This window comes from Pedobacter sp., from assembly GCF_041662865.1.
Taxonomy (GTDB): domain Bacteria; phylum Bacteroidota; class Bacteroidia; order Sphingobacteriales; family Sphingobacteriaceae; genus Pedobacter.
The window spans coordinates 1-57,671 of the sequence record NZ_JBAZRL010000006.1; the positions used below are offsets into that span (position 1 = coordinate 1).

Below are 57,671 nucleotides of genomic sequence, written 5' to 3' on the forward strand. Positions count from 1 at the left end.
CTGATGGGGAAACGCTAGTGGTATAATTGAAACACAACATATAAAGCGCTCCCGAGAATATCGGGAGCGCTTTTTTTTTAACCCATTATTATGAATATTTTAAAATTTGGCGGTACTTCAGTAGGTTCAGTAGAAAGCATCAGTGCTTTGCTGAACATTTTAGCAAAAGAAAATCAGCAGCAAGAAAAACCAATAGTGGTTTTGTCGGCAATGAGTGGTGTAACAAATTTACTTACAGCAATGGCAGAAAAAGCTGCCTTAGGTCAAGATTATAGCGAAGAGCTAAAAGCACTAGAACAGAGGCATTTTGATGTGATTAGAGCATTGTTGCCTGCTGCAGCTCAAAACCCAGTTTTAACAAAGTTGAAATTGTATTTTAACGAATTAGAGGAATTGTTGCAAGCCATTTATAATCTGCAAGAGATAAGTTTACAAGCGAAAGATTTAGTGTTAAGTTATGGCGAACGTTGCTCAACTTTTATGATTTGCCATATTGCAAAGCAAAAATTTCCTGAAGCAGTTTTTGCAGATGCAACTCAGTTTATTAAAACGGATGGCAATTTTGGACAGGCCAAAGTAGACACACAATTAACCGATTTTTTGGTTAAAGATTTCTACCAAACCTACGTTGGTAAACTACTTTTTGTTACCGGTTTTATTGCGAGTAATGATGCTAATCGTGTGACTACATTGGGTAGAGGTGGTAGCGATTATACCGCAGCAATTTTAGGTTCAGCATTAAATGCAAGTGAAATCCAAATTTGGACAGATGTAAACGGGATGATGACTGCTGATCCACGAATAGTGAAAAAAGCATTTTCATTACCAGAATTAAGCTATATCGAAGCAATGGAATTATCATATTTCGGTGCGAAGGTAATTTATCCACCAACGATGACCCCGGCATTTTTAAAGAAAATCCCAATCGTAATTAAGAATACGTTCGATGCTGATTTTGAAGGGACTTATATTCGTCATGGAGCAAAACCATCCGCATTGCCAATTAAAGGAATTTCTTCAATTGATGATATTAGTATCATTAATTTGGCAGGTAGTGGAATGGTGGGTAAAGCAGGGTTTAGTGGAAGATTGTTTTCGTTATTATCTCGTGAGCAAATCAACGTTGTTCTAATCACACAATCATCTTCTGAGCATAGCATTACCTTTGCGGTAAAACCAACCGATGCCATTAAGGCTGTTAATCTAATCTCAAAAGAATTTGATTTAGAACTACAAGCTAATAAATTGCAAACCCCAGAGGTAGAAAACGGCTTGGCAGTTTTGGCAATCGTTGGTGAAAATATGAAACGCACTCCTGGTATTTCAGGCAAGTTGTTTCATTCGTTAGGTAGAAATGGAGTAAATGTTCATGCGATAGCGCAAGGATCATCAGAATACAATATCTCGGTAATTATCGCGAAAGCGGATTTATCTAAAGCGGTAAATGCAGTACATGATGCTTTTTATACTTCGCTGAATAAAACACTACATATCTTCTGTTTGGGAACGGGAAATATCGGTAAAACGTTATTCAAACAATTGCAAGTTCAAATGCCTTTCTTAGCTAAAAATAACGATTTACAGGTAAAGGTAATGGGAGTCAGCAATACTCGTAAAATGCTTTTATCGCCCGATGGCATAGCTTTAGAGAATTGGGAAGAAACTTTAGATGCAAAAGGTGAAGCTGCAAACTTAGAGGATTTTGTAGCGCAAATGAAAGCAATGAATTTACCAAACTGTGTGTTTGTAGATAATACTGCTAGTCCCCAACCTGTACCTTTTTATCAAGGAGTTTTTGAAGCAAGTATTTCTGTGGTTACGTGTAATAAAATTGGTAACTCGGCTAGTTTTGCACAGTACGAAGCATTTAAAAATACAGCTCGCAAATTCGGTGTAGATTTTTATTACGAAACCAATGTGGGTGCAGGTTTGCCAATTATTAGAACCTTAAAAGATTTGATGATGAGCGGTGATAAAATTGCTCGAATTGAAGCAATACTTTCAGGAACAATCTCTTATATATTCAATCACTTTAAAGGCGACGCAGCTTTCCATGAAATTGTAAAAGAAGCACAAGAAAAAGGGTATACTGAGCCAGATCCTCGTGACGACTTGAACGGTAAAGATTTTATGCGTAAAATGTTAATACTGGCCCGTGATGCAGGTTATGCTTTCGAAGAATCGGATGTGAGTATTCAGAATATGTTGCCAGATGCTTGTTTACAAGCCCCAACGGTTGAAGAGTTTTATAAGCAATTAGAACTGAACGCTGCATATTTTGCCAAGTTAAAGGATGAAGCGGAAGCGAGTAAAAAAGTATTAAGGTACATTGGCAAATTGGAAGATGGTAAAGCATCCATCACTTTACAAATGGTAGATGAGAACCATCCATTTTATATGCTTTCTGGTAGCGATAATATCATTTCTTTCACTACGGATAGATATAAAGAACGTCCATTGGTGGTTAAAGGCCCAGGTGCTGGTGCTGAAGTAACTGCTGCTGGAGTTTTTGCTGATATTATAAATGTTGGTGCTTTAAACGCATAGAATATGAGTTTAGTAGAAAAAGCAAAAGATGAAATCTTGTCGATAGTTGATCAGGCTTTGCTTGATTTTGAAACGATTAGCGATGAAGATTGGAAGGCTAAACCACACGTAAATAAATGGTCGAAAAAAGAATTGCTAGGACATTTAATTGATAGCGCTTCCAATAACTTAAGGAGATTGATAGTTGCGCAATACGAACAAGGAATTAAGACTATTTACGACCAAGATAAATGGGTAGATTATCAAAACTATCAGCAAATGGATGTTGAGGATATAAAAACCTTATGGAAACTATTAAACCATCAAGTCGCAAATGTGATTGCAAATATTCCTCAAAGTAAGCTAGATAATACTTGTGATACTGGCGTTGGGAAAGCAGAAGTGCATAGCTTAGTTTATTTTATTGAAGATTATATTGTGCATTTAAGCTACCATTTAAAACAACTAAACGATCTGAATTTTAACGCTCACAAATAAAAATGAAAGAAATAAAAGTATTTGCCCCCGCTACCGTTGCCAATGTAGTTTGTGGATTTGATGTTTTAGGTTTCGCCGTAAACGAACCTGGAGATGAAGTTGTCATGCGTTTAGTAAATGAGCCAGGTGTTCGTTTATTAAAAATTACTGGAGATGATGGTCGTTTACCCTTAGATTCTGCAAAAAACACAGTGAGTGCAAGTGTGCAACATTATCTAAAACATTTAAATAGGGAAGATGTAGGTGTAGAAATCGAATTACATAAAAAGATGCCAATTGGCAGCGGATTAGGTTCTAGTTCAGCGAGTACAGTTGCGGGCTTATATGCAATTAATCAGCTAATGGGCAATTTACTAACCGCAAAAGAACTTGTTCCATTTGCAATGAAAGGTGAAGAATTAGCTTGTGGTTATGGTCATGCAGATAATGTAGCGCCAGCTTTAATGGGTGGATTTGTTTTGGTTCGCAGTTATGAGCCTCTAGATTTAATCGCTTTACCAACGCCTAAAAACTTGTTTGCTGCTATTGTTTATCCAGAAGTAGAAGTCCCTACAAAAGATGCCCGACAAATGATACGTGCTAAAGTTTTATTAAAGGATGCAGTTACCCAATGGGGAAACGTGGCCGGTTTGGTAAGTGGATTATTTTTAAACGATATCGACTTGGTAGGCCGAAGCATGAAAGATGTTTTGGTAGAACCAACACGTTCTATTCTAATCCCTGGGTTTGAAACCTTAAGAGAATTAGCCATGGAAAATGGGGCAGTAGGTTTTGGGATTTCAGGTTCTGGTCCATCTGTTTTTGCTTTGGCTAAAGATGAAGAAACCGTTCGAAAAATAACCAATGCTCAACAAAAACATTTAACAAAATTAAATATCAATAGCAATGCTTACGTGTCTTCGGTAAATGCCGAAGGGCCAAGAGTATTGTAAATAGTTACGGGTTGCGGGTTACATGGCTAAATGCTTAAGCTATACGACCCATAACTCGCAACTCGTAACTCGCAACTCATAATTAAATGAAATTATACAGTACCAACAACAAAGATCTACGTGTTTCCTTTCAAGAAGCAGTTTTTAATAGTATGCCACAGGACAAGGGATTGTACATGCCAGTGGAAATTCCTCAATTAGAGAAAGAGTTTATTGCTAACATCGAACAATATTCCTTACCAGAGATTGCCTATCAAATTGCATCCACTTTGTTAAAGGATGAAATTCCATCAGCTGATTTAAAAGCCTTATTAGAAGATGCAGCAAACTTTGATGCGCCAGTTGTAAAACTGAATGGTAATACTTTTGTACTCGAACTATTTCATGGTCCGTCTTTAGCCTTTAAAGATTTTGGTGCTCGATTTATGAGTAGAGTGATGGCTTATTTTTTAAAAGATGGAGAGAGATTATTAGACGTTTTGGTGGCTACTTCTGGTGATACTGGAGGAGCCGTTGCTTTAGGCTTTTTAGGTGTGCCTAATACTAGAGTTACTATTTTATTCCCGAAAGGAAAAGTGAGCGAAGTACAGCGTTTACAGTTAACTACTAATGGTAAAAATATTAGAGCAATTGCAGTTGATGGAACTTTTGATGATTGTCAGGTATTGGTGAAACAAGCATTTGCTGATGAAGAGTTGAACGCTAAATTCAGATTAACTTCTGCTAACTCGATCAATATTGCCAGATTAATTCCACAAACTTTTTATTATTTCAATGCATATGCGCAACTAAAAAGACAAGGTTTTGCAACTATTGTATTTTCAGTTCCTAGCGGAAATTTTGGGAACATTGGCGCAGGATTATTAGCGTATAAAATGGGCTTGCCTGTTCAACAATTTATTGCGGCAACCAATGCAAATGATACCGTTCCACGATTTTTAGAAACAGGAGTATACGAAACCAAACCATCAGTACAAACCTATGCTAATGCGATGGATGTTGGTGCGCCAAGCAATTGGGTTCGCATTATGGATTTATTTAAAGAAGATAGAAAAGCGATTCAGGAATTGGTAAAAGCGTATCGTTTTACGGATGAGGAAACCTTAGCAGGAATAAAAGAAATCTATGAGAAATTTGATTATGTAGCTTGTCCTCATACAGCAATTGCTTATTTAGCTACTAAAGCTTATGTTAAAGAAAATCCTACAGATGAAAGTGCAAAAGTATTTTTGTCCACTGCTCATGCATGTAAGTTTCCAGAGGTTTTTTCAGCAGAAATGTTAGCGAAAATTGAATTGCCAGAGCAAGTGAAATCGCTTAAAAACAATCCAGAATTATACGATGAATTAGGTAAGGATTTTGAAGAATTTAAGGGGTATTTGTTGAGACAATAAAGAAGAATTTGTCATTCCGAGCCTGAGAGGAATCTATTTATGGAATTAGATTCTTAGTTGCACTCTGAATGACAAAATTAACTAAAATACTGCTTGTGCAATCCTTTTAGTTGGTTCAGGATTACTCATCGTATAAAAATGTAATACTGGAGCTCCAATTTTTACCAATTCTTTGCATTGGGAAATCATAAATTCAATACCTACTTCTTTAACCTCAGCTTCGCTTTTGCAGGTATGAATTGCTTCACTTAAATCTTCAGGTAAATCAATATGAAATACTTTTGGTAAACTGATGAGTTGTTTAGAAGAAGTGATTGGTTTTAAGCCTGGAATAATGGGCACATTAATTCCATTTTCTCTACATTTCTTTACGAACTCAACATATTTACTGTTATCGAAAAACATTTGAGTTACAATAAACTCAGCTCCCATATCTACTTTCTTTTTCAAATACTTGAAATCGGTTTTAAGGTTTGGTGCTTCAAAATGCTTCTCAGGATATCCGGCAACACCGATACAAAAATCTGTCTTAAAAGCATCATGATCTTCATGTAAATAACGGCCATTATTCATGTTCATTACTTGCTCCAAAAGATCTGTTGCATAAGCATGACCACCAGGAGTTGGGATAAAACTTGAATCTGCATGACGAGCATCTCCACGTAAAACTAACACGTTATCAATTCCTAAAAACTGCAAATCGATTAGTGCATTTTCTGTTTCTTCTTTAGTAAAACCACCGCAAATTAAATGTGGAACAGCATCAACTTTATATTTATTAATAATTGCTGCACAAATAGCAACTGTACCTGGTCTTTTTCTGTACGATATTTTCTCTAATAAACCAGTTTCATGTTGCTTATAAATATAATCCTCACGATGATAAGTCACATCAATAAAAGGTGGATTAAACTCCATTAATGGATCAATAGCATTATAAATGGCCTGAATACTTTTACCCTTAACTGGTGGCAAAAGTTCAAATGAGAATAAGGTTTTACCCTTTGCGTTTTTTATATGGTCTGTAATTTTCATGCTGGTTGATTAGTTTGTTGGTGGTTGGTTTTTTGGATAGTTGAGCTAATATATCTTATATAGCCATTTATTAGTTTTCCTAAAGTTTCAATTTCTGTAATGCAACTATCCAATTGCTCATTAGAAATGATTGAAATGTCTTTTGATATATAAAGCTGGGTTTCAAGTTCGTAAAGAGATCCTCGGGCAATAGTTAAAAACTGGATAGTTTCTTTAGCATGTTGTCTACCACTCCCTTCTGCAATATTCGAAGGAACAGAAATTGCGCATCTCCTTATTTGTGATGTTAATCCATAAATTTCTTCTTTCGGAAATTTGGATGTAAGCAAATAAATATGAGATGCAAATGCTCTTGCCTTTTTCCACACCTCTAGCTCTGTATACTTATTATATGCCATTTCTTAATAAACTATTAAAATCAACCCACCCTAAAAAACGAAATAACGAAACATCCATCGAACTAGTATGCAAGGTTCGGGCTAAGCCATCTCTCAGTTTCTTCTAAATCCATTGCTTTTCTATTGGAGTAATCTTCTACTTGGTCTTTTGTAATTTTTCCTAAACCAAAATAGCGAGCATCGGGATGGGAGAAATAAAATCCGCTAACAGCTGCAGTTGGGTACATGGCATAACTTTCTGTAATCTTTAAACCAATCTTTTCTTCTGCATCTAGTAGAGCAAATAAGGTTCCTTTTTCGGTGTGCTCTGGACAAGCTGGATATCCTGGCGCAGGACGAATACCTTCATATTGTTCCTTGATTAACTGTTCATTGGTAAATGCTTCTTCTTTTGCATAACCCCAATAATCCTTGCGTACCAATTCATGCAGTTTTTCTGCAAAAGCCTCTGCTAATCTATCAGCAAGTGCTTTTACCATTATGCTATTGTAATCATCATAGTTCTTCTCGAATTCAGCTACCAATTCATCGCAACCAATACCTGTTGTAACGGCAAAGCCACCGAAATAATCCTGTACGCCACTTTCTTTGTCGGCAGTGAAATCTGATAAAGCATAATAAGGCTGTCCATCTACTTTTTCAGCTTGTTGACGTAAAGTATGAATTCTTACTTTTTCAGCTGTGCCGTTCTTCAGCTTTTCATCTGTTTTAAGGCTACTGCTTTTTACAGCCAGCTCTATATCATCGCCAATGGCATGAGCAGGCCAAAAACCAAATACTGCTTTGGCAGTTAGCAGCTTCTCATTCACAATTTTAGTTAAGAGTACTTGGGCATCATCAAACAATTTTTTTGCCTCAACGCCAACAAATTTGTCATCGAAAATTTTCGGATAGCTACCGCGAAGTTCCCAAGTATGGAAAAATGGCGTCCAATCAATATAGGGAACAAGCTCTGCTAAGGGATAATCATCCAATACCTTAGTTCCGGTAAAGCTTGGGGCAGGAGCAACCTTTTTGAGGTCTAATTTAAATTTATTAGCCCTTGCCTCTTCAATAGTTTTAAATCTTTTATCAGAACGTTTGTTTAAATGTGCTTCACGAGCTTTATCATATTCTGCTCTAATGCCAGCAACATATTCGTCTTTTGTTTCTGGATTCATCAATGTGCTACAAACGGTAACACTTCGCGACGCATCTAAAACGTGAATTGCTGGTCCAGAATAATTAGGGGCAACTTTTACCGCCGCGTGAATTCTAGAAGTAGTAGCACCACCGATAATTAAAGGAATGGTAAAACCTTCACGTTCCATTTCTTTGGCAAAGTGAACCATTTCATCTAATGATGGTGTGATTAAACCACTTAATCCAATAATATCTGCATTAATTTCTTTCGCTTTTTTAATGATGTCTTGAGCAGGAACCATTACACCCATATCCACGATTTCAAAATTATTACAGGCTAAAACTACACCTACAATATTTTTTCCGATATCGTGTACATCGCCTTTTACAGTAGCCATTAAAACTCTTCCAGCAGAGGAATTTTGATCTTGATCTGGATTATCTAATTTCTCTTGTTCAATAAATGGTAGGAGATAGGCCACAGCTTTTTTCATAACCCTTGCCGATTTTACAACCTGTGGCAAGAACATTTTTCCAGCACCAAATAAATCACCAACAATATTCATCCCATCCATTAACGGACCTTCAATTACCTGAATTGGTCGAGGATACTTTTGTCGAGCTTCTTCAACATCATCATCTAAATATTCTACAATTCCTTTTACCAAAGAGTGCGATAATCTTTCTTCAACTGTTCCTTTACGCCATTCTTCGTCGCGAACTATTTCTTTTCCTTTACTTTTGATGGTGTCGGCATATTCTACCAAACGTTCGGTCGCATCATCTCTACGGTTCAACAAAACATCTTCCACACGTTCTAATAATTCTGGTGGAATTTCTTGATAAACCTCCAACATACCGGCATTCACAATTCCCATATCTAAACCAGCCTGAATAGCGTGGTATAAAAATGCAGAGTGCATGGCTTCACGAACTGTATTATTTCCTCTAAATGAGAATGAAATATTAGAAACACCACCACTTACTTTGGCATAAGGAAGGTTTTGCTTAATCCACCGCGTGGCATTAATAAAATCGACAGCATAATTGTTGTGTTCTTCTAATCCCGTTGCTACGGTTAAAATATTAGGGTCAAAAATGATATCTTGAGGAGGGAAACCAAGTTCATTCACCAAAATATCATAACTCCTTTTACAGATTTCAGTTCTACGCTCAAAGTTATCAGCTTGTCCTTTCTCGTCAAAAGCCATAACCACCACCGCAGCACCATATTGCATAATTTTACGGGCGCTTTCTCTAAACTTTTCTTCCCCTTCTTTTAAGGATATAGAGTTCACAATTCCTTTGCCCTGCAAACATTTTAAGCCATTTTCTATGACCGACCATTTAGATGAATCGACCATGATAGGTAATTTTGCAATATCAGGTTCTGATGCAATTAAATTCAGAAATTTGGTCATTGCCGCCTCCGAATCAATCATACCCTCATCCATGTTCACATCGATGATTTGCGCACCACCTTCTACTTGTTGTAATGCAACAGCAAGAGCAGCTTCATAATCGCCACCTAAAATCAATTTAGAAAATTTTGGAGATCCCGTGATATTGGTTCTTTCACCAATGTTTACAAATATACTTTCGGGAGTAATGGTTACGGGCTCTAATCCGCTTAAGCGCAGATAAGGCTCAATTGTTGGAATTTTTCTTGGACTTGCTTTCCTTGCTTTTTCGGCAATACAACCGATGTGTTCTGGCGTAGTACCACAACAACCACCTACAATATTTACAAAGCCAGAGGCGATAAAATCATCCACCAGATGTGCAGTTTCATGAGGTAATTCATCGTAAGCGCCAAACTCATTCGGTAAACCGGCATTTGGATAAGCAGAAATATAGCAACCTGCTTTTTCCGATAATTCTTCAATGTGTGGGCGCATTTCTTTTGCTCCCAATGCACAATTAAAACCAATACTTAACGGATTGGCATGTATCACAGAGTTTAAAAACGCTTCTGCTGTTTGGCCAGATAACGTTCTTCCAGAAGCATCGGTAATGGTTCCAGAAATCATGATTTCTAGCTTTCTGTCAACTACTTCTTCATATTTTTTTATCGCAACAATTGCTGCTTTACAATTTAAGGTATCAAAAATGGTTTCTATTAGTAATACATCAGAACCACCGTCTACTAAACCTCGAACTTGCTCGTAATAAGCAGCTTCTAATTCATCAAAATAAATAGCTCTAAAGCCAGGGTCATTTACATCTGGCGACATAGAAAGTGTGCGGTTGGTTGGGCCAACTGCTCCAGCTACAAAGCATTTCCTATCGGGATTTGCAGCCATAAATTCTGTTACTGCTTCTTTGGCAACTTTAGCTCCTTCAAAACTTAACTCGTACGACAGATCTTCCATTTGGTAATCGGCCATGGAAATGCGTTGCGTACTAAAAGTGTTGGTTTCTATAATATCAGCGCCAGCTTTTAAATATTCTAAGTGAATTTCCTTAATAATGTCAGGACGTGTGATATTGAGCAAATCGTTATTGCCTTTTACATCGCATGGATGATTCTTAAAACGCTCTCCCCTGAAATCTTCCTCAGTTAAAATATAGCGTTGAATCATGGTGCCCATTGCACCATCTATAATTAAAATACGTTTCTCTAATTCTTCTCTAATATTCATTTGCAATGTAAAAAGTGGGATGGAAAATGGAAAGATATATGATACGTCTTACATTAAACATCATCTCCAAAAAAGGCTTATTCAGAAGTCAGAATAGATTATTCTCTTTAAACTTATCTTCTCTCGCCACTGCTGAGATTAGAAATTAGCACCTTGTTGGCACAGGTTGCTAAGACTTCGTTGGGTCTAGTCCCTCCGTCTTTCTTAATAAGCAATACAAAAATGCAACAAAGCATTATCAATTCCAAATAATTGCAGTGTTTACCGAATTAAATAACAAAAGCCCTACAAATCTGCAGGGCTTTTGAAATATTGTTCTGTTTTTTAAATTACTTTCTGCTTCCGAAAATGCGAAGTAAGTATAAAAAGATGTTTAAGAAATCTAAGTATAAAGATAGCGCAGCAACAATTGCTGTTTTCTTTGCTTCAACTTGTAAAACTTGATCGCCGTTAGCTTCAATACCTTCTCCAATACGTTTGATTTTTTGCACGTCATATGCAGTTAGAGCTGTAAAAATAGCTACACCAATAAATGACATGATATAACCCATAGTGTCGCTCTGTAAAAAGATGTTAACTACACTTGCGATGATAAGGCCAACTAAACCAATCATTAAAATTGGGCCAAACTTACTTAAATCTACATCAGTGGTATATCCTAAAAATGCCATGATTCCAAATATGCCTGCTGCTGAAGCAAAACAAGCTACGATTGAACCAGTGGTATAGGCCAATAGAATAAAACTTAAACTTACACCTGTTAAAACAGAATATAAGATGAATATGCCCAGTAATGCTGGATAAGATAATTTGCTTAAACCAAAGCTCATGGTCAAAACCAAGGCTAATGGTGAAAACATAGCAATATAACCTAGTATAGACATTCCTGCTTTTCCAGTAACTGGATCAATATTTACTAAATAAGCCATTAATCCTTCATTCGCACCAAATAAATAAGCTGCTACAGTAGAAAGACTAAGCGCCACAAACATCCACAAGAAAACATTAGCAAAGAATTTTTTAGAAATAGAGCCTTCTTGTACGAAAACGCTATCGTTTTGATATTGATAATTTTGTTCTTCCATTTTTAATTGATAAATAATTCTAGGTTAAAAATAAGCGTTTAATTTAATCTTTTTGTCAAGAGTTCTTCAACTTTTTTAAAGAACTGTCGTGGTTTAAGTTTTCGCCAATGTAAATCATCCAGCTCACCACCAAAATTGATGTAATAATCGATGCTATTATCGCGAAACTCACGAATTACGTGTTCGTTAAAATTCACGCCCGCAATCCAACCATCTTCCACGTCTTGAAACCATTCTTCATAATAGCTATCATCCGAAGCATGAAAATTCAATACATTTTCTCCTATAAGGATAAATTTATTAACCCCTTCATCTACCATCAGCTCCAAAATTTCCCTTTTTAACATCATGATGTCGTTATTAATGGCATCATTCCATTCGCCCATCAGTTCTATAATTGCATATTGTTTATCGTAATCCACAAACAATACTTTAATATAAAGCGTGTTAGAGCCAAAAGTGTCCCATTGGGGATGAATTAAAAAATTATAGAGTTGTTTATCGTAGTAAAATTCTGAATATTCGGTGTTAAAAAACGGTGAACGCTCATCTTCTGCAGCGATATAGTCGTCTCTCCAAAGATAAAAAGGTTCAATTTCGTGCATCTAGCTAGTTGTTTGGTTTATTTGTTTTTTGGATGTTTGGTTTGGCGGAGATTTAGATTTTTTGTTGTTTAATTTCCCGCTTTACTGGTCTAACCAACTACAACGAACCAACCAAAAAACTACCCCTTAGAAGCTTCAACAGCCTTGCGCACACTTCCATATTTGTTTAGTAAATCTGCAGCTTGGTCGTGGTCAATGTGTAGTTCATCCATTACCATTTGCGTACCGCGATCTACTAGCTTATGATTAGTTAACTGCATATCTACCATTTTATTCCCTTTCACACGCCCCATTCTAATCATTACGGTAGTGCTCAACATATTTAAAACTAATTTCTGAGCAGTTCCAGATTTCATTCGCGTTGAACCAGTTAAAAATTCAGGACCTACAACTACTTCTACTGGAAAATCAGATTCAGCAACAATTGGACCACCCTCATTACAAACAATACATCCAGTTAAAATACCATGTTTACGAGCAGTATTTAAACCTCCAATAACATAGGGCGTAGTTCCAGAGGCAGCTAAACCAACTAAACAGTCTTTTTCATTAATCTGGTATTCCTGTAAATCTTCCCAAGCTTGTGTTGTATTATCTTCTGCAAATTCAACTGCTTTTCGTATCGCTGTATCGCCGCCGGCAATAATGCCAACTACTGTATCGAAAGAAACACCAAAAGTTGGAGGGCATTCAGAAGCATCAACTACACCTAAACGGCCACTTGTGCCCGCACCAATGTAAAATAATCTTCCCCCTTTAGTCATTCTTTCGGCAACAGCCGACGCTAATTTTTCGATTTGTGGCAAAGCATGTTCAACAGCTAATGGTACAGTCTTGTCTTCGTTATTGATGCCTGTCAAAATTTCCAAAACAGACATTTTATCAATGTCGTGGTATTTAGATTCTTGCTCGGTTATTCTATTCATGGATTTCATTAAATGTTAAAGTTCGTTAATTTATCAATTAACAGGAAATATTATGTGTAAAACCCTGCAATTTTAGAGAGAAGATTACTCCCTTGCAAATATTTACTTTAAAAAAATCAAAAAACTAAATGTTTTAACCTTTGTTATTTAATAACAGGCTAATTCTCATCTGTTTGTAATTTGTTTTTTTATTTCTGATGAGGTACCCATGTTTTTGATATTCATAGAGTTATGAGCTTGGTAAAATCAAGGGGGTTTCATAACTTTGTAAAGTCCCTTCCAATGAAAAAAAGTACGAGATTTAACCTTCTTCTTGCCTTAACCTATTCCATAACTTTAATAGGTGGGATGTATTTGGGCTTTAAATTTTTAAAAGATCAAGAATTTAAAATCGAAAAAAGTACTCGCTACGTTGATAACAATCAAAAAGTAGAAGATATTATCCATATCATTAATAAAAACTACGTAGATGATGTGAATGCCGACAGCCTTCATCATTTGCCAATAGATAGTTTATTACATCAATTGGATCCGCACAGCATGTATTTGCCTGCGACGAAAGCATTTGAATTAGCAGAAACTTTAGAAGGTAATTTTGAAGGGATAGGTGTAGAATATTATATCCTTAACGATACATTATTAGTCACTAATGTGCTTAAAGATGGTCCAGCATTTTTAGCAGGTGTTAAGCAGGGCGATAAAATATTAAAAGTAGATAGCACCAATGTAAGCGGGAGAGGATTGCCACGCTCTGAAATGATTGGGAAAATTAGAGGTAGAAAAGGTACGCCAGTACAACTTACTTTACTCCATTATGGAGCGCTTTCACCAGCTGTTTTAACTATAAAAAGAGGTAGAGTAGAGGTGAGCAGCATTGATGCCGCCTATATGCTGAATACAGAAACGGCTTACATTCGCATCAGTAAATTTGGTGCAAATACCGACGACGATTTTGTAAATGCTGTAAAATCCCTTAAAACCAAAGGGATGAAAAAACTAGTGCTTGATCTCCGGGATAATGGTGGAGGCTATTTGAATGCTGCGACAGGCTTAGCTAATCAGTTTTTGCCAGAGAATAAATTGATCGTGTATACGCAAGGTAAACACGAACCACGTACAGATTACTTTGCTACGGGTGGCGGAGAATTTGAACAAGGGAAATTAGCGGTATTAATTAATGAGAATTCTGCCTCAGCTAGTGAGATTTTTGCAGGAGCGATACAAGATTTAGATAGAGGTATTATTGTAGGTAGACGTTCTTTTGGCAAAGGATTGGTGCAAGAGCAGTTTGCATTTGAAGATGGTTCTGCCTTAAACTTAACCATAGCAAGATATTATACGCCACTTGGTCGAAGCATACAGAAATCCTATAAAAAAGGATACGCAGCTTATCAACATGAATTGGAAGACCGTTTAAATGATGGCGAATTGACAGCTAAAAATGTAAAAACTAAAGATAGTTTGCAGAAAACTGATGCATTTGTAACACAAAGTGGAAAAAAAGTCTTTGGCGGCGGTGGTATTCAGCCAGATGTTTATGTTAAACTAGATACTTCTGGTTACACTAAATTGTATGCTACGCTGATTAATAAAAAGATATTAATTGATTTTGTATTTGATGTATTAGCTGATCGATATACACCCAATTATTTATCCCAAACGTTAAATACCTTTAACATTAACGATACAGATTATAAAGATTTATTGAAATACATTCAATCTAAAAATGTTGCTATTAATGCGAAGCAACTAATGGCATCAAAATCTATAATTTACAACGACTTGAAAGTAATGTTGTGTAAATATCACTTAGGAGATGTAGGTTATTATAAAGCACACAACTTAACCGATAACGTGGTTAAACAAGCTTTAGCTAGTTTGCAATAAAAGGAGTCCGAGAAGTTTTTAGTCCGAAAGCCGGATAGGCCATTCGTCATTGCCAGCTCGACTGGCAATCGTAATAATTTAAAAGGCTTTTTAGTGATTTGTATTGCATTACGATTCCCGTTTTCACGGAAGGACCGTAGTAGACATATTAGGGTTAACAAGCTAGAGCTTTTCTGTCTTCCCGACTAGTTAACTTCTATTTCAAAAAGATTTAAACTTATTCCTTCATAATGTTTAGGTAAACCGCTGTTTGGCGCAATTTTAATCATACCTACATGATTAAAACCGCAACCTGTATAATAGGTTAGTAGTTTTTCATTATCTGCCCAGGTATCCATTCGGATGAAGTGAATAGCGTTGTTTTTTGCATATGCTTTAGCCCAATCAATAATCACATTTACAAAACCATACCCTCTAAAATCTGGATGTGTAACGATGCGATGAATGTAAATAGCAGAGTCATTATTTCGTTCTTCCCAAATTTGAGGGTCGCTAAAAGTGACTGCAAAAATGCAAGCAATTTGTCCATCAACAAGAATTTTGTATTGTCTGTTTTCTTCGATTTCTTGTGTAACCAAAGCCAAGCTAAAGCCTTGCCAATGGTGATGAAAAACCTTCTTTTGATGCGCAATAGCCATATCGTAAAACTCGAAAATGGTAGGGATATCAGCTGATGTGCTATGTATAACGTATATGGATTCTTGCATGGTATAGTTAACTATGAATGCAAATTTAGTTAATTAAACCTTATAGGAGTGAGCGCAATCCGATTCACCATCTTGGAAATAAAGCGATTGCAGTGCTGAACTAGTAATGAATGGGGTATTATTTTACAAAGTTAGTATCCAAATTTTTCTGACTCTTCTTACTTCTGTCTAAAATAGATTTGTATCGGTACACCAGAAAAATCGAAATGTTCACGCAATTTATTCTCTATAAAACGCTTATACGGTTCTTTAATGTATTGCGGTAGATTACAGAAAAAGGCAAACATTGGCGAAGTAGCATTAATTTGCGTAACATATTTTACCTTAATGTATTTTCCTTTTAATGCTGGAGGTGGATAGTTTTCGATAATTGGTAACATCACATCGTTCAATTTAGATGTAGGAATTTTCTTGCTACGGTTTTTATGAACTTCTAATGCTGTTTCAATTGTTTTGAAAATACGTTGTTTGTTTAATACTGAAATAAACACAATCGGCACATCGGTAAATGGTTGTAATTTCGTGCGAATTTGATCTTCGAATTCTTTAATGGTTTTATTGTTTTTCTCAATCAAATCCCATTTGTTAACTAAAATCACAATACCTTTTTTGTTTTTTTCAGCTAAGTGGAAAATGTTTACATCCTGAGACTCTAAACCATCTTCTGCGTCAATCATCAACATCACTACATCCGCTTCTTCTAAAGCCTTAATAGTACGCATTACTGAATAAAATTCGATGTTCTCTTTTACCTTGGTTTTTTTACGCAAACCAGCGGTATCAATAAACATAAATTCATGACCAAACTGATTATAGTGGATATGAATTGAATCACGAGTAGTACCCGCAATTGGGGTTACGATGTTGCGATCTTTACCAATTAACGCATTAATTAAAGAAGATTTACCAACGTTCGGGCGACCAACAATGGTGATTTTAGGTAATGCATTTTCTTCTTCAACAACATCTTCAAAGTGAGTAATTACTTGATCTAACAATTCTCCAGTTCCAGAACCTGTCATCGAAGAAATCGTATAAATTTCGCCTAAGCCAAAACCATAAAATACAGTTGCATCATTTTCTAGTTGATGATTATCAACCTTGTTTACAACTACAAATACAGGCTTTTTGCTGCGGCGAAGCAATTGCGCAATCTCATCATCTAAATCAGTAATTCCTGTAGTTACATCAACCATGAATACCAATACAGTAGCTTCTTCAATTGCGATAACTACCTGTTCGCGAATAGCAGCTTCAAAAACATCTTCAGAATTTGCAACGTAACCACCAGTGTCAATAACTGTAAATTCTCTGTTTGTCCATTCGGCTTTACCGTAATGTCTATCACGAGTTACACCGCTAAAATCATCTACAATAGCTTTGCGACTTTCTGTTAAGCGGTTAAAAAGGGTAGATTTGCCTACGTTTGGTCTTCCGACAATTGCGATAATGTTACTCATATTTTTTTGTTGAAACGTTTAAAAGCTGAAACGTTGTAATGTTAATTAAACCCATAATTGAGAGCTTAAACATTTCCTAAACATTTTGACTATCAACTATTAACCTTTTTGAAAGGGAGTGCAAAGGTAAGGTAAATAATTGGAACATAAAATCATAATTGGTTTTATGTTTTGTATAAGGAGCTAAACTATGCGCCTAAACCCATAATCTTTAACGCACAACTCGTAACCTTGGTTTTTTTATAGAAAGTTAGGCTATGCGCCCAAACCTGCAACCTTTAACCCGCAACCCATAACCTATTTCTAGCTATCGTATCCAAAGCTTTTTAAATAATTCTTTTTGCTTCTCCAATCTGGTAAAACTTTAACAAATGTTTCTAAAAATACTTTGCTATCTAAAAACTTTTCAATGTCTTTTCGGGCTTCCATACCAACTTTTTTAAGCATTGCGCCCCCTGTACCAATTAATATGTTTTTTTGCGAATCACGTTCAACTATAATTTCTGCAGTAATGCGAACCATAGGCCCGCTTTTGCTTTGTTCTTCTTTAAAGGCGGTTACAATTACTTCTGTACTATAAGGAATTTCCTTTTTGTAGTTAAAGAAGATTTTTTCACGGATAATTTCAGAAACTAAGAAACGTTGGCTACGGTCTGTTAGCTCTTCTTTGTCGTAATACGCTGGATGTTCTGGAATATGATCCAAAATCATTGGCAAAATACCTTCTAAATTATAGTGATGCAAAGCAGAAATAGCGAAGATATGTTTAGGGTTTAATTTCTCTTGCCAATATGCAAACTTCTCATCTACTTGCTCTTGCGTAGCGTTATCTATTTTGTTTAAAAGTACAACCATAGGGATGGTCGTATTAGTGATTTTTTCTAATACATCATTTTCATCATGCTTCTCATGAATGTCGGTAACGAAGAGAATTAAATCAGCGTCACTAAGCGCTCCGTTCACTGCACTCATCATCGAATCTTGTAGTCCGTAAAGCGGTTTTATGATGCCAGGTGTGTCAGAAAATACAATTTGAAACTCATCTTCGTTCACAATTCCCAAAATGCGATGACGTGTGGTTTGTGCTTTAGGCGTAATGATAGAAAGTTTTTCACCCACTAGGGCATTCATGAGGGTGGATTTACCCACATTGGGCTTACCGATGATGCTTACAAAACCTGCTTTATGCGACATAAAAATATTTTTTAAAATAAATTTGTAATGCAAAGAAACGAATTATATCTTTGCATTCCAATTCGGAGGAAGAGTTAAGGATTTAACAGAAACCTCAAATTGTATAGCGTGCGGGGTGGAGCAGTTGGTAGCTCGTCGGGCTCATAACCCGAAGGTCATCAGTTCGAGTCTGGTCCCCGCTACCAAAGAAGTTGAAATGACACTTCTTGTTTAATGGCCCGTTCGTCTAGGGGTGAGGACGCCAGATTTTCATTCTGGAAACAGGGGTTCGATTCCCCTACGGGCTACTAGTATTATCAACAAAACGTTTAAAAGGCTGTAAATCTTAGATTTACGGCCTTTTTTGTTTTACAAACACTTTAAAAAGTACATGAATTCCTATAAAATCAGTGAGTATTTCAGTGAGTACCTCTAACCAAAATAGGTACTCACTGAAAAGGGGCTAAAATACTGATTTACAGCAAGTCCAATATTTGGACATCTTGATTACGATTGACCGCATTGCTAGTTTTGTTTAACTTTTTAATGAGCCAGTTTATGAGCCAAAATTATTCTCTTCATTTTTTCTTGAAGAAACCAAAGTATTACAAAGGTGGTGCGAAAGCCATCTACATGCGCATTACTGTCAATAACAGTATCACAAAAGAGGCTTCCGTTGGTAGGATGTGCGAGCCTAATGATTGGATTTCGAGCGTAAACCGTGCAAAGGGAACTTCCGAATCTGCCCGAACACTCAATAGCTATCTCGATGCTATTGATAGACAAATTGAGCAAATCCATACCAATTTTAAAAAAGTGGGACTTGAAATTTCTGCGGAGACCATAATGAATAAATACCTTGGGAAAGAAGAAAGGCAGAAATTTCTGATGGAAATCTTTGCAGACCATAATAAAAAAATGGAAGTTTCCATAGGAAAGGGCTTTAAAGCAAATACCTTAAAAGGCTATAAATCTTCCGTAATACATTTAACAGCGTACTTATTAAAAGATTATAATAGCAAGGATATTGACATTCGAAAAATTGACCATGCTTTTATTATTGGTTATGAGTTTTACCTTCGTACTGAAAAGGACATAAGCGATGTTTCTGTAGCAAAATACATGAAACACTTTAGAAAAATCGTAAATCTGTGCCTTGCCCACCGATGGATTGAATACAACCCCTTTGTTTTTTATAAAAATAGAGCCAAGGCAAAGGATAAGGAATTTTTGTCAAAAACAGAGCTAGACGGAATTTCAAAAAAGGACTTCAATATTAAAAGATTGGAACAGGTGAAGGACATCTTTTTATTCAGTTGTTATACTGGTCTTTCTTATGCTGATGTGAAGAAATTAAATCGCTCCGAAATTAAAAAAGGTAACGATGGCAAGCTTTGGATTTTCACCAATCGTGAAAAAAATGAAATAGCTTCAAATGTTCCACTATTGGCCATTCCCAAAAAACTAATGGATAAATACAATGACCATCCTGATTGTAAAATGAAAGGTCTGGTACTGCCTGTTTTAAGCAATCAAAAAATGAACAGTTATTTAAAAGAAATTGCTGATAGTTGCGGAATTACAAAAACATTAACCTTTCATATTGCAAGACACACATTTGCTACCACGGTTACGCTTAGCAATAATGTGCCAATAGAAACGGTATCCAAAATGCTAGGGCATAAAGATTTGAAAACAACACAGCATTATGCGAAAGTTTTGGATGCTAAAGTTGGCAAGGATATGATGGCTCTTGATAAAAAACTCCGAGTGTAATTGTTAAGAATCTTTATCCTGTTTATTTAATAGACAGGATAAAAATATTCATAGGGAGTTGAAAATCTACTGCCACCGTTTCAGTTGTTTTCCAGTTTTTAGCTGATATTCATTTAATAGTCTTTGGTATAGATTTTCTTCCGAAGTATAATATGGCAACTTAATTTGTGATTTATCTACATCAGCATCGGCGGTGTTGCAACGAACATCAAAGCCAGCCAACTGCATTTCCGCAACGTTATTTGTCAATAATGTATCATCTGTTGATGTGCCTATTATTTCCATAGTCTTAGCCTTCCCATCATAAATAACTTCCCAAAATCTTTTCATAAAATTGTTAGTGGTTTTGATTTTTAAAATACATTATATGTTTCTAGTTCTCGAAAGTGTAATTTTACTAAGAATTTTTTCAACAGTCTCATCCTCGACTAACTTAGTAGGGAAGTAATATTCGATTTCTCCCATCAAAGGTCCAACTACCAAAGGTTGCGGAATCCCTGGTTTTTCGGTGTAAACAATAGTGCATACAAGTTTATTGTCTATGGGATGTCCAGCATGCACAGTATCATAAGGGATTTGATATAGCTCTTTTTTGCAGTGGATATCAGTGCCTTTTAGCGTTAAATGTATTGTCTTTTCGCTTTTTCTTAAAACACGATCTTCGTCTTTATTGTACCCTCCTTCATAAATTGCATACTCTGTACCGTTTTTCTCATCAATGCCATAAACATTATTTTTAATACAACCTTCAAACAAAAAACTATTGACGATGTAATAATGATTATGAATATCCATTGTGGGAGTTTGATTATAGTACTCATTATCCCAAATATGAATTCTTATCGACTCGTTATTTTCGAATTCATGGAGCTTTGAATACACAAAACCTAATGGATGATAATATAAATTACTTTTCAAATATGAGCTTGATAACAAAAATTGTAATAATTCATCTGTATGTATATCTAGTAAAAAAAGATCTTCAATAATAAATGCTTGTCTGAGCTTAATAAAATCAAAATTATGCATAAGGCTTTTCTTTTGATTTTATAATTTTAACTATATCTAAATAATCATTATCAACTAAACTGCTGTTTAAATTTAATTGGGATATCATATTTTTAACATCATCTGCAGAAAGCGTATCCAATTGATAAGCAAAATTGATAGATGTATTTACTGGTTTATATTCTTTAAATGTTTGTAGGATTTCTTCTTTATAAGTCCTGTATAAAAATGAGCCTTGTCTACAAACCAGAGCCGGCTCTTTAGGGTCTTCTTTTGTTATTATTGCTGTTTTTGAGCTCACATCTATTCTAAGAGTCGAAAAATTATTTTTTAAACAAATGGTTAAATCCAGCAAGGGATATTTGCACTTATAAATCATAGCCGAAAGTATGGTAGCTAAACATTCATTTCGGACAAAATCTTTGTTCCATGCTGTATTATCTTTAGATGCAGAATTGAGCCCTTTGCGAAAATTCGCATAATTTTCGCAAGCCGTGGTATTTGTCGGATCAATGATTTGAATCTTAATACTTTTATGCTGATTGGTTTTTTGGGCTATTTTTGCCAATTCTGGAATTGTTGAAGTTCGAGTGTACCTACCCAATCCACCAGTGAAGTACCATAAATCTGTGTCTGTTCTTTCCTTATCAAATAGCTCTTTGATTTTGAACGATTCTATTACCTCAAATTTTTTTTCGTCATCAGGCAATTCTATATAAAATAAAAAAAGTCCAATGCATACCGTAACCGTAAGGGAGACAAAAGCGCTGTCAAGAATTCTAGATAAAATAGTTAGCCACTTCGGATCTTTTGGAATTACCCCATTAGGTAAAACAATAGGTTCATAGTTTGGTAAAATATAAAATCTGGTTATCAGAATTGCAAGTAGAATAAATCCTATAGCAATTAGAAAGGTTTTCCTAGATTTCTTGTCCTGTAAAATTGTTTTCATATTTTTCTGATTAAAGTAAATATAGCTAGATAATTACACAATAATTAAATCACGTACCTACCGTGCTTATGGCCGATTAAAATATTGCGTCTTAAATAGTTTTGCTTCCATAAAATTTGAAGTTATGACTGCACTAGATTTAATCACAAAAGAAGATTTTCAGGAGTTTAAAACAGAACTTTTTTCAATTCTTGAAAAGTTTGGCATAACAACAGCTGAACAAAAGTATACCGAATGGCTTAAAAGTGGTGAGGTTAGAAAGCTGTTGAAAATATCTGCTGGAACTTTACAGAACTTACGAATTACAGGTGTTCTTCGATACACCAAAGTAGGCAAGATGTTTTACTACAAATATGAGGATATCATTAAAGTGATGGAGGACAATAAATCAGACAGGAAAGGAATTTTGCAATGAAAGCCGCATTCCCAATTGATGATTTTTTAATAAAGGCAGCGCAGGACAAGCAACTGTTACCCTCTCACCTCGCCCTTTTTATGGCTATCTTTTATTACAGTCCTTACGAAAATCCGCATGAACAGTTTAGGGTAAGCAGAAAAAGCTTGATGCAGTTTTCCAAGTTACAGTCTAAAACGACATACCATAAATGTATGCAGGATTTGGTGCTATCTGGCTATATCCTATATGAGCCGTCGTTCGATACCTACCAAGCCAGCCGGATTACCATCCTTAAAAACTAGCCCCAAAACCAACCGATAATTTTCATTCAAAAACCCAAAGTTTAGCTCCACTTTCGGCAGGTCAGTGTTGTAGTCCGAGTGGACTTAGCAAAGATGTATTTTTGCATGCAAAAATATCTTTGCTGTCCTTACGGCCAGGACTTCACTCGGAACTCGTGAAGTCTGAACTTTCTAAAATGTGCTTTATATGTCTAGAAAGAAAGCGAAAAATCAAGAGCAGCTATTGACCCATAATGTGATTATTAGAGTAACAGAAACTGTTTTCAATAAGCTGGAAAAAACGCGAATTGAAAGCGGCAGTTTATCTGTTGCCGAGGTAGTTCGTAAAATCCTTTCCAATAGAAAAATCAAGATTTTCCATCAAGATAATTCTATGAATGCACCTATGGAAGAAATGGCTCTGATCAGAAAAGAATTAAAGGCAATAGGCATCAACATAAACCAGATTACAAGAACCTTTAACCAAGATAAAGCAGAAACCCATCGGGCATTTTATGTGATGAAGGTCGCTGACCTCTATAAAAATGTTGATGCAAGGGTTGAAAGATTATTGGTTATTATTTCTCAACTCGCAGAAAAATGGTTGCAAAAATAAAGATTGGCAAAAGCATTAGGGGCATACTCCATTACAATGAAAATAAGGTTTCTGAAGGAGAAGCGAACCTGATTTTGGCTAGTGGTTTTGCAGGTGATATTGAAAAGATAAACCTTCAACATAAAATCAAAAGGTTTCAGCACCTCACCGACCTAAAGCCAAGCGTAAAAACCAATGCCCTGCATATTTCGCTAAATTTTGAGGCGAGCGAGAAAATTGACAATGCCAAAATGCAGCAGATAGCTATTTCATATATGGAACTCATTGGCTTTGGTGAACAACCGTTTCTGGTCTATAGGCACAACGATGTAGCGCACCAACATATCCATATTGCAACAACAAGCATACAGCGCAATGGCAAACCGATTAACCTACATAACATTGGCAGAAAAATCTCAGAGCCTGCTAGAAAGCAGATTGAAATAGACTTTAACCTAGTCGTTGCCGAAAGCAAAAAATTCAAACCCAATTCAGCCATCAAACCCATAGACCCTAAAATCATAAACTATGGACATATTCCCACGAAGCGTGGAATCAGCAATGTTATCAATGCAGTTGTGGAAACGTATAAATTCACTTCAATTGCCGAACTCAATGCCCTGCTAAAACACTTCAATGTCGTTGCCGACAGGGGAAACCAAGAAACTGAAATGTTCCAAAAGAAAGGTTTGCAATTCGCCATCCTAGATAACTATGGCAATAAGGTGGGCGTTCCCATAAAGGCAAGTTCATTCTATAGCAAGCCTACCCTGAAAAACCTTGAAAATAAGTTTGAAAAAAATCTACAAAAAAGAAAAGCCTATAAATCAGATTTGACCAGTCGGATAAATAAAGTGATGGGTAGATTCAATGCCATTACCGAACGAACATTAACCTCTGAACTAAATAAACAGGGTATAAATCTTGTCTTAAGGAGAAATGAGCAAGGCTATATCTTTGGAGCGACTTTTATCGACCATATCAGTAAATCCGTATTTAACGGAAGTGCCCTCGGAAAATCCTTTAGTGCCAAATCCATCAGTGAATTTATATCACATAAGGATGAGCTAAAAACCTATCTCAAACCAACAAGCCAGGAAAGAATATTTCTATCAACAGATAATCCAACTAAAACATACTTGGAACCAATAAGCAAAACCAACTATCTGAATGATCTGCTGGGAAGAACGGATGCAGATTTTGCGCCAACGATCAGTAAAACTACAAAGAAAAAACGTAGAGGTATTAAACGATAAATTATTATGAATACAGGAGAAGATATACAGGGACTAAGAAAGATAATTGATTTTACACGACTAATCAGCTTATTTATATTGAGCATCCATTTTTACATATGCTGTTATTTGGCATTTAAGCAATGGGGTTTTACAGTGGAAATTACCGACAAAATTATTGCCAATATTTCAAGAACTGGACTATTTAACAACTTGTTATTGCCAAAGCTGGCAACCTTGCTGTGTCTTGTTATTTCGCTCATTGGGGCAAAAGGTAAAAAGGATGAAAAAATAAACGTCAGATCAATAGTCACCTATCTGGTATCTGGGTTGGTCTTATATTTTATTAGTGCGCTTTGTTTTTACATTCAAGCCACCTCCACTTTAGTTGCTATAACATATATAGCTATAACCTCAATTGGCTACATACTTATTCTTACAGGTGGAGTTTTGTTATCAAGATTAATCAAAGAGAATTTGAACAAGGATATTTTTAATGACGATAATGAAACCTTTCCCCAAGAAGAACGGTTGTTAGAAAATGAATATTCAATCAACCTGCCAGCCAAATATAGATTAAAGGATAAGGTTCGTGATAGTTGGATAAATTTCATAAATCCGTTTAGGGGAATGCTTGTAGCGGGAACACCAGGGGCAGGTAAATCTTATTTTGTCATCAGACATATTATCGATCAGCATATCAAAAAAGGTTTTTCAATGTTCCTCTATGATTTCAAATATGATGATTTGAGTAAGATAGCTTATAATAAGCTACTGAACTACCAAAAGAATTATAAGGTTAGACCTTCTTTTTATGTGATTAACTTCGACGATTTGAACCGAACACATCGGTGCAATCCATTAGACCCAGCTGGTATGGAAGATATAACCGATGCTACAGAGGCCAGCCGTACCATTATGCTCGGATTAAACCGTGACTGGATAAAAAAACAGGGTGATTTCTTTGTGGAAAGTCCCATCAATTTTCTGACGGGAATTATCTGGTTTTTGCGCAGGTACGAAAATGGTAAATATTGTACCCTACCACATGTGATTGAACTGATGCAGGCCGATTATGACCCACTATTTGCTGTATTGCAACAAGAAGAAGAAATTAAGGTATTGATTAATCCCTTTGTATCGGCATTCCAGAACAAGGCAAAGGAACAGTTGGAGGGACAGATAGCCAGTGCCAAAATTGGACTGGCTAGGTTATCATCTCCGCAGCTTTATTATGTATTAAGCGGAAATGATTTTACGCTTGATGTAAACAACCCACTCGAACCAAAGATTGTTTGTGTTGGAAATAATCCGCAGAAAATTCAAACTTATGGTGCAGTGCTTTCGCTTTACATTTCAAGGATGATAAAATTGGTGAACAGAAAAGACCAATTAAAAAGTAGTCTGGTATTCGATGAATTTCCAACCATTTATTTTAATAATATGGACAGCTTGATTGCTACAGCAAGGAGTAACAAGGTTGCGACCACGTTAGCAGTCCAAGATTTTAGTCAGTTAAAAAAAGATTATGGCGCAGACCAGGCTGATGTGATTTCTGGCATTGTTGGCAATATCATCAGCGGGCAGGTTACAGGAAGCACGGCAAAAAAACTCTCGGAAACCTTTGGCAAGATTATGCAAGATAGAACAAGTTTGAGTATTAATAGTTCCGATACCTCTATTTCCAAGTCCACACAGCTTGAATATGCTATTCCTGCTTCTAAAATTTCTTCCCTTTCATCGGGCGAGTTTGTTGGTATTGTTGCCGATAATCCAGATTGCAAGATTAAGCTTAAAGTATTTCATAGCGAGATACAGAATGACCATAAAGCTATTGCTATAGAAGAACAAAATTATAAAGCCATTCCAGTAATAAAGAAGGTTACCGAAACTGATATCCAAGAGAATTATCTTAGGATCAAGGCAGATATTGAAAATATTTTTGAAATTGGGCTCAAGAAAATTGAAGATAGAAAACCTAAAGTCGACTCTGCTAAAGTTGGAGATAAAAATGAAAAGAATGACGAAGATTCAGGACAAGGGCTAAGTGTATCATTATAGGTTCAAACGATAAAATGTATAGATTAAATCGATTGGCAATAAATGCATGTGAATCAATAATGCTGTTTTTTTTCCGTAAATTCGTTATTCGAACACATGGGCAAATACAATGAATATACGGAAAGCGAACTTATAGAACTTCTGAAGCAAGATGATCAGCAAGCTTTGAGTGCCTTATATTATACCCATGTAAAAAAGCTCAAATACTTTATCCAAAGGACAGCCCAGTCTCCATTCTTGGCTGAAGATATTGTTCACGATACGTTTATTAAGATTTGGGAAAATCGCCTAGAAATCGATTCGACTAAACCCTTCAAACCCTATCTTTTTACGATTGCAAAAAGAAATCTTTTGAATATGCTTAAAAGAGCCCAACATGAAACATCCATCATGTCTGAGATTCGCAAGTACTCAAAGGATGAAGAAAATACCACAGAACTTCAACTAGATTACAATGAGAGTAACTCCCTGATATCTGAAGCAATTAATTCTTTAAGCGGTCAATGTAAGGAAGTATTTGTTCGGTGTAAAATCCAAGGGCTTACCTATAAGCAAGCAGCAGAAGAGTTGGGGATAACTGAAAGCACTGTAAACAAACACATGAATAGGGCGTTGACGTTAATGAGGGAATATATTAAGGTAAAAAATGCGGTATCTGTGTTATTGGCTTGTATCGCATTAATCAAGTAATGTTTTAACCTAAATTCTTAAAAACTTAACCTCTTCTTAAAATTAATTTAACTTTTTTCAGTTTAGACTGGATGCTTTGTTGCTACCATTTGTATTAGTTATAAAAGCAGAATACAGTGGAACAAGAAATCATCAACCTATTTCAGAAATACATGGACAGGCAATGCGATGCGCAGGAGCTTGAACAGGTTTTGCTAATCATCGAAGAGGGAAAGTACCAAGAAGAATGGGAAGCCGCCTTATCAAGTGATGCAATAAAAATAATGCAATCAGATATAGACATTAAAAATCTAGATGCATCCCAAGCCTCATCATTAAACAAACGTATCCTAAATACAATTAACAGTGAGCCAACAATTATTCAGTTGCCTAACCGTAAAAGGATCTGGTCAAGAATTGCAGTTGCTGCCTCTATTTTAGTAATCGCTAGTCTTGGGCTATATTTCTATGGCAGTAAATATGCTAATGATAACCAAAATCAGCTGGCATACCAGAACGATATTGCCCCAGGTAAAAACGGAGCAACATTGACATTAGCAAATGGGCAAAAAATTCTGATCAAAGATGCTTTAGCTGGAAATATCGCAACACAGTCTGGTGTGAAAATTTCAAAGACTGCGGACGGACAGATCATATATGAAATTACAAACGACAATTTAGGTGAAATAGCGTACAACACCTTGTCAACTACACGGGGGGAACAAACACAGGTGCGTTTGCCTGATGGAACCCTCGTGTTTTTAAATGCGGAATCCTCATTAAAATATCCAACAAGCTTTTTGAAATCAAATAAAAGACAGGTTTCTTTAACTGGGGAAGGGTATTTTGAGGTTGCTAAGGATAAAGATCATCCTTTCATAGTTAACAGCAAAGGACAAAATGTCGAGGTATTGGGTACCCATTTCAATATCAATGCGTATAGCGATGAGCCGACGATTAAAACAACTTTACTAGAAGGCAGCGTAATGCTGAGTACCAGTTTACAGAAGGAAATATTAAAGCCTAACGAACAGGCTGTTATGAACGGCGATCGGATCAACATCAGGACAGTTGATACTGAAGAGATTGTTGCGTGGAAAAATAATGAATTTCTTTTTAAGAATGATGATTTCAGAACCAACATGAGAAAGATTGCCAGATGGTATAATGTCGAAGTTTTCTATGAAGGTGATGCGCCTGACAAATTGAGGCTAGGTGGATTCTCTTCAAGGTCGAGAAATATTTCCGAGATACTTAAATTAATGGAAAAAACTGGTGAAGTCCATTTTAGGATTGAAGGTAGGAAAGTCCATGTTAGCAAATAACCAAAACCTAATTAATACAATCAACAGACTGTTAAACCTAAACTAAATTATGTGAAGAAATTTTTACGACAGGAAAGCTAAGGCTTTAAAAAACCAAATCCCGATGGTGATCGGGAAATGGTCGATGTTTGGCATCGTTAATAATTAAATCAACTGTTTTACCGCAGGTGCCTCAAGATTCGAAGCTAAAAGGCATACTGCTTAAACCAAACTAAGCAAATGTATAAAATTTATACTAACAAAATTGGTATGCTTAACGAGCATATCGTTAAAATATGGCTGATTATGCGATTAACCACCGTTATATTAATAGCTACCCTGATGCAGGTAAGTGCCTCAAGTCTTGCCCAGCGTGTCACATTAAATCAAAAGAAAACATCTTTAGAAAAAATTTTTAGAGAAATTCACAACCAAACAGGATATGATTTTCTGTATAATAAGGATTTATTGGATACTAAAAAATCTGTAAACATCATAGCTAACAATGAGCCTTTGGAAATAGTACTCGAAAAATGCCTGGCTGACCAATCCCTAGGATATTCAATTGAAAACAAGATGGTAATCATTATAGCAAAAGAAAAATCCATTTTTGACAGAATAGTAGATGCTTTTAAGGCAATGGATGTATCTGGAAAGGTAACTGACGAAAATGGTTCACCATTGGTCGGTGCAACAGTAAAAGTTAAAAACACTAATATTTCTGCATTTACTGATTTAAATGGAAATTACTTATTAAAGAACATTAGTGAAGATGCGACACTTACAATTAGTTACACTGGATATATAACTAAAGAGGTTAGGGCAAATTTGAACCTTGTGACTGCGCTAAAAATAGGTATTTCACAACTTGAGGAAGTTACAATAAACAAGGGATACTACACAACTTCTCAGAAATTAAATACAGGAAGTGTTACAAAAGTTACAGGTGAAGAAATAGATAAGCAACCAGTTTCTAATCCTATAAGCGCACTTCAAGGAAGAGTGCCAGGTCTATTGATAACACAAAAAAATGGGCTACCTGGCTCCACCCTCGCTATTCAAATTAGAGGACAAAATTCCATTCAACAAGGTAATGATCCATTGATTATCATCGATGGAGTTCCATTTTCTTCAGAAAATCTTGCCAGGGCAGGAACTGGATTAAATGCAAACAGTCCCTTTAATACAATAAATCCATCAGATATAGAAAGCATCGAGGTACTTAAAGATGCTGATGCTACAGCTATTTATGGTAGTCGTGGAGCCAACGGGGTATTGTTAATCACTACTAAAAAAGCTAAGGCAGGGAAAATGTCAATTAATACCAATTTTTCTAAAGGGCTAGGGACTCCGACTAGGACGATGGATTTTATGGATACAAAGCAATATATCGAAATGAGAAATGAAGCTTTTAAGAATGACGGAGTTGTCCCAAGCTCATCGGATGCACCAGATTTAGCTTTATGGGATAATAACAGATATACTGATTGGAAAAAATTGATTTTAACTAATACTTCCGACTTCACAAATTTGCAAGCAAGAATTTCAGGGGGGACAAAATTCACAAATTATTCCCTTAGTACAGGATATTACAGCGAGGGTTCCGTTCTTCCTGGCAACAATAAAAACAAAAGAGGATCGGTAAGCCTAAATGTATCTAATATGTCCAATGATGAGAAATTCTCTGCTATATTATCTTCGAGTTACACAATCGATGATAATAATTTATCAAGTCAGGATTTAACAGCTCAGTCAAGCCTACCACCCAATATGTATGCCCCTTATGATTCAAATGGTAAACTTCAATGGAGTGATGCAGGCTATTCGTATGGCAATCCCTTTTCAGTTCTACTTGAACAGTATAACGCGACTTCGAAAAGATTAATAGCAAATGCAATTCTAAATTATAAAATTTTACCCAAAATCTCCATTAAATCCAACTTTAATTATAATATGGTTGAATACAATCAATATAGTTCAAGACCGATCTCATCACAAGATCCAGCTTACGACCCAAAAGGCTCGGCGGAATTTAATAAGGCAACTTCAAACATTTGGAATATAGAGCCACAAGTGGACTATAATACCCATTTATTCTCCAAAGGTACTTTTCAAGTTCTTATTGGTGGCACATTGCAGCAAAAGAAGGATGATGGTACATATGTTTATGGATCAGGATATACAAATGACATCCAAATAGCCTCTATAGCAGGGGCAGCAACCTCTACCGTTGAAAATGACTACAGTTTATATAAGTTTTCATCATTATATGGCAGGCTAAATTATAACTGGGATGATAAATATATACTTAACATTGTAGCAAGACAAGATGCTTCTTCAAGATTTGGCACTTCAAATCGACTTGCAAAATTTGGAGCAGTCGGAATAGCATGGGTTTTCTCAAAAGAAAGACTGATAAAAGATAATTTTCCTGCTCTGAGTTTTGGAAAATTCAAGGCAAGTTTCGGTACTACAGGAAATGACAGAATAGGAGATTACAAGTATCTAGATACTTGGATAAATACCACAAACTCCTACCAAGGGATTAAGGGAATTCGTCCTACTCGCCTTTTTAATGAAAATTATAGCTGGGAACAAATTAAAAAACTTGATGTTGGTGCAGATTTAGGCTTTTTTAAAGACCGAATTTTGGTTACTGTAGATCTGTTCAGACACCGTAGTACCAATCAACTCATTTCTTACAGTTTACCTGATCAAACTGGTTTTACAAATATCATCCGAAATATTCCTGCAATTATTCAAAATAAAGGGATTGAGATGTTGCTTACGACAGTTAATTTAAAAGGGAAAAATTTTTCTTGGAAATCCTCATTTAACCTTACCGTACAAAGGAATAAGCTTCTCGAATTTTCAGCGCTTGAAAATTCAAATTACGCAAGTACATATATCATTGGGAAGCCAGTTAACATTTCATTGGGCTATACTTATTTAGGTATTGATCGTCAAACGGGTATTTACCAATTTGATGATAAAAATAAGGATGGAATTTTAAATACACTGGACTACTCTTATCAAGGAACTACAGACCCTAAATTTTTTGGGGGACTGACCAATACCGTTCAGTTCAAAAATATGGAACTGAGTTTTTTAGTTGAGTTTAGGGAGCAAGTAGGGAGACATGCTATTTTCGGATATTCTAGTTTTCCTGGGAGTTTTACAAACCAACCAGTAGCTGCACTTGACCGATGGCAAAAACCTGGGGATGAGTCTACGTATCAAAAATATACCCAGGCGTATGGAACTCCCGCAGCTGATGCTGCATCAAGAATGCAAAATTCAGGTGCAGCATTGACAGATGCCTCATTTATAAGGTTGAAGAACTTATCGCTGTCTTACATATTTCCTGAGAGGTTATTAGGGAAAATGAAAATAGAGTCCTGCAAACTCTTTCTACAAAGCCAAAACCTGTTTACGATTACCAATTATGTTGGTGCTGACCCTGAAAATCAAAATCTTCAAGTACTCCCTCCTTTGAGGGTTATAACTGCGGGAATTAATATTAACTTTTAAAAAAACCAAGAATGAAAAGCTTTAACATATTACGCATCACACTGGTTGTTGTTTTTTTACAGCCTCTATACTCTTGCAAAAAATTTGTGGATATTCCTCCTACTCCAACCCAGATAATGAGCTCTAAAGTTTTTGAGGACGACGGAACGGCTACAAAGGCAATAACTGGTATTTATATACAGATGATCAGCACTGGTAATTTGTTTTCGTCTGGCAATACAACATTTTATTCTGGACTGTCCGCGGATGAACTATATTATTATACCAATGATACTAAACAGGAGTTTTTAAAAAATGAAATTAGTCCTACTACACATGGTCTAATCTCAACTGTTTTTTGGAGTCCCGCATATAAGTACATTTATGCGGCAAATGCATGTATTGAAGGTTTAGCCAACTCTGTATCATTGACTCCAACGGTTAAACAGAATTTGACAGGAGAAGCTAAATTTATAAGGGCCTATTGCTATTTTTATCTTGTCAATCTGTTCGGAGATGTACCCTTAATTACAACAACGGATTATGAATTGAACTCATTGATGCCAAGGAGCGCGAAAGTAAGTGTATATAATCAAATAATCTCTGATTTAATAGACGCTCAAAGCCTTCTCAATGTATCAAATATTTCTAACGGCAAAATTCGCCCAAATAAATCCGCAGCAGGAGCGTTGCTAGCTAGGACATACTTATATCGACAAGAATGGGCTAATGCTATCACACAGTCATCATCAGTTATCTCTTCTGGTATGTATTCACTCCAATCTAATCTAAATAGCGTTTTCCTAAATGGTAGCAGTGAAACAATATTTCAACTTCAAGCGGGGTCATCTAATATAAATACATTTGAAGGAAGTACAATAATACCTGCATCTGCGTCCGCAACTCCAACCTTTTTATTGAGTAATACTCTTTTAAATTCTTTTGAGTCTGGAGACCTAAGAAAAACAAACTGGATTCAATCAAGAGTTTTTGCAGGACAAACTATATTTTATCCGTTCAAATACAAAATTCGGTCAAATGCCACTATCACAGAAAACTATGTTTATCTGAGACTGGCCGAACAATATCTTATCAGGTCGGAAGCAAGAGCACAGCAAAATGATATTAGCGGAGCACAAGCAGATTTAAACATTATTCGAAATAGAGCAGGGTTACCAAACACAAGCGCCTCTGATAAAGTTTCTTTACTTCTTGCAATAGAGCATGAGAGACAGATTGAATTTTTTAGTGAATGGGGTCACCGATGGTTTGACCTAAAAAGAACTGGTCGGGCAAGTGCAATATTAAGTGCTCTAAAGGGGTCAACCTGGCAGGATACAGATATGTTATGGCCAATACCAAATTCGCAGATTAATTTAAATCGATACCTCAGCCAAAACCCAGGTTATTGATAGGCAAGGCAAAACCATAAATTATTTCTTTATGAATTTATAACCGTATCAAATGAAAAAACAATTTTTCGTTTTATTTTTTCTTGGATTTCAGTCTGCTTTTGCTCAGGATGTTAAAATCAATATTGGAGACACCATTCCTAAAATCCACCTAAAAAATGTAATCGGTAATCCAAGTGGAATATCGATTGATAACCCACCCAAAAAATTAATAATCCTTGATTTTTGGAGCCAGTATTGCTCGGGATGCATATCAGAAATGCCTAGGCTAGACTCTCTGCAAAAATTATTTGGAGATCTGGTGCAAATAATTACTGTAACAAAAGATAAGAAAGCGGATGTCGAACGCATTTTTTCAAAAAGATATGAGCGAAGTATGCCCCTTAATATATCTATGATAGTTGAGGATGAAATACTACATAAACTTTTTCCTCATATTACCGTCCCACATGTGGTTTGGATTGATGGTATGGGGAAAATTAAATACATAACCAGTGGAAATAATACCCAAAAGTCCACCATCCAAGATTTTTTGGATGGCAAGCCATTAAATTTCAGCGAAAAAAAGTCATATCCAGATTACGATAACACGAAACCATTTTGGGAGGAAAGTACTGGCACACTTTCTAAATACAATAAATACTATTCAGCTATTTCTAGATATGCACCTGGCTTAGATGCCTTCAGGTTTCGGGGGGAAACAATTGACGGTGTTAGACTTCTTACATTTATTAATATTAAAAACATGCCTTTATTGTCATTGTTTAAACTTTCCTGTACAGGATTGGTTGTGTCTAGTGAACTTTCTAATGATAATCGAGTTCAAATTGATGTTAAAGACCCAGAACCTTTTCGTTCTGAAGCATCAAGAAGCGGACTGATAGGAAACGATGAATGGCTTAAGAAATATGCTTTTGGTTATGAAGCATTAATACCCCCAATGACAGTTAAAGCTGCTGAAAAATTTATGCAAAATGATCTTGAACGATACTTCCCATATTCGGCAAAAATTGAAAAAAGAGAAAAAGAAGTATATGTAATTACGCTTGATACAAATGTTCATAAGATAAGTGCCAAAGGCAACAAGTTCTTTGCGGGTAAAAGCGAGGACGGAAAATCTTACACGTTTGAGCATGCTAAAATTTCTAGCCTATTGTACTTTCTAAATTCTCAAGTCAATAGTTCAATTCCTGTAGTCGATAGAACAGAATACAAAGGTGTTTTTGATGCCAAAATTTCTCTTCCAACAGATTTGAAATTATTGAATATTCAACTTAAAGAGTATGGTCTAAAAATTTCGCAAGAAAGGGAATTTATTGATATGCTTATTATTAAAGATAAACCCATCTCAAATCATTAAACTATGAAGCAATTAAGATTAACCCTATTTTTATTACTATTAGGTGGTTTTGCTCAAGCGCAAGAGCTAGTGTTATGGAAGTTTAATGCTATAAAGAAGTCAGATTCTATATACGAAATACATTTCAGGCCGAATATTACTCCTCCATGGTACATTTACAGTCAATTTAGCCCTAAAGGTGGAGGGTTGCCAACAAAGTTTACAATTCACAGTAATGCTAATTTAATACCTGTTGGTAAAGTAAAAGAGATAGGTGTTATAAATTCGAAATTTGAAAAAGCATTTAATATTAATGTTAAATATTTAAAGGGTTCGATTGACTTTGTACAGGTAATAAGGGTGAAAAAAAATCAAAAAGATAAATTAGTTGGAACAATTGAATTTATGGCCTGTGATGGAGAACAATGTTTAATGCCAACTAAAATAGAATTCTCCATTCCGCTTAATTAGATGAGAATTGATCACTCTATTATCAGCTTTTCTAGGAGGAGCTTAATATTGTTATGCCAGATTATTTGTGTCATTACATGTTCCTGTAATGCCATCATACAGCAAAAAATAGTTACATCAGACATTGTTTGGGAGTTGGAAATATTTATAGATAAAGGCTACAGTCTTGAAAAGGTAAATGATAATGATTTAAACATTGTAGAATCAAATGACAATATGCAACCTCAAAAATATTTTTTTTTATTTAAACAAGAGGATAAATTGAAAGCTCTGTTTTTTAGAGAAAAACTTTTAGCGGCTGGAGCAATTGAAGTGAAACTTACTCGAAAATCGGATGATTGAAGAAAAATTTAGGTTACATAGTTAATAGACGGAGGTGTGCTGGATAGTAGCCTCCGTTATTTTTGGTAAATAATATTGTTATATGAAAATAGCCACTTCGAATGATAAGCAATTAGTTGTTGAAATATTGACAAAAAGTTTTATAAATAATAAAAGTGTAAATTATATTATTCCTCAAAATGAGTTGAAAACATATAGCATTTACAAATTAATGGCTTACTCTTTTGAGGTATGTTCCATTTGTGGAAAAGTCGTGTTATCAGATGACGGGAAAGCGTGTGCCTTAATCTTATATCCCGAACAGAAAAAAAGAACGTTAAAATTTTTTTGGCTTGACTTAAAATTATTGTTAACCTCTGTCGGAATACAAAATGCGCGAAAAGCTCTCACAAGAAAGAAAAAGATAAATGCCGCACAGCCAAAACTTAGGATGGCTTATTTGTGGTTTATAGGAGTTGATCCAAAGTACCAGAAATTTGGATTGGGTAAAAAATTAATGGAGGAAATTATCATTAATACAATGCAGGATAATCGGCCTATTTATTTGGAAACATCAACAATTGAAAACCTGCCTTGGTATAAGAAGTTTGGATTTGAGGTGTATGATGAATTAATTCTTGATTATACACTGTACTTTTTAAAACGCTCTCTCTAGCTTTTTCAAATTATCTACCCTACTACAATCTATCTACCTATGCTAGTATTTGGTTCTGAAATGCACCTAGTGACTTTCGTTTTTTTGATTCTCGAATTTTTCATGTTACTCTATCAAATTGGTCACTATATAGTAATGCCCGAAGACAAGTCTAGATTTTGGTATCTAATATTGATTGTGTTTTTGATTTTTTATAATATTTGCGGTGGCTTGTTTCCAGATCCCAAGATTGGCATATCTATTACCATACAGAACATCCTTGCCTATGGAAGCGGATTTTTGATGGCATCTTATTTTCCTTATTTCTTTTACAGGGGTTTTAACTTGAGCAAGCTTCGATTTCATGCCTTTTATGGTGTCCCTTTATTCCTGTTGCTTCCCTACATCGCATTCTTTATTGTTTTTTATGCGATTACTCGGAATCTAGAGAAGGCTATCCATTATGGGATGATTATTCCTTTTTTCTATTCCATTGTGATAGCATGGGCGATGCTGAATGCGATTAAGGCTCGATTTAAGGAACAGGAAACAGATGGGCATAGCGTTTCAAAATTGGAAGCAATGGCGGTTTATTGTGCCGTTTTGCCCTGGGTTTTTATGAGCGTTTTTGCCTACTATCATGTTGAACAATGGATAGAAGTTCTGTGCGCCAATATTGGATTTGTTTTAATCACTGGTATTTTCATTACAAGATCTATCCGTAGGACTAAAATGAGACTGGCCAAATTTAAGGCTCAGCCATCCTCACCCTCTCTAGAATTTTTCGAACAGAATTTACTGGCCTACAACTTTACCTTTCGTGAAATCGAGATTATTCGGTTGATACGGCAAGGCCTTTCTTATCAAGAAATTGCCGATAAATTGTTTATTGCACCGACCACCGTTTCAAGGCACATACAAAATATCCATAGCAAAGCCGATGTTAAAAGCAGGCTGAATTTGATGCGTAAACTGGATACACCCTAATTATCGAAATCTAAAAGTTCTTTTGGCTTGATTTTCAATCCTTCTGCCAAAGAAAAAATAGTGGTCATCGCAACGTCTACCTTTCCTTTCATTATGCGCTGAACATGGCTGGATTCCAATCCCGAGCGTGTAGCAAATGCCCTTAACGAGTTTTTCTCATTGGGGTTTGCGTTTTCGTATGCCTTAAGTAAAGACATCAAGTGATTTGCAAATCTGATCTTGGTTTCGGCCTTCCAATCCATGCCCGAAACTGCCTTAATTTCTTGATTTTATTGACGTATGAACATACTTCAAACATATAAATATCCTATAAAATATGTAGTGTAATACTAGGATTTGTGTAATGATTTTTTGCCTGCACCTGCCACATTTGCGAAGTAAACAAATTAAAACTAGCGTATGGTAAAAGTCTACTCATATCCTGCCCAGTAAGAATTGTTGCCAGTGAACAGGCAAGGCAGGGTTTTACAAAACCTATGTATATGCTTAAAAAGCTGAATGTAGATGAACTGTATAACAGGTTCGTCCAAGAAATGGAATCCGCAAGTTCTTGCGAAAAGTCCAATCTTAAGAAAATGACCGCAAGCATTATGGTCGTTCGTGAGTATCTCAAATTGCTAAAAGAATTTGTTGTAAAAGATCCTTTGGATAAAACAGAAGAAATCTACTTTTTTAAGGAGGTTAAACCAAAATTCTATCAATGGCTCATTTACCATGTGGAACTTAATTCCATTGAAACAGCTAAACCATTCCCCGATGGTAAGAATATATTCCGCTACTACGGAAAGCAGTTAAGTTTTTTGAACCGTTTCCTACGCCAGAACGAATTCCATTACCAATATTATAAACTCGACGCTACAGAAATGGATAATTTTTACTTCGTCCGTGGAGTGGAAATTCCGCACCAGCAAATTATCGAAATGCCAGAAGTCGACCAGTCTTTTAGTACAAATATGGACTATCTCTTTGCCAAGTTTATGGCCTATGAAAACTTACAGGGGTATATTCTTGGCGAAATGAGGAAACTTTCCCAAAAGCCAGAACTACCCAATTTTCCTAATGAAGATATTGCAATTAGGTTAAAATGGACTGGGGATAAGACCAACCTAGTCGAGGTAATCTATGGGCTGTTCTATACAGGCCAGCTTAATAGTGGAAATGCAACAGTAGCCGATATCATCAAGTGGATGGAACATCATCTGCAAATCGACCTCAGCCGATCCTATAAAAACTTTATCGATATCAAAAACCGAAAAAGGGATAGTCCAACGAAGTTTCTGGATAAGATGAAAGACTTTATCCTGCAACGGATTGATGAAGATAATAGGTTCAAACCTAACCGTGGCATTAAACTAATTGAGGATCGGGGAAATAAATAACACGTACCTACCGTAATTGTGGCGATATAAAAATTTGATGTCTTTGAAACTTTGCCTTTGAAATTCCCGGTGCAATGTGGCATCGGGAGAAAAGCAAAATCATATGTTACAACAATTCACGTGGCAACAGTTTTTAATTGCCTCTATGGTGCTAAGCCTGATCTGGTATGCAGGTGTAATCTTGTTTTACTATCGAACAGAGTTTCTAAGTTTTTTGGGAAGAACTGAAAACAGCAAATCTGAACCATTGCCCCATAGATGGGAAACTGGTGTAGAAGTCTTGGAGAATGGAAATCTACAGGAAGATGAACTGATCGGGAAAGCCAAGCTTCCAGAAGGGGTGGCTTCGGTAGCAATTGGGAGTTTTGGATTTGTCCAAACTGAAGATGAAAGGGAAACGCAGGTGGGCCTTGTACCTGATGTTCTTCAGGAAATTAAAGAAATCTTTGGCATCATCGAAAAAGAAGATGGCAGTAAAAAGGACTTCTTCAACCTGATGGAAATGGTAAGGGAGAAATTCCCAAAGATTGGTTCCAATCCAAACATTACCCGAATCAACCAATTTATCAGCGAACATGCTCCTTTCCATCTTTCAGCAGATGAACTGGAGAATCTTTGGGACTAATTATTAATCAAAAATCAATTTTATGAAAACCATTTTCAAGACAAATATCAAACGCTTTCATTTCCTTTTCTGCCTTTTGTTGTCCAGTATTGTAGCGTATTCCCAAGATGGAAATTCTGGGATACAGGAAGCCACAAACAAGGTAAAAGGCTACTTCGATACTGGTTGCGACCTGATGTATGCTATTGGTGCAGTAATCGGCATCATCGGTGCCGTTAAGGTGTATTCGAAATGGAATGCTGGAGAACCTGATACTAATAAGGTTGCTGCCGCATGGTTTGGTAGCTGTATATTTTTGGTAGTAGTTGCCACAGTCCTTAAATCATTTTTCGGGATATAGTTATGGCAAGCATCTATCAGATCAATAAGGGGGTGGCGAAACCAATAATGTTCAAAGGGCTTAAAGCACAATATATCGCCTATTTGGCAATAGGTCTTGTTTTTCTATTGATTGCATTTGCAGTGCTTTACATTTCAAGGGTAAACCTGTTTATAATCTTGCCTCTTATCATTGGTTTGGGAACAGCATTATTTATGTTCACTTTCAGATTAAGCCATCGCTTCGGCGAACACGGATTAAGCAAGTTCATAGCAAAACGTCAACTGCCTACACATATAAAATTCCGCTCCAGACAATTATTCCTAAAACTTAAATCAAAATAATTATGGTAGAGGCAAAAAAAATACTGCCCATCTATAAGGTAGAAAACAATTGTATCCTTTCAGTGCAAGGCGATATTACTATTGCCTATGAAGTAAAATTACCAGAAATATTTACGCTATCTGATCGGGATTACGAAGCCTATCACCAGACTTGGGTAAAGGCAATCAAGGTATTGCCACAGCATTCCATTTTCCATAAACAGGATTGGTTCGTTGAGGGAAACCATAAGGCAGACTTTGAAAAGTCCGGTAACAGTTTTCTTTCTCGGAGCAGTGAAAAGTTCTTTAATGAACGTGAATGCCTAAACCACAGGTGCTACATCTTTCTGACCAAAAAGCCAAAAGACAGGAAACTTTCAAGTTCGGTCTACAGCAATATCCTTCGAAAGTCCATTGTTCCAGTTCAAACAATCAGCCCAGTTCTCTTGAAAGATTTTTTGGATTGTGCAGGCCAGTTTGAGCGTATCATGAAAGACAGCGGTGTTGTTTCACTTTCACGTTTGAATGATGATGAACTTTCGGGAACAGCTAATAAAGCAGGTATTATCGAACGCTATTGCTTTTTACAGGACTCAAGTTCTCAGCCCATCATCAGCGATATTCATATCAAAGATGAAATCAGGATTGGCGATAAAAAGTTGGAACTCTACACACTTTCTGATACCGAGGATCTGCCATCGCTATGTGGTAGTTGTATCAACTATGATAAATACAGCACCGACCGCACCAAATTCAGTGTTGGATTTGCAAGTCCATTGGGTACGCTCCTCAACTGCAATCATATTTTCAACCAGTATATCTTCATCGAGGATTCGCAGAAAACAATCAAAAGATTGGAAGCTAAAAAGCTAAGGCTTCAATCATTATCTGGTTATTCTAGGGAAAATGCCATCAGTCGTGATGCGGTAAATGATTTTCTAAATGAAGCAATAGCCTCACAGCGATTGCCGATAAAAGCACACTTTAATGTTCTGGTATGGTCGGATGATAAAGTAAAATCAGCCGACTTAAAAAATCTAGTTTCTTCTGCAATGGCACAGATGGATGCTACTGCAAAACAGGAAACCGATGGACAGGCCCAAATATGGTTTGCAGGTCTGCCAGGCAATCAGGCTGATTTTCCGATGAACGACACTTTCGATACGTTTGTTGAACAGGCGACCTGCTTTTTCAACCTTGAAAGCAATTACCGTTCTAGTGTAAGTGCATTTGGTATTCGTATGGGCGATAGGCTCTCTGGTCGGCCTGTACACGTTGATATTTCGGATGAACCCATTAAACTTGGTTTTACTACCAATCGTAACAAGTTCATATTGGGGCCAAGTGGTAGCGGAAAATCCTTCTATACCAACCACATGGTAAGAAGCTATTATGAACAGGGTACGCATGTTGTTTTGGTAGATGTTGGCCATAGTTATAAGGGATTATGTGAATTGGTAGGTGGTTATTATTTTACCTATTCCGAAAAAGACCCGATAAAGTTCAATCCCTTCTACCTTACCGATGGAGATATTCTGGATACCGAAAAAAAGGAAAGCATCAAAACTTTATTGCTTGCATTATGGAAAAAGGATGATGAAACCTTTAGGCGTTCTGAATATGTTGCGCTATCCAATGCGCTCACGCTATACTTCGAACATCTGGAGAAAAATCACGACATATTTCCCTGTTTCAATACTTTTTATGAATTCCTGTTATCGGAATATATGCAGGTACTGGAAGACGGCAAGGTAAAGGAAAAGGACTTTGATATTGGCAATTTCCTGTATGTGCTCAATCCCTATTATAGGGGTGGGGAATTTGATTACCTACTGAATGCGACCGAGAACCTAGATCTGTTGAACGAACCTTTTATTGTCTTCGAACTCGATGCGATAAAAGACCATCCGATACTTTTTCCGGCGGTAACGCTCATCATTATGGAGGTGTTCATTTCCAAGATGCGCAAGCTGAAGGGCATCCGTAAGATGATTTTGATCGAAGAATGTTGGAAGGCGATAGCAAAGGAAGGCATGGCGGAATACATCAAATACCTATTCAAGACGGTTAGAAAGTTCTTTGGCGAGGCTGTAGTGGTAACCCAAGAAGTTGAAGATATCATTTCTTCGCCCATCGTTAAACAGGCCATCATCAATAACTCGGACTGCAAGATATTGCTCGACCAGAGCAAATACCAAAACAAGTTCGATAGCATACAAGAACTGTTAGGATTGACCGAAAAGGAAAAGGCACAGATACTTTCTATGAACAAGGCAAACGATCCAAAGCGCAGGTACAAAGAAGTATTTATTTCACTTGGTGGCCAATACAGCAAGGTTTACCGCACAGAAGTTTCGGTAGAGGAATACCTTGCCTATACGACCGAGGAAAGCGAAAAGGTAAAAGTCCAGCAGTATGCCGAGAAATATGGTAGCATCCAAAAGGGCATTGCTGTATTAGCCAACGAAATCAGAAACCAAAATCTTTAAATCATGAAAAACCTAATCATTTTATGTGCAATTCTAGTAGCAATCGTTACTGCCTGCAAATCGGACAATGTACGTCCGTTTATTCCCGGCACTTACATCAACAACGCTGATAGTGAGTTCAGCAGAGCAAATGATACGCTTGTTATCGAACCCTCGGAAAGCAATAATTTCTATCTCCACCGTAAGACGGGATTCAATCTTATTTCTAATAGAAAAATCGGTAAGCGTGAGTATGAAACCGAGAATTGGAATGCGGTTTACGATGAAGCCACCAAGACTTTGACAGAGACCAAAAAGGGAAAACTCATCACTTTTTATCCCGATTCGGCAAAGCTGATGGTTGGAAAAAGGATGTATCAAAAAATCAATTAACAAAAATCTATCACCATGAAATTTATAAAGAATATGAAAAAGTACATGGTCATCTTGCCGATGAGCGCCATGACATTGTTTGTTGCATTGCCCAAAGGAGCAAATGCTCAAATAGCAGTGCTGGAAGTCATCAAGGCAGGTGTAAAAAAAGTAATCAAGGCAGTCGATCTAAAGGTTCAGCGGTTGCAGAACGAAACCATATGGCTACAGAATGCACAAAAGGTTTTGGAAAACCAGTTGTCAAAACTGAAACTAACAGAGATTGCAGATTGGACAGAGAAGCAGAAAAGTCTCTATAGCAACTACTACGAAGAACTATGGAAAATAAAATCTGCCATAGCCTATTACAAGCGGATCAAAGACCTCACCACGAAACAGGTTGCCATTGTTGATGAATACAAATGGGCTTGGGGTCTTTTTAACAAGGACAAACATTTTAAGCCAGAAGAACTGGGCCAAATGGAAAAAGTATATAAGGGAATTTTGGATGAAAGTATCAAGAACCTTGATATGATCCTTTTAGTCGCAGGTTCCTTTAAGACCCAGATGTCCGATGCAAAAAGACTTGAAATCATCAATGAGGCCGCTAATAAAATGGACGAAAACTATAATGACCTCAAACAGTATAACGGGCAGAATATAGGATTGAGCATCCAACGGTCAAAATCGTTGGACGAAACAGTAAAACTAAAGGAGATTTATGGTGTACATTAAATTTAGAGCCCTTCTATTCGCCATTGCACTAATGTTGTGCACGGTTAGTTTACAGGCGCAGACCTATGCCGAGTTCTTTAGGCAAAAGAAAACCCAAAAGAAGTATTTGGTAGAGCAATTGGTTGCATTAAAAGTCTATGCGGGCTATCTAAAGAAAGGATATGATATCGCAAGCACGGGTTTAAGTACGGTAAAGGACTTTGCAAAAGGTGAATTCAACCTGCACAATTCATTTATCAGTTCGCTAAAAACCGTAAGCCCTGTAATCAGAAACAACACTAAAGTGGTCGATATCATTGTTCTTCAACTGGAAATCAGCAAAGCCTTTAGGAACATCCGTTATGGAGACGTCGTAAGTGTGAATATTGTAGCCTACGTTGACGAAGTGAGAGCCAAAATAATGGATGAATGCGACAATGGTATGGATGAGCTATTATTGGTCATTACTTCCGGTAAGGTTGAAATGAAGGATGATGAACGGCTACAACGTTTGGAGAAAATCTATCTCAACATGCTAGACAAGTCCGCCTTTGTACAAGGCTTTTGCAACCAGATCAATATCATAAGCCACCAGCGAACTAAAGAACAACAGTCCATTTATCAGTTAAAACAACTTTATGAAATCAATTAAGTATAAAATTGCATTTTGCATATTGGCATTTGTTCTTGGTATAGGTCGTGGCTTTGCCCAAACGCAGGAAACCGAGCAGCTTCTATTGAACGTTGAAAAACTGAGCCAACTGAAGAATATCCTTTCGGACATGAAGCGTGGCTATACCGTCATTACCAATGGCTACAATTCTGTAAAGAACATCGCACAGGGTAACTTCTCACTCCACGAAATTTTCTTGGATGGGCTGATGCTCGTCAATCCAGAGGTCAAAAAATATAGGCGGGTTGCCGATATTATCAGTTATCAAAAGAACATCATTACAGAATACAAATCTGCATTCAGTCGTTTCAAATCGTCTTCAAATTTTAGCGGTGGGGAAATCGATTATCTGGGCAAGGTCTATAAACAGTTGTTCGACCAGAGCATGGATAATTTGGATGAGCTCGCAACGGTTATCACTTCATCAAAACTCCGAATGAGCGACGATGAAAGGTTGCAGGCCATAGACCGAATTTTTGCTGATACCGAAAACAAGCTGATGTTCCTTCGAAGCTTCAACAAGGAAGCCAGTATTCTCAATCTTCAAAGACAACGGGAAAAGGCAAATCTGAAAACTACCCAAGGATTGTTTGGGATAAACTAGAACCTATGAAAACAACATTTTTTTTAACCGCATTAATTGTGGTATCAGCCACTGCTTTGCCCCAATTTGCCAGCGCACAGGGAATGGCGGAAACGCTCACTGGAATGCAACCCGTGCTAGACAGGGTGTACGATGATATGCTCCCACTTTGCAGTCGGCTGATTGGCGTTGCCCGAGGCATAGCGGGTTTCGGTGCGCTCTGGTATATTGCCAGTCGTGTCTGGCGCCAAATGGCTTCCGCCGAACCTATAGATTTCTACCCGTTGCTCCGACCTTTCGCCCTTGGTATGGCGATACTGATGTTCCCGATTGTGATAGCGGTTATGAACGGCATCCTGCAACCGACCGTTTCTGCAACTGGCTCAATGGTAAAGGATTCCAACAAAGCGATAGAAGTGCTGTTGAAACGCAAAGAACAGGCCATCAAAAAGAGTAAATATTATGAAATGTATGTTGGCGAAGACGGTCGTGGCAATGCTGATAAGTGGTACAAATATACGCATCCAAAAGACCCCGGTCGGGAAGATGAAGGGATGTTTGAGGGAATCGGAAATGATATCAAGTTTTTTATGGAAAAGCAGTCCTACAACTTTAGGAACTCTATAAAACAATGGATGAGTGAAATATTGGAAGTGCTGTATGCTGCGGCAAGCCTGTGTATCAATACCATTAGGACTTTCTTTCTCATCGTGCTTGCCATATTAGGGCCATTGGTTTTCGGCTTTGCAGTGTTCGATGGTTTCCAGAATACACTAACGGTTTGGCTGGCTCGGTATGTTAACATTTTTCTATGGCTACCAATCGCAAATATCTTCGGTAGCATCCTTGGAAAAATACAGGAGAATATGTTACGCCTTGATATTTCACAGATTGACGCACAGGGCGATACCTTCTTCTCCAGTACCGATGTTGCATATTTAATTTTCCTCATTATTGGGATTGTCGGCTATTTTTCCGTTCCAAATGTCGCGAACTATGTGGTACATGCAGGTGGTGGAAACGCCATTCTCCAAAAGGTAAATTCCATTATCAGCAATACCAGTAGTGCAGGAATGCGGGCAGGTTCGGCAGGTGCGGGAATGGCAGTAGATATGTTGGGCGATGGTAACCGCAACATGAGCCAAGGATATGCTTCGGCAAGTTATTCGGATTATTTCCCGTTGAAAGATGCCTCAAACCATCAGCACGATAAACTTTCTGGTAAATAGACCTTTAAAACCCATTATTATGTTTACACAATTCAAAAATATCGATACCGCTTTCAGCCACATCAAAAGGTTCAGCATCTTTCTGATATTGGCGTGTCTGCTTATCACCTGCTTTGCGATCTATAAAAGCTTTGATATGGTTAAAGCCGTTCAGGCAAAGGTGTATATCCTCGCCAATGGAAAGGCAATCGAGGCATTTAGTACAGAACGGAAAGACAATCTTCCGGTAGAGCTAAGAGATCATATCAAAACCTTTCACCACCTATTCTTTACGTTAGACCCTGATGATAAGGTAATACAGGCCAATGTTTCCAATTCACTGAACTTGGCAGATGAAAGCGCAAAAAAGGCATACGATAACCTCCGTGAACAGGGCTATTACAATAACCTTATTTCTGCCAATATTTCACAAGAAATTACGATCGACAGTACTTCACTTGATATTAACCAATATCCTTTTTATTTCAAATGTTACGCAACACAGTTGTTGATAAGGTCAACATCGACTACTAAAAGAAAGTTGGTTACACAAGGGTACGTTAGGAATGTTAGTCGGAGTGATAACAATCCCCACGGCTTTTTGATTCAGCGATGGGAAACCTTGGAAAATAAGGACGAACCTCTTAACCCCTAATATAATGAAGCTTTTCAAACGAAAACAGGCAACCATATCCAGTGATGCCGTTGCCGAGAAAATCGCAGGAAATATTACCAGAAGACAACGGCAGTTGGCAGATTTCCTAAACCATAAAATCAGCTGTTTACCGAAAAAATCTTTGGTTTTTGTACTGTTCGGTTTCTGCCTTGCATTCGGGGCATATTGCATTTACCTGCTCTACAATTCGATAATAAATTAATCATTTATCACTCAAATAATTCAATATGAAAACAAAACAAAAGGACAAGAGAAAGGTGCTATTGGTGTTACCACTATTGGTACTGCCTTTTATGGCACTTGCATTTTACGCAATGGGCGGAGGAAAAGCAAATCAACTTCCAGGGCAACTCGATAGCAAAGGAATAAACACCTCACTTCCCGATGCCTCATTTAAAAAGGAAGACCCAAAAGATAAAATGGGCATCTATAACCTTACTGGAAAAGATACCAGCGCAAATGAAAATGGCATTCAAAATGTTGCCGACCGATTGGGATTTAATGCAAAAGAAGATGTACAGACCGATCAGATTAATCAGAAATTGGAGGCATTGAACAAGGAAATTGCTAAGCCGTCTCCGAAAGTAATTGCCAATACGAGTGCTGTTAGGCAACTGCCTAATGGAATGAAAAACGATGTAGACCGTTTGGAAATGCTAATGAAATCTATGCAGTCGGGCAAAGGTTCAGACCCAGAAATGGAGCAGATGAATTCGATGCTACAAAGCATAATGGATATACAGCATCCAGAGCGTGTAAGGCAAAAATACATCAATCAGGTTGCCGATAGCCCAGATAGTTTGTTCAAGGCTATCCCTGCAGTAATCGTCGATAACCAAAAAGTTCTACAGGGAGCGACCATTAAGTTGCGTCTGCTCGATAGCGTAAAATTGAACGGACAGATTATCCCAAAAGGGCAGTTCATCTATGGCATATGCAATATTGCCAACCAAAGATTGTTGCTCGATATAAAGACCATCCGTTTGGGAAACCGCATCGTTCCAGTCGACCTCTCGGTTTACAGTTTGGACGGCATCCGTGGTATTGAGGCACCAGAGGCATTGTTGACCGATGCCATCAATGGCGGGTCTGACGATGCTGTTCGAAATATACAGCTAATGGGATTAGACCAATCAATGGGCGCACAGATTGCAGGCGCAGGTATCGAAGCCACGAAAAGTCTTTTCTCTAAAAAGGTAAAGCGCATAAAAGTCAAGTTGAAGGCAGAATATCCCATTCTTCTCCGCAACAACAAACCAAATCAATCTATTCGTTAACTTAAAAATAGCATTATGAATTTGAACAATTTAGAAGACCTGAAAGATGAAATGAAAAGATTGGGCTTTAAGGATAAGCTCATTGGTGAAATGGAAGAATACATGAAGGACAATGTTCCCGATTTTAGGTTGCATGATATCGCAAAGGCAACCAAAGGTCAGGTAGATTTGACCCTGCATTTCAAACAGTCTGGGCAATCGGAGTTCTATTACTTCAATAAGTTCGAAGTGTCGCACAACCAAGGTAAGACCTTGCAGGAAGGACAGAAATATGTCGTGATTACACAGCCAGAAGAAGCGGGCAAACAGAACCTTATCAAGTCATTCCTAAATACCGAGGAAGCCATTAACTTCTTTAAAAAACAAACAGGTAACAGCGAACTTGCCATTGGCAAAGGGGATAATAACAAGGATTTGGTTGCCAGTAAAAATATGGTTGCCAATATGGAAAATGGCAAGGTAAACTACGTGAACAAGGAGTTTCAGCGTACTTATTATGCCAACCCAATTTCACAGACATTTTGGATAGAGAAAGGCAGGGGCTTTAAAGCAGAGCAGGCAGTAAACCTTATTCAAGGTCGCTCGGTTTATCGTAATGATATGATGAACCTATCTGGCGAGCCATATAAGGCTTGGGTAAAACTCGATTTTGAAAAAGGAAAAGACCGATTCCAAAACTATAGTACAAACCAATTCCATGATCCGCAATATGGCTTTGACCTTAACAAGGTATTGGAAAGATTTAATATCAAGGAATTGGAAGACCCAGCTAAAAAAGTGCTGTTGGAAGATTCACTTAAGAATGGTAACCGCCCTTTTGTGACTACGGAAAAGGATGGTCAGCCAATGAAACTATTTATCGAAGCTGTACCACGTTACAGCCAGATCAATATGTATGCAGAGAACGGAAAGCCTGAAAAAAGGGAGCAATTCCTGAAAGAGCCTTCAATGTCCGTAGCCCAATCTAAAGATAAAGGGAAAGAGCAGGAAGTTGAGCAAAGGCAGGGAATCAGAATGTAAAGTTAAAAAAACGCCTAGTTTTAATACTCCTAGGCGTTTTTTTATGCAATCTATAATTATCTAATCATCTTTTTCCATCGCCTTATTAAACGCATACCATCCCTCTGGCGACATTCCATCCATATATTCTTCTTCTATTAGCTCAGCGAATTTTCTTCTTTGTTCCTCGGAATTTAGAATTAATGGAGTATCCATATCATCAGCTTTAATTAGAATTCTTTCATTTTTTTGTTCATAGGTAAAGCCACCATAATCATCTTTATTTTCAACGGTTAAGTATAAAGAATACACATCATCATAATATTCTAGATCAAGACTTTCTAGCCAGATTTGTATTTCGGCTTCAATGCTATCTCCTATAAGATATTTAGCAATATTTATTAAATCAGTAACATTTGATTTCTCGATATCTTGGATGAACCCATGTACTAAATTACTCCTAAATTTGAATAAAGTCTCTAAAGTTTTGTAATCATGCTGATTTATTAATCCAAATGAAAATATTGATTTAAAAACATAAGATGTTGGTTTATTTGAGCCTTCGAAATTTTCTTTTTCTAGCTTATATCGCATAGCTGCTTCTAATGTTGACCAGCACAAAAGAAAAGATGCTTCTGTAAATTCTTTATCTATCAGGTTTTGAACATCTACTAGTCTTAATTTAATTTCTTCAATACTTAGCGTCTGGCTTGTACTTTTCTCAAAAGTTGTAATTGTAGGATTAGTAAAAACAAGTTCAAATCTCCAACCTTTCATTTTTGATATTATGGATGCTAAATCTTCATACCTTTTCAGGTCAGACAAGTCCTGCCTGCTTTTAACTTCAATTATAACACTTTCATTATCATTCGAGACAATCAAATCAGGTTCAAATCCCTTTAAAAAACTAGGTAGAAGTTCTTGATTAGGATTCATGAAAACAGAATACCCTTTGTTTTCATACTCTTTAGCGAGTTCTTTAATCCTTCGCTCAATATTTTTAATATTTAAATTTGATTCCATTAGTCAAGGTCTTCTGAAGGGGTGTGAGTATCAACTTTAACATGAATAAAATCATTTCCTTTTCCAAATGATTCTAAAATACAAGCAGAAACGTGTCTGACTTTGTAACCTCTATTTATATCTCTTTTTCTGCTTGTGGAATGTGCAATTTGTTTATCATCCACATATACTACTCCAACCAATGCATCTTGTATGGGTTTGATAATATTATCAACATCTGGAGATGCACCATCATGGTAATAAGTTATTGTTATTTCTAGGTCATCAGGAGAAACTACAAAACCTGCTGGCAATATACCTCTAGCTATCGTTTCGATGTTTTGTTTATAGGCTCTTTTTCTAACCTTATTCTTGGACTGCAAAGATAAAGGCGGACCATCAAATGTGAATTCTATCGGAAACATATTTCCTTGTAAAAAAGTATATACGCAAGATAGCATTTTTCAACTAATAATCATTAGCACTAAAAATTCCACCTAGGCTTTTTGTGAACAAATTTCTGAACAATCCCCTAGCCGTCAAGGCTAAACCCTACGGGTTTGCTGAAAAAATCTTCCCTGCTCGCTGCGCTCACGAGGTTTTTTTTCGCAAAGCCTTGCCTTGCTAGGGGATTGCGTTCAGGTGCGGGGGGTTATCAAAAAGCCAGGAGGCTCTGCCGACTGGACTTAAAAAACAAAAGCTATGGTAACACTAAAAGACAGAAGCCCACCCACTCAACGCCAATGCGGTACGCCACAGAGCCACCGCCTAAACAAAACCGCCCCGATTGGGGAAATCGTTCAAATAATCATTAATAGAAATTTAAAAACAGAAATCATGAAAACAGCACAATTAAACGGTTCAGCCGTAAACGGAAAAACAAGCACTCAATTAAATGGCAAATCAGATGTAAAAACCCTTTCGCCAATCGGCAATGGTTCGGTAGCCAATAAAGTTGAAGCCAAGCCCGAAGAAGTTAAAAAGATTGAAGCACCTGTAAACGACAAACCTGCAGAACATGTAAAACCACAGGCAGAAACCCCAAAACAGGATGCGCCAAAATCCGAAGAGCCAAAAGCAGAGCCGACCAAAATTGAAATCAAGGAACAAATGAAAGAGGACAAGCCAGCATTCAATTTGGAAAAAACCATAAAATTGGCGTTGGACTTAAACCGTCGCATCAATCAAAGAGTCAAGTTATTGGAAACCATAAGCACATTGGAAGCTTTTGAAGTGGCGCAACAGGATGATGCGGAAGAAACTGACAACAATTTTTTCCAAGGTTGTACCCTTACCCTTGAAGATGATAAAGGCAGGGAGTTTACTACAAAGAACCCTTTTATTATCCGTGAGGTAGCAAATAGAGTTAATAATTTATGTATTGACAAATTAGCCGAAATCGAGGGAGAGATTTTTATTCCTGCTTAATTAAAGTAACGCCCTTTGCAGGTTGCAAGGGGCGTTTATTCATTTATCAAAATTTAAAAACATGAAATACGAAACAATATTTATTATGGCTCGGGTTGCAGTTCATGCCGACCATTCTAATTTGGGGGATATAGTGCACGAGATAGAAACCCAATCAAAACTGACATTAACCGATACGGCAAACGTCAACATTTTGGAAACAGAAATTTTAGTATCAAGAGTTAGGAACATTAAAAATATCAACCATGGCACACAACCTAAATTATAATCAAAAAACAGAAAAGCATAGTTTTTTTAGTGTAGAGGAAAAAGCTTGGCATGGTTTGGGGCAGATTATAACCGATTACCCGACCAGTGCCGAAGCAATAAAGCACGCAGGTTTGGATTACACTGTAGAAAAACGAAACCTATTTACCTATGGCGATGATACTACACCCGAAACAGAGGACAATGATATTGTAATGGAATGGCGTGTAGATGTACCCAACCATTATGCAAATGTTAGAACAGATACGGACGAGGTTTTGGGTGTTGTTGGCAAGGATTATAACATCGTTCAAAATGTAGATGCATTTGCATTTTTTGATAGCATCGTAGGCGGAAAAGATGGGATTCTATATGAAACCGCAGGAGTGTTAGGACTGGGAGAACGAATTTTTATTACCGCTAAACTTCCTGATTATATTCGTGTTGGTAGAACAGACTGTATTGAAAAATATCTTTTCCTTACATCTTCGCACGATGGCTTTGGTAGTATAACCGCATCGTTTACGCCTATTCGTGTTTGTTGCCAAAATACCTTAAATGCGGCATTAAAAAATCATACGAATTGCATTAAGATACGCCACACGGCAAGTGCAAAGGAAAGGTTAAAACAGGCACATAAACTTTTGGGGATTACCAACCAATTAGCAAATGAATTGGGGGAGGTTTTTAACCAATGGTCAAAAGTAAAAATTACCGATAGAGCAGTAAAACGCTTGGTTCAGTTGGCAATGGCACCGAACAAGGAAACGATAACTAATCTCAAAAGTGGTAAACATGATGAATTTTCAAGTGTATACAATAATATGGTAAGTAGCGTAATGGAATATGCTTTAACAAATCCTACTCAACAGGAAGCCACAACCAAAGGTACTTTGTTTGGTGCATACAATGCGGTAACGGGATACTTTCAAAACGTGCGCAATTATAAAGATGAGCAAAGCAAGTTTAAATCTATTATGTACGGAACAGGTTTACAGAGAAGCCAAATCGCATTCGATTTGTGCAGTAATTTTGCCAATAATGGCATAGAAGCGTTGAATTAAATAAATACAGGTCAAAAATGCCCACTTCGTTGAAAAATGGAGAGGGCATTTTTTTGTCGGCGCCTTAAGTGCTTTTTATGATTTCACAGGAGCTTTTTATGATATATTAAATATTTGAATATCCTTTAATTCCTAATTATATTTTTGTTTTTAGATCCTCTTTCTTTGAAGCTACAAAAAAAAACCATTTTTTTTTGTAAACTTGACATACTTATACCTGATAAGATTATTTTTTCTTGTTGTGGTTGTTAAATTTAGTATAGTGAATATCGAAGAGGAATTTTTAAAAATTACGGACAAGTCTGTGTTCCCGCATGAAAAGGATTATGTCGGTATTTACAAGACTTTTAAAAACGCGTTTGATAAGGATGTCCATCCAGAAATTAAGACAAAAATTTTAGAAATTGAAAAGTCAGGTTATTACAATGACCATGGTGTTGACCACATAAAAATGGTTATCGATCGAGTATCCAAAATAATTAGTTGCCTGAATCCTACTCTAAATCCTGAACCAAATAAATTCTTCATTTCACCCTATGAGGTGTTTATCTTGCTAATGGCAATTCAATTGCATGACACTGGACATTTAATCGGTAGCAGAGCTGAGCATGCAAAAAAAGGAAAGGAACTCTTGGCAAAATTTGATGCTGGTAATGTGCTTAATACTTCAGAAAAGCTTGTGATTGGGAATATTGCCAGAGCTCACGGAGGACAGGATGATCCGATTGGGAAATTGCAAAATTCTGACTCTTTATCCCATCAAAAAATTCGCCCACAATTTTTAGCAGCATCCCTTCGTTTAGGTGACGAGTTGGCAGAAGACCTAACGAGGGCGTCGAAATTTCTAATTGAAATTGATAGTCTTGAGGCAACAAGCAAGATATTTCATTTGTATTCCGCAAGTCTAGATAGTGTTGATTTAAGTGAACGTGAAATTCAATTGAGTTTTTATGTAATGGATAAATTTTTAGTAGATAAATATCCAAAACAAACTAAAAGTGGTACTGTAGAGGAGTTTTTACTAACAGAGATATATAAACGAACACAGAAAACGTTCTTAGAAGCGTTGTATTGTGGAAGATTTCTTCCTGAAGAGTGTAGGTTCAATAAAGTAAGGGTCAAAATCAATTTGGTTACATCTTCTGATCATGACCAAGTAACATCGCCCATCGCTTATGAGTTGAAAGAGAATGGTTATCCCGTGCTTGAAAAAAGTGATATTTTCGATGTTTGCAAAAGCCTAACCATGTATGATGGGCAACAGATAGACGGCGATTATATATCTAATTTGGTAAAATCTAAAATGAAACTATCATGAAAAATCCTTTTGAAGTAAATACGCCAGAAGGAATTTCTGCGAAAGAAGTACATGAATTATTTGTCGATGTTTTTACTGATTTTTATCAAGTGCCTGAAATAGGTCATACGTTTTTAAATGGCCCTAGGGGTTCTGGAAAAAGTATGATGTTTAGGTATATGATGCCAGATTGTCAAAAGATAGATAGGAATTGTGGACTTAATGAACTTAACTATTTTTCGTTATATGCTCCAATAAAATTAACGGATATTAATTACCCGGAATTGGATAGGTTAAAAGATAGTTCTAATACATTTTTTAATGAGCACCTTTTAACTACGTATGTTGCATCTAAATGTTTTAAAAGCATCCTTCAGTATAAAGATGATTTTGACAAGTGCTTAACTGAAATTAAAGATTTTTATCGCAATACATTTTTATGGTATGTTGATATCTCTGGTCAAAATATTGAAAATTATAAGGTTGAATTTGATAATCCAGTAAGCTACTTTGAAAGAGTAATCAAAATACTGGATGAAATCTTCTTAAAATGTAAAACCTACTGCAAAAAGGTGGCATTATCTCCCTCTTTGCCCTTAGAATATAACGGTCCTTTATGTAATTATTTAGATTTTTTATATCCAATACTTTTGGAACTTAAAAAACTTTCCTTCTTTCCAAAGGATAAGCCTATTTTTCTATTGGTGGATGACGCTGGTTATTTGAACGAAACGCAAACCAAAATTCTTAATACTTGGGTCTCTTATAGAACATCAAAGGACATTAGTATTAAAATATCTACGCAATTAGATTATAAAACCTTAAAAACGGTTACAAACAAAACTATTGATTCACCACATGATTATTCACAGGTAAACATAGCAACTGTCTACACAACGCCCAACAATAACTATTATAAGCGTATTGAAAGAATTGTTAGTAAACGAATTGAAAAATATTTGGAGAAAAAGATTGCTCCAACTGACTTTTTCCCTTTTGATGCTGACCAAGAGAAGGAGATCGAAGAGATTAAAGCTAAATTAAAAATTGAATTTTCAAACCCAAATAAATCTTATGCAGGAGGTGATGCAGCCAGGAGATATGCTACTTCAGAGTATGTAAAGCGATTAAAGGGAAGTCGTGCAGGTTCTCATTACAACTATGCTGGTTTCGATAATTTAGTAGATGTTTCATCTGGTATTATACGTCATTTCCTAGAGCCGGCTACAAGGATGTTTTCGAACCATATTTCTAGGAATGAAATTCAAATTCCAGACATTGATCATATACCCGTAATGGTTCAAGATTCCATAATTAAAGAATATTCAAGTAGTTTTTTAGAAAATGAATTTCAAAAAGTTATCGAGGAACATGGGCATAAAAATGAGAATGAGCGTTTAAGTAAAGCAGATAAATTATATAATCTTATTATTGGCCTAGGGCAAATGTTCCACAGAATATTTGTTTCAGATAGAGCTGAAAGAATAGTTTTTTCTGTTGCCTTAAATGATATGCCTGACAATGAATTGAAAGAAATAATTGATCTAGCGGAACATTACGGATATTTGCACAAAAGTTCGATTGGGAACAAACAAGGTACAGGCAGGTGTAGGCTTTACATTTTAAGCCGTACATTGTCACCATATTTCAAATTGGACCCAGCAGGTTTTAAAGGCTACAAATTTATGAACAGTAGTGTGTTGAAAATAAGCCTAACTGACCCTATGAAATTTGAACGTGAAGCTAACAAGACACTTTCTAATGGCGACGAAGATCAGCAACTAAGTTTACTTACGGAACTTGAATAACATGAGAATAGAAAAAGAAAATATCGTCACCTATTTAGGAGTTATAGATCTTTACCTATGCTCATCTGGTTTTGAGAGTCGTTCTATGTTCTTGGGAATCAATTTAGATAAAACTCAAGTAAAAGAAGCTGTAATTTTTCATATTGAAGATACCTACAAAGTATCAGAAGATAATTTAGAAGAAGTGAAAAAGAACCTTCCTTTTTTATCCAGAATAGATTATCCTAAAAATTCTCCACTTGAGACGTATGACAAGTTTTATCAGTTATTTTTAAAATTTTCTGATACCATATCACGTGATAAATATAAGGTAGTTATAGATATGACTACCTTTACGAGAGAGGTTTTGCTTATATTAATCAGACTTCTTTCTTCCGAATTATTCTTGAAATATTTAGATGTGGTTTTCGTTTATACACCAGCTGAAAGCTATTCAGATAAAGATCAAAGTATTTGGTTAACGAAAGGAATACGAGATATAAGGTCTGTATTAGGGTTTTCTGGAATGCAGTCACCATCAAAAGAACTTCTCTTAATACTTCTTAGTGGATTTGAAGAAGAAAGGGCAGATGAAATAATCAATTCTTTTGAACCTAATAAACTAATTCTGGGAAAAGCATCGAGTAAAGACTCTATAAATGAACAATTAAGTCAAATTGCAAATGAGAAGTATCAGCATCTTGCAATTAATAACTCATCTATTCTTTTAGATCAATTCGAATTCTCCTGCACAAATATTAAGGAGACACAAGATCAGATTACCAGTTTACATGCTAAATATGGACAACAATATAATATTGTTATATCTCCACTAAATAATAAGATCTCCACTATGGGCGTAGCTATTGCAGCCCTTAAAAATGAAGATATACAAATTTGCTACGCTTCAGCAAACCAGTACAATATCAATGCTTATTCTGAAGGCTCAAGCTACTTTTTAGCGTATAATTTGGAAGAATTAATAACTTAATATCTTTTTAAAGATAGCCTCAGCTAGCAATGGGGGTACAGCGTTACCTATCTGTTGCTGTACATGCATTAAAGTTCCTTCGAAAACAAAATGATCTGGAAAGCTCTGTAACCTTGCAGCTTCTCTGACAGAAAGTCCCCTGTCTTGGAAAGGATGAATCAACATATTTTTTCTGTAATTGGATATTACAACCGATGGGATTGAAGCATCTAATCTTTTGTAAATCCCACTATGGCAATTATTAACATTGGCATAGTTCTGCATCATTTCAGAAGGGATAGCCCGCCAATTTTGACCCTGCTTAATATGTTTGTATCGCTCAATTACGTACTCTTCGTTCTTAGATACTAAGTTTTGACTAGCAGAATTTGATTTTAGTCTCATTGATTTAGCATAATTGCTAACTTCAGAGAGTTCCCTCTTGTAAGGAAGGTCAGCAAATTTATCGCCATTATTAAGGTCTGGTAGATCTGAAATTGCATCCTCAACACTAATTCTACGATTACTCTTAGCAGGGAATTCAAACGTTTTTCCTAACCGATTACCTACCATTATGAATCTATTTCGATGTTGTGGAACTCCATAATCAGATGCATAGAGTACTTTTTCAGTAGTTTCATACCCGATTTCTTTGAAACATGCTTTTATTTCTTTTACCGTTTCCCCGTGATTGAAGGTAGTGATACCTTCAACATTTTCAAATAAGAACCACTCTGGCTGAAGCTCATTTACAAATCTTACAAATTCATTGAATAGATAATTATTCTTATTAAATTCTGTGCGAGTTTTAGTGTTCGACAAAGAAAAACCTTGGCAAGGAGGACCTCCGAAAACAATGAAAGGATTTTTTTCGATGTGTTCTAAAGGTTTGATTTCC

At 36.5% G+C, this 57,671-nt stretch carries 54 protein-coding genes, 2 tRNA genes and 1 riboswitch (1 of these 57 running past the window's edge); of the genes, 40 read left to right on the forward strand and 16 right to left on the reverse strand.

Features of this window, described 5'->3' with window-relative positions:
* Positions 1-90: 90 nt before the first annotated feature.
* The 4 genes from thrA (at position 91) to thrC (ending at position 5,350) form a co-directional block, all read left to right on the forward strand.
* Positions 91-2,547, forward strand: a complete 2,457-nt coding sequence (gene thrA / locus WC622_RS03390) for a bifunctional aspartate kinase/homoserine dehydrogenase I (protein ID WP_372817295.1) — start codon at positions 91-93, stop codon at positions 2,545-2,547.
* Between the two features lie 3 nt (positions 2,548-2,550).
* Entirely contained in the window at positions 2,551-3,024 is a 474-nt protein-coding gene (locus tag WC622_RS03395) for a DinB family protein (RefSeq protein WP_372817297.1), read from the forward strand.
* 2 nt (positions 3,025-3,026) lie between these two features.
* Positions 3,027-3,956 carry a homoserine kinase gene (locus tag WC622_RS03400; protein WP_372817299.1) on the forward strand — a complete coding sequence of 310 codons (930 nt, stop codon included), beginning with the start codon at positions 3,027-3,029 and terminating at the stop codon, positions 3,954-3,956.
* Between the two features lie 86 nt (positions 3,957-4,042).
* Entirely contained in the window at positions 4,043-5,350 is a 1,308-nt protein-coding gene (gene thrC, locus WC622_RS03405) for a threonine synthase (protein ID WP_372817301.1), read from the forward strand.
* 81 nt (positions 5,351-5,431) lie between these two features.
* Here the strand turns inward: thrC and metF are convergent, their stop codons facing one another.
* From metF to murQ, 6 genes are all read right to left on the reverse strand, one after another.
* Positions 5,432-6,385 (reverse strand): methylenetetrahydrofolate reductase [NAD(P)H], encoded by a 954-nt coding sequence (gene metF / locus WC622_RS03410; RefSeq protein WP_372817303.1) that lies wholly within the window; start codon positions 6,383-6,385, stop codon positions 5,432-5,434.
* Positions 6,382-6,783, reverse strand: a complete 402-nt coding sequence (locus tag WC622_RS03415; RefSeq protein ID WP_372817305.1) for a four helix bundle protein — start codon at positions 6,781-6,783, stop codon at positions 6,382-6,384. Before WC622_RS03415 ends, metF begins: the two co-directional genes overlap by 4 nt.
* Positions 6,784-6,845: 62 nt before the next feature.
* Complete coding sequence (gene metH, locus WC622_RS03420; RefSeq protein WP_372817307.1) at positions 6,846-10,547, reverse strand: methionine synthase; 3,702 nt, start codon at positions 10,545-10,547, stop codon at positions 6,846-6,848.
* A gap of 110 nt (positions 10,548-10,657) precedes the next feature.
* A riboswitch (SAM riboswitch) is annotated at positions 10,658-10,761 on the reverse strand.
* Between the two features lie 115 nt (positions 10,762-10,876).
* Entirely contained in the window at positions 10,877-11,632 is a 756-nt protein-coding gene (locus tag WC622_RS03425; RefSeq protein ID WP_372817309.1) for a Bax inhibitor-1/YccA family protein, read from the reverse strand.
* Positions 11,633-11,670: 38 nt separating this feature from the next.
* The gene (locus tag WC622_RS03430; protein WP_372817311.1) at positions 11,671-12,237 is read right to left on the reverse strand and encodes a hypothetical protein; all 567 of its coding nucleotides are present in this window, start codon (positions 12,235-12,237) and stop codon (positions 11,671-11,673) included.
* Between the two features lie 119 nt (positions 12,238-12,356).
* On the reverse strand, positions 12,357-13,163 hold the full coding sequence (gene murQ, locus WC622_RS03435) for an N-acetylmuramic acid 6-phosphate etherase (RefSeq protein ID WP_372817313.1): 807 nt from the start codon (positions 13,161-13,163) through the stop codon (positions 12,357-12,359).
* A gap of 282 nt (positions 13,164-13,445) precedes the next feature.
* Here murQ and WC622_RS03440 point away from each other — a divergent pair, with 282 nt between their 5' ends.
* Positions 13,446-15,050 (forward strand): S41 family peptidase, encoded by a 1,605-nt coding sequence (locus WC622_RS03440; RefSeq protein WP_372817315.1) that lies wholly within the window; start codon positions 13,446-13,448, stop codon positions 15,048-15,050.
* Positions 15,051-15,235: 185 nt separating this feature from the next.
* Here WC622_RS03440 and WC622_RS03445 read toward each other — a convergent pair whose 3' ends face one another.
* From WC622_RS03445 to era, 3 genes are all read right to left on the reverse strand, one after another.
* Positions 15,236-15,757: a GNAT family N-acetyltransferase gene (locus WC622_RS03445; protein WP_372817317.1), complete on the reverse strand. Its 522-nt coding sequence runs from the start codon at positions 15,755-15,757 to the stop codon at positions 15,236-15,238.
* Between the two features lie 158 nt (positions 15,758-15,915).
* Positions 15,916-17,217 (reverse strand): ribosome biogenesis GTPase Der, encoded by a 1,302-nt coding sequence (gene der / locus WC622_RS03450; RefSeq protein WP_372817319.1) that lies wholly within the window; start codon positions 17,215-17,217, stop codon positions 15,916-15,918.
* A 303-nt stretch (positions 17,218-17,520) separates the two neighbouring features.
* Entirely contained in the window at positions 17,521-18,411 is an 891-nt protein-coding gene (era, locus tag WC622_RS03455) for a GTPase Era (RefSeq protein WP_372817321.1), read from the reverse strand.
* 109 nt (positions 18,412-18,520) lie between these two features.
* Here era and WC622_RS03460 point away from each other — a divergent pair.
* From WC622_RS03460 to WC622_RS03470, 3 genes are all read left to right on the forward strand, one after another.
* Positions 18,521-18,596: transfer RNA gene (locus WC622_RS03460), tRNA-Met, on the forward strand.
* A 30-nt stretch (positions 18,597-18,626) separates the two neighbouring features.
* Positions 18,627-18,698 (forward strand) — tRNA-Glu (locus WC622_RS03465).
* A gap of 250 nt (positions 18,699-18,948) precedes the next feature.
* Positions 18,949-20,166 (forward strand): site-specific integrase, encoded by a 1,218-nt coding sequence (locus WC622_RS03470; RefSeq protein ID WP_372817323.1) that lies wholly within the window; start codon positions 18,949-18,951, stop codon positions 20,164-20,166.
* 66 nt (positions 20,167-20,232) lie between these two features.
* Here WC622_RS03470 and WC622_RS03475 read toward each other — a convergent pair whose 3' ends face one another.
* The 3 genes from WC622_RS03475 to WC622_RS03485 are packed head-to-tail and all read right to left on the reverse strand — an operon-like array spanning position 20,233 to position 22,126.
* Positions 20,233-20,496: a hypothetical protein gene (locus tag WC622_RS03475; protein ID WP_372817325.1), complete on the reverse strand. Its 264-nt coding sequence runs from the start codon at positions 20,494-20,496 to the stop codon at positions 20,233-20,235.
* Between the two features lie 33 nt (positions 20,497-20,529).
* Positions 20,530-21,195, reverse strand: a complete 666-nt coding sequence (locus WC622_RS03480) for a hypothetical protein (protein ID WP_372817327.1) — start codon at positions 21,193-21,195, stop codon at positions 20,530-20,532.
* Positions 21,188-22,126, reverse strand: a complete 939-nt coding sequence (locus WC622_RS03485; RefSeq protein WP_372817329.1) for a hypothetical protein — start codon at positions 22,124-22,126, stop codon at positions 21,188-21,190. Before WC622_RS03485 ends, WC622_RS03480 begins: the two co-directional genes overlap by 8 nt.
* Positions 22,127-22,250: 124 nt before the next feature.
* On the opposite strand from WC622_RS03485, the gene WC622_RS03490 reads away from it, so the two are divergent.
* The 13 genes from WC622_RS03490 to WC622_RS03550 all read left to right on the forward strand — a co-directional run bounded on the left by WC622_RS03490 (position 22,251) and on the right by WC622_RS03550 (position 37,363).
* Positions 22,251-22,541: a helix-turn-helix domain-containing protein gene (locus WC622_RS03490; protein WP_372817331.1), complete on the forward strand. Its 291-nt coding sequence runs from the start codon at positions 22,251-22,253 to the stop codon at positions 22,539-22,541.
* A 471-nt stretch (positions 22,542-23,012) separates the two neighbouring features.
* The gene (gene mobC / locus WC622_RS03495; RefSeq protein ID WP_372817333.1) at positions 23,013-23,420 is read left to right on the forward strand and encodes a plasmid mobilization relaxosome protein MobC; all 408 of its coding nucleotides are present in this window, start codon (positions 23,013-23,015) and stop codon (positions 23,418-23,420) included.
* Positions 23,405-24,655 (forward strand): relaxase/mobilization nuclease domain-containing protein, encoded by a 1,251-nt coding sequence (locus tag WC622_RS03500; protein ID WP_372817335.1) that lies wholly within the window; start codon positions 23,405-23,407, stop codon positions 24,653-24,655. Before mobC (WC622_RS03495) ends, WC622_RS03500 begins: the two co-directional genes overlap by 16 nt.
* 6 nt (positions 24,656-24,661) lie before the next feature.
* Entirely contained in the window at positions 24,662-26,695 is a 2,034-nt protein-coding gene (gene mobC, locus WC622_RS03505) for a conjugal transfer protein MobC (protein ID WP_372817336.1), read from the forward strand.
* 96 nt (positions 26,696-26,791) lie between these two features.
* Entirely contained in the window at positions 26,792-27,385 is a 594-nt protein-coding gene (locus WC622_RS03510; protein ID WP_372817338.1) for an RNA polymerase sigma factor, read from the forward strand.
* A gap of 116 nt (positions 27,386-27,501) precedes the next feature.
* Entirely contained in the window at positions 27,502-28,689 is a 1,188-nt protein-coding gene (locus tag WC622_RS03515) for a FecR family protein (protein WP_372817340.1), read from the forward strand.
* 219 nt (positions 28,690-28,908) lie between these two features.
* Positions 28,909-32,199, forward strand: a complete 3,291-nt coding sequence (locus WC622_RS03520) for a SusC/RagA family TonB-linked outer membrane protein (protein ID WP_372817342.1) — start codon at positions 28,909-28,911, stop codon at positions 32,197-32,199.
* 11 nt (positions 32,200-32,210) lie between these two features.
* Positions 32,211-33,590 (forward strand): RagB/SusD family nutrient uptake outer membrane protein, encoded by a 1,380-nt coding sequence (locus WC622_RS03525; protein ID WP_372817344.1) that lies wholly within the window; start codon positions 32,211-32,213, stop codon positions 33,588-33,590.
* A gap of 52 nt (positions 33,591-33,642) precedes the next feature.
* Positions 33,643-34,950 (forward strand): TlpA family protein disulfide reductase, encoded by a 1,308-nt coding sequence (locus WC622_RS03530; protein ID WP_372817346.1) that lies wholly within the window; start codon positions 33,643-33,645, stop codon positions 34,948-34,950.
* 3 nt (positions 34,951-34,953) lie between these two features.
* Complete coding sequence (locus WC622_RS03535) at positions 34,954-35,400, forward strand: sugar transporter (protein WP_372817348.1); 447 nt, start codon at positions 34,954-34,956, stop codon at positions 35,398-35,400.
* Positions 35,401-35,742 (forward strand): hypothetical protein, encoded by a 342-nt coding sequence (locus tag WC622_RS03540; protein WP_372817350.1) that lies wholly within the window; start codon positions 35,401-35,403, stop codon positions 35,740-35,742.
* Positions 35,743-35,824: 82 nt separating this feature from the next.
* The gene (locus WC622_RS03545) at positions 35,825-36,397 is read left to right on the forward strand and encodes a GNAT family N-acetyltransferase (RefSeq protein WP_372817352.1); all 573 of its coding nucleotides are present in this window, start codon (positions 35,825-35,827) and stop codon (positions 36,395-36,397) included.
* Positions 36,398-36,532: 135 nt separating this feature from the next.
* Positions 36,533-37,363: a response regulator transcription factor gene (locus WC622_RS03550; protein ID WP_372817354.1), complete on the forward strand. Its 831-nt coding sequence runs from the start codon at positions 36,533-36,535 to the stop codon at positions 37,361-37,363.
* Here WC622_RS03550 and WC622_RS03555 read toward each other — a convergent pair.
* Positions 37,360-37,605, reverse strand: coding sequence for a helix-turn-helix domain-containing protein (locus WC622_RS03555; RefSeq protein WP_372817356.1), 246 nt, complete (start codon positions 37,603-37,605; stop codon positions 37,360-37,362). The genes WC622_RS03550 and WC622_RS03555 overlap by 4 nt on opposite strands.
* 240 nt (positions 37,606-37,845) lie before the next feature.
* Between WC622_RS03555 and WC622_RS03560 the strand changes: the two genes are divergently transcribed.
* The 13 genes from WC622_RS03560 (at position 37,846) to WC622_RS03620 (ending at position 49,000) form a co-directional block, all read left to right on the forward strand.
* Positions 37,846-38,742, forward strand: coding sequence for an RteC domain-containing protein (locus WC622_RS03560; RefSeq protein ID WP_372817357.1), 897 nt, complete (start codon positions 37,846-37,848; stop codon positions 38,740-38,742).
* Positions 38,743-38,845: 103 nt separating this feature from the next.
* Positions 38,846-39,367: a hypothetical protein gene (locus tag WC622_RS03565; protein ID WP_372817359.1), complete on the forward strand. Its 522-nt coding sequence runs from the start codon at positions 38,846-38,848 to the stop codon at positions 39,365-39,367.
* Between the two features lie 22 nt (positions 39,368-39,389).
* Positions 39,390-39,707, forward strand: coding sequence for a DUF4134 domain-containing protein (locus WC622_RS03570; protein ID WP_372817361.1), 318 nt, complete (start codon positions 39,390-39,392; stop codon positions 39,705-39,707).
* 2 nt (positions 39,708-39,709) lie between these two features.
* Complete coding sequence (locus WC622_RS03575) at positions 39,710-40,030, forward strand: DUF4133 domain-containing protein (protein ID WP_372817363.1); 321 nt, start codon at positions 39,710-39,712, stop codon at positions 40,028-40,030.
* A 2-nt stretch (positions 40,031-40,032) separates the two neighbouring features.
* Positions 40,033-42,498: a TraG family conjugative transposon ATPase gene (locus WC622_RS03580; RefSeq protein WP_372817365.1), complete on the forward strand. Its 2,466-nt coding sequence runs from the start codon at positions 40,033-40,035 to the stop codon at positions 42,496-42,498.
* Between the two features lie 3 nt (positions 42,499-42,501).
* Positions 42,502-42,870, forward strand: a complete 369-nt coding sequence (locus tag WC622_RS03585; protein ID WP_372817366.1) for a hypothetical protein — start codon at positions 42,502-42,504, stop codon at positions 42,868-42,870.
* 15 nt (positions 42,871-42,885) lie between these two features.
* Entirely contained in the window at positions 42,886-43,584 is a 699-nt protein-coding gene (locus tag WC622_RS03590) for a conjugal transfer protein TraI (protein WP_372817368.1), read from the forward strand.
* Complete coding sequence (locus WC622_RS03595; RefSeq protein ID WP_372817370.1) at positions 43,571-44,215, forward strand: hypothetical protein; 645 nt, start codon at positions 43,571-43,573, stop codon at positions 44,213-44,215. Before WC622_RS03590 ends, WC622_RS03595 begins: the two co-directional genes overlap by 14 nt.
* Complete coding sequence (locus tag WC622_RS03600; RefSeq protein WP_372817372.1) at positions 44,202-44,840, forward strand: TerB family tellurite resistance protein; 639 nt, start codon at positions 44,202-44,204, stop codon at positions 44,838-44,840. Before WC622_RS03595 ends, WC622_RS03600 begins: the two co-directional genes overlap by 14 nt.
* A gap of 5 nt (positions 44,841-44,845) precedes the next feature.
* Positions 44,846-46,048, forward strand: a complete 1,203-nt coding sequence (traJ, locus tag WC622_RS03605; RefSeq protein WP_372817374.1) for a conjugative transposon protein TraJ — start codon at positions 44,846-44,848, stop codon at positions 46,046-46,048.
* Between the two features lie 19 nt (positions 46,049-46,067).
* A complete protein-coding gene (gene traK, locus WC622_RS03610) occupies positions 46,068-46,682 on the forward strand; it encodes a conjugative transposon protein TraK (protein ID WP_372817376.1) in 615 nt (204 codons plus the stop codon).
* A 248-nt stretch (positions 46,683-46,930) separates the two neighbouring features.
* On the forward strand, positions 46,931-47,980 hold the full coding sequence (gene traM, locus WC622_RS03615; protein ID WP_372817378.1) for a conjugative transposon protein TraM: 1,050 nt from the start codon (positions 46,931-46,933) through the stop codon (positions 47,978-47,980).
* 15 nt (positions 47,981-47,995) lie between these two features.
* Positions 47,996-49,000 (forward strand): hypothetical protein, encoded by a 1,005-nt coding sequence (locus tag WC622_RS03620; RefSeq protein ID WP_372817380.1) that lies wholly within the window; start codon positions 47,996-47,998, stop codon positions 48,998-49,000.
* A 60-nt stretch (positions 49,001-49,060) separates the two neighbouring features.
* Here WC622_RS03620 and WC622_RS03625 read toward each other — a convergent pair whose 3' ends face one another.
* Positions 49,061-50,002, reverse strand: coding sequence for a hypothetical protein (locus WC622_RS03625; protein WP_372817382.1), 942 nt, complete (start codon positions 50,000-50,002; stop codon positions 49,061-49,063).
* A complete protein-coding gene (locus WC622_RS03630; RefSeq protein ID WP_372817384.1) occupies positions 50,002-50,406 on the reverse strand; it encodes a RusA family crossover junction endodeoxyribonuclease in 405 nt (134 codons plus the stop codon). The genes WC622_RS03625 and WC622_RS03630 overlap by 1 nt, the downstream gene beginning before the upstream one ends.
* 412 nt (positions 50,407-50,818) lie before the next feature.
* On the opposite strand from WC622_RS03630, the gene WC622_RS03635 reads away from it, so the two are divergent.
* The 6 genes from WC622_RS03635 (at position 50,819) to WC622_RS03660 (ending at position 56,794) form a co-directional block, all read left to right on the forward strand.
* The gene (locus WC622_RS03635; RefSeq protein WP_372817386.1) at positions 50,819-51,409 is read left to right on the forward strand and encodes a hypothetical protein; all 591 of its coding nucleotides are present in this window, start codon (positions 50,819-50,821) and stop codon (positions 51,407-51,409) included.
* A gap of 61 nt (positions 51,410-51,470) precedes the next feature.
* Positions 51,471-51,677: a hypothetical protein gene (locus WC622_RS03640; RefSeq protein ID WP_372817388.1), complete on the forward strand. Its 207-nt coding sequence runs from the start codon at positions 51,471-51,473 to the stop codon at positions 51,675-51,677.
* Positions 51,655-52,719, forward strand: coding sequence for a DUF932 domain-containing protein (locus WC622_RS03645; protein WP_372817390.1), 1,065 nt, complete (start codon positions 51,655-51,657; stop codon positions 52,717-52,719). Before WC622_RS03640 ends, WC622_RS03645 begins: the two co-directional genes overlap by 23 nt.
* 262 nt (positions 52,720-52,981) lie before the next feature.
* The gene (locus tag WC622_RS03650; RefSeq protein WP_372817391.1) at positions 52,982-54,037 is read left to right on the forward strand and encodes a hypothetical protein; all 1,056 of its coding nucleotides are present in this window, start codon (positions 52,982-52,984) and stop codon (positions 54,035-54,037) included.
* Complete coding sequence (locus WC622_RS03655; protein ID WP_372817393.1) at positions 54,034-55,824, forward strand: hypothetical protein; 1,791 nt, start codon at positions 54,034-54,036, stop codon at positions 55,822-55,824. Before WC622_RS03650 ends, WC622_RS03655 begins: the two co-directional genes overlap by 4 nt.
* A 1-nt stretch (position 55,825) precedes the next feature.
* Entirely contained in the window at positions 55,826-56,794 is a 969-nt protein-coding gene (locus WC622_RS03660; protein ID WP_372817395.1) for a hypothetical protein, read from the forward strand.
* Here WC622_RS03660 and WC622_RS03665 read toward each other — a convergent pair.
* A protein-coding gene (locus WC622_RS03665) for a DNA cytosine methyltransferase (RefSeq protein ID WP_372817397.1) crosses the window boundary here: on the reverse strand, positions 56,783-57,671 show its 3' portion. The gene runs 173 nt beyond the window's last position; only the last 889 of its 1,062 coding nucleotides appear in the window; its start codon lies off the right edge, out of view; its stop codon occupies positions 56,783-56,785. The two genes, WC622_RS03660 and WC622_RS03665, sit on opposite strands and share 12 nt — an antisense overlap.

Excerpts from the sequence above, each read along its gene's own strand:
- thrA (WP_372817295.1), top strand. The coding sequence starts at position 91 with ATGAATATTTTAAAATTTGGCGGTACTTCAGTAGGTTCAGTAGAAAGC.
- WC622_RS03395 (WP_372817297.1), top strand. The coding sequence starts at position 2,551 with ATGAGTTTAGTAGAAAAAGCAAAAGATGAAATCTTGTCGATAGTTGAT.
- WC622_RS03400 (WP_372817299.1), top strand. The coding sequence starts at position 3,027 with ATGAAAGAAATAAAAGTATTTGCCCCCGCTACCGTTGCCAATGTAGTT.
- thrC (WP_372817301.1), top strand. The coding sequence starts at position 4,043 with ATGAAATTATACAGTACCAACAACAAAGATCTACGTGTTTCCTTTCAA.
- metF (WP_372817303.1), bottom strand. The coding sequence starts at position 6,385 with ATGAAAATTACAGACCATATAAAAAACGCAAAGGGTAAAACCTTATTC.
- WC622_RS03415 (WP_372817305.1), bottom strand. The coding sequence starts at position 6,783 with ATGGCATATAATAAGTATACAGAGCTAGAGGTGTGGAAAAAGGCAAGA.
- metH (WP_372817307.1), bottom strand. The coding sequence starts at position 10,547 with ATGAATATTAGAGAAGAATTAGAGAAACGTATTTTAATTATAGATGGT.
- WC622_RS03425 (WP_372817309.1), bottom strand. The coding sequence starts at position 11,632 with ATGGAAGAACAAAATTATCAATATCAAAACGATAGCGTTTTCGTACAA.
- WC622_RS03430 (WP_372817311.1), bottom strand. The coding sequence starts at position 12,237 with ATGCACGAAATTGAACCTTTTTATCTTTGGAGAGACGACTATATCGCT.
- murQ (WP_372817313.1), bottom strand. The coding sequence starts at position 13,163 with ATGAATAGAATAACCGAGCAAGAATCTAAATACCACGACATTGATAAA.
- WC622_RS03440 (WP_372817315.1), top strand. The coding sequence starts at position 13,446 with ATGAAAAAAAGTACGAGATTTAACCTTCTTCTTGCCTTAACCTATTCC.
- WC622_RS03445 (WP_372817317.1), bottom strand. The coding sequence starts at position 15,757 with ATGCAAGAATCCATATACGTTATACATAGCACATCAGCTGATATCCCT.
- der (WP_372817319.1), bottom strand. The coding sequence starts at position 17,217 with ATGAGTAACATTATCGCAATTGTCGGAAGACCAAACGTAGGCAAATCT.
- era (WP_372817321.1), bottom strand. The coding sequence starts at position 18,411 with ATGTCGCATAAAGCAGGTTTTGTAAGCATCATCGGTAAGCCCAATGTG.
- WC622_RS03470 (WP_372817323.1), top strand. The coding sequence starts at position 18,949 with ATGAGCCAAAATTATTCTCTTCATTTTTTCTTGAAGAAACCAAAGTAT.
- WC622_RS03475 (WP_372817325.1), bottom strand. The coding sequence starts at position 20,496 with ATGAAAAGATTTTGGGAAGTTATTTATGATGGGAAGGCTAAGACTATG.
- WC622_RS03480 (WP_372817327.1), bottom strand. The coding sequence starts at position 21,195 with ATGCATAATTTTGATTTTATTAAGCTCAGACAAGCATTTATTATTGAA.
- WC622_RS03485 (WP_372817329.1), bottom strand. The coding sequence starts at position 22,126 with ATGAAAACAATTTTACAGGACAAGAAATCTAGGAAAACCTTTCTAATT.
- WC622_RS03490 (WP_372817331.1), top strand. The coding sequence starts at position 22,251 with ATGACTGCACTAGATTTAATCACAAAAGAAGATTTTCAGGAGTTTAAA.
- mobC (WP_372817333.1), top strand. The coding sequence starts at position 23,013 with ATGTCTAGAAAGAAAGCGAAAAATCAAGAGCAGCTATTGACCCATAAT.
- WC622_RS03500 (WP_372817335.1), top strand. The coding sequence starts at position 23,405 with ATGGTTGCAAAAATAAAGATTGGCAAAAGCATTAGGGGCATACTCCAT.
- mobC (WP_372817336.1), top strand. The coding sequence starts at position 24,662 with ATGAATACAGGAGAAGATATACAGGGACTAAGAAAGATAATTGATTTT.
- WC622_RS03510 (WP_372817338.1), top strand. The coding sequence starts at position 26,792 with ATGGGCAAATACAATGAATATACGGAAAGCGAACTTATAGAACTTCTG.
- WC622_RS03520 (WP_372817342.1), top strand. The coding sequence starts at position 28,909 with ATGTATAAAATTTATACTAACAAAATTGGTATGCTTAACGAGCATATC.
- WC622_RS03525 (WP_372817344.1), top strand. The coding sequence starts at position 32,211 with ATGAAAAGCTTTAACATATTACGCATCACACTGGTTGTTGTTTTTTTA.
- WC622_RS03530 (WP_372817346.1), top strand. The coding sequence starts at position 33,643 with ATGAAAAAACAATTTTTCGTTTTATTTTTTCTTGGATTTCAGTCTGCT.
- WC622_RS03535 (WP_372817348.1), top strand. The coding sequence starts at position 34,954 with ATGAAGCAATTAAGATTAACCCTATTTTTATTACTATTAGGTGGTTTT.
- WC622_RS03540 (WP_372817350.1), top strand. The coding sequence starts at position 35,401 with ATGAGAATTGATCACTCTATTATCAGCTTTTCTAGGAGGAGCTTAATA.
- WC622_RS03545 (WP_372817352.1), top strand. The coding sequence starts at position 35,825 with ATGAAAATAGCCACTTCGAATGATAAGCAATTAGTTGTTGAAATATTG.
- WC622_RS03550 (WP_372817354.1), top strand. The coding sequence starts at position 36,533 with ATGCCCGAAGACAAGTCTAGATTTTGGTATCTAATATTGATTGTGTTT.
- WC622_RS03555 (WP_372817356.1), bottom strand. The coding sequence starts at position 37,605 with ATGGATTGGAAGGCCGAAACCAAGATCAGATTTGCAAATCACTTGATG.
- WC622_RS03560 (WP_372817357.1), top strand. The coding sequence starts at position 37,846 with ATGCTTAAAAAGCTGAATGTAGATGAACTGTATAACAGGTTCGTCCAA.
- WC622_RS03565 (WP_372817359.1), top strand. The coding sequence starts at position 38,846 with ATGTTACAACAATTCACGTGGCAACAGTTTTTAATTGCCTCTATGGTG.
- WC622_RS03570 (WP_372817361.1), top strand. The coding sequence starts at position 39,390 with ATGAAAACCATTTTCAAGACAAATATCAAACGCTTTCATTTCCTTTTC.
- WC622_RS03575 (WP_372817363.1), top strand. The coding sequence starts at position 39,710 with ATGGCAAGCATCTATCAGATCAATAAGGGGGTGGCGAAACCAATAATG.
- WC622_RS03580 (WP_372817365.1), top strand. The coding sequence starts at position 40,033 with ATGGTAGAGGCAAAAAAAATACTGCCCATCTATAAGGTAGAAAACAAT.
- WC622_RS03585 (WP_372817366.1), top strand. The coding sequence starts at position 42,502 with ATGAAAAACCTAATCATTTTATGTGCAATTCTAGTAGCAATCGTTACT.
- WC622_RS03590 (WP_372817368.1), top strand. The coding sequence starts at position 42,886 with ATGAAATTTATAAAGAATATGAAAAAGTACATGGTCATCTTGCCGATG.
- WC622_RS03595 (WP_372817370.1), top strand. The coding sequence starts at position 43,571 with ATGGTGTACATTAAATTTAGAGCCCTTCTATTCGCCATTGCACTAATG.
- WC622_RS03600 (WP_372817372.1), top strand. The coding sequence starts at position 44,202 with ATGAAATCAATTAAGTATAAAATTGCATTTTGCATATTGGCATTTGTT.
- traJ (WP_372817374.1), top strand. The coding sequence starts at position 44,846 with ATGAAAACAACATTTTTTTTAACCGCATTAATTGTGGTATCAGCCACT.
- traK (WP_372817376.1), top strand. The coding sequence starts at position 46,068 with ATGTTTACACAATTCAAAAATATCGATACCGCTTTCAGCCACATCAAA.
- traM (WP_372817378.1), top strand. The coding sequence starts at position 46,931 with ATGAAAACAAAACAAAAGGACAAGAGAAAGGTGCTATTGGTGTTACCA.
- WC622_RS03620 (WP_372817380.1), top strand. The coding sequence starts at position 47,996 with ATGAATTTGAACAATTTAGAAGACCTGAAAGATGAAATGAAAAGATTG.
- WC622_RS03625 (WP_372817382.1), bottom strand. The coding sequence starts at position 50,002 with ATGGAATCAAATTTAAATATTAAAAATATTGAGCGAAGGATTAAAGAA.
- WC622_RS03630 (WP_372817384.1), bottom strand. The coding sequence starts at position 50,406 with ATGTTTCCGATAGAATTCACATTTGATGGTCCGCCTTTATCTTTGCAG.
- WC622_RS03635 (WP_372817386.1), top strand. The coding sequence starts at position 50,819 with ATGAAAACAGCACAATTAAACGGTTCAGCCGTAAACGGAAAAACAAGC.
- WC622_RS03640 (WP_372817388.1), top strand. The coding sequence starts at position 51,471 with ATGAAATACGAAACAATATTTATTATGGCTCGGGTTGCAGTTCATGCC.
- WC622_RS03645 (WP_372817390.1), top strand. The coding sequence starts at position 51,655 with ATGGCACACAACCTAAATTATAATCAAAAAACAGAAAAGCATAGTTTT.
- WC622_RS03655 (WP_372817393.1), top strand. The coding sequence starts at position 54,034 with ATGAAAAATCCTTTTGAAGTAAATACGCCAGAAGGAATTTCTGCGAAA.
- WC622_RS03660 (WP_372817395.1), top strand. The coding sequence starts at position 55,826 with ATGAGAATAGAAAAAGAAAATATCGTCACCTATTTAGGAGTTATAGAT.